Genomic DNA, 57,333 nt, shown 5'->3' on the forward strand with positions numbered 1-57,333 from the left:
GGATCCCAGCACCGCCACCATGGCGTGCTGGGCGGGAACGGTGATCTGTGCTCTCGCCTTGCCCTGCGCGGGCGTGTGAGCTGTGGGTGTCTGAGTCATGGGCCGGCCCGAAGGCCTCTACGTCCTCCCGGATGCGTCTCGCCTGCCACAGGGGCAGCCTGGCGATTCAAGGGTACGCCAGGGGACTGACAACGCCGTAGGGCTTTTCCGGGTCCGGCGACGGGTCCGGGGACCGCGTCCGGCGACTATGCCGAGCGGCCGAAACCGATCGTCGGCACCGCTCTGCGCAGCGGCCACGGGGTGGCCTCCTCCGCCGCCGTGAGCAGTGCCGGGAGCAGGGTGTCCAGGAACGCGTAACGCCGCAGCGCCTCGGGGTCCTGGCTCTCGACCGACTGGACCCTGCGCCACCAGGCCGCGATCTCGGACCAGCCGGGGGCGGAGAGCGAGCCGCCGAACTCCTGCACGGAGAGGGCCGCCGTGAGGCCGGCGAAGGCGAGCCGGTCGGCGAGCGGCCAGCCGGCCAGCGTGCCCGTGACGAATCCGGCCACGAAGACGTCCCCCGCGCCGGTCGGATCGAGGGCCTCGACGGCGATGGCCGGGACCTCCGCTGACTCGCCGGTGCGCCGGTCCACCGCGTAGGCGCCCTCCGCACCGAGCGTCACGACCGCGAGCGGTACGTGCTCGGTGAGGGCGTGGGCGGCGGCCCGGGGACAGGTGGCGCCGGTGTAGCGCATGGCCTCCTCCGCGTTCGGCAGGAAGGCCTCGCAGTGCGCCAGGTCGGTGAGGCCGGCCAGGTCCCAGGCACCGGTGTCGTCCCAGCCGACGTCGGCGAAGACGCGGGTGCCGCGCCCGGCGGCCCGCTCGATCCAGGGGTCGCGTCTGCCCGGGGTGAGGGAGGCGACGGCGGCACGGGCGTGCGGCGGGTGCTCCGGGGCGCCCTCCTCGACCGCCATGGCTTCCAGCGGCGGTTCGTGTCCGTGGGAGACCATGGTCCGCTCGCCCTCGTAGGCCATGGAGACGGTGACCGGCGAGTGCCAGCCGGGGACGGAGCGCGAGGTGCTGAGGTCGATGCCCTCGCCCTGTTCGAGGGCGTCCCAGCAGTACTCGCCGTAGTGGTCGTCCCCGAAGGCCGCCGCGAGGGAGGTGCGCAGGCCGAGCCGGGCGAGGGCGGTGGCCATGTTGGCGACGCCGCCCGGGCTCGAGCCCATTCCGCGCGCCCAGGACTCGGTGCCGCGCACCGGGGCGGAGTCGAGTCCGGTGAAGATGATGTCGAGGAAGACGGTGCCGGTGAGGTAGACGTCCCACGGTGGATCGCCGGGGGCGCGCCGGGCGGCCAGGGGGTCGACCCGGGCAGCGGGGCAGATCTGGCCGGCCTTGCCGGTCTGGCGGTGGCGTCCCTCTCCGGTGGACGCGTTGGACGCGGTCACGGTGCGCTCCCTGACGTGGTGCCGATCTGGCCAGTGTGCACCACGCCACCGACAACACCCCGTCTGTCACACGCGACGCGGGAGACCTACCCCTCAGTACCTGCGAGCGGCGCCCTCGAACCACGCCACGTCCACCGGCAGGCCCGCCGCCCGCGCGTCGAGGACGGTGTCGGCGGTGCCGCCGCCCCTGCCGGCGGGCGGTCGGCCGTTCCGCACGGCGACGAGCCGGTCGGCACGTTCGATCAGTACGGCGTCGGCGGCCTCGTACGCCTGCCGGCCGGCCTTCTCCCGGGGGAGGAGGACCTCCCCGGTGGCTTCGACGAGGCGGCCGCGGCAGGGCGCGCCGGCGGGCTCGACCTGGCTCAGCCGATCGACGACGGCCACCGGCACGGAAGTCACCAGCGGGGGACGGCCGGGGTGACCCAGTCGGGGTCGGCCAGCCGCATGGCCGCCGCGTCGTCGCGCTCGCGCAGGGCGCCGTCGTCGTCGAGCCAGCGCCGGTGCAGGAACCGGAGCTTGTCCCGGTCGAGTTCGACGCCCAGGCCGGGCGCGTCCGACACGGTGACCTTGCCGTCGTCGAAGGTGAGGCGTTCGGTGAGGACGTCCTCCGACTGCCAGGGGTAGTGGGAGTCGCAGGCGTGGTGGAGGTTCGGGACGGTGGACGCCACATGGGTCATCGCGGCCAGCGAGATACCCAGGTGGGTGTTGGAGTGCATGGAGATCCCGACGCCGAACGTCCGGCAGATCTCGGCGAGTTGCCGGGTGTTGCGCAGTCCGCCCCAGTAGTGGTGGTCGGAGAGGACGACCTGGACGGCCCCGCGGGTGAACGCCTCCCTGATCTCGGCGAACGTCGTCACGCACATGTTGGTGGCGAGCGGCACGTCGGTCCTCGCGGCCACCTCGGCCATGGCCGGGGTGCCGAGGGCCGGGTCCTCCAGGTATTCGAGGATGCCGCCGATCTCGTCGGCCACCTTCAGCGAAGTCGCCACGGACCAGGCGCCGTTGGGGTCGAGCCGCAGCGGGTGGCCGGGGAACGCCTCGGCCAGCGCCCGTACGGCGGCGATCTCCTCGTCCGGCGGGAAGACACCGCCCTTGAGCTTGAAGGAGGTGAAGCCGTAGCGCTCCTTGAAGCGCCGGGCCTGCTCGACGACCCCGGCCGGGTCGACGGCGGCGCCCCAGTCGTCCTTCTCCGCGGGGACGCCCTCCGGGTGGTCGGCCCACTTGTAGAAGAGGTAGGCGCTGTATTCGACCGCGTCGCGCACCTTGCCGCCGAGCAGCGTGTGCACGGGCAGGCCGAGCGTCTTGCCGAGGGCGTCGAGGCAGGCGACCTCGAAGGCGGAGACGACGGAAAGCCGCAGCTTGTCGGCGGTCTGGACGCCGCGCAGCCCGCCGACGTCCACCTGCCCGGAAACCCGGGAGCTGTCGACGGCCACCTCGTCGGCGACGGTGAACAGGCCGTTCAGGTCGCTCACCGGGCGGCCGTGGAGCTTCTCGGCGAACGGGCGGGCCAGTTCCAGGTACTTGGTGTCGCCGTACGTCTCGCCGACGCCCGTGACCCCGTCCGCCGTCTCGACCTCGACGATCAGCCGGGGCGTGTACGGCTGGTGCACGCCCTGCGTGTTGAGCAGGGGCGGGTCGGCGACCAGGATCGGGGTCAGGCGGACGTCGGTGATCGTGAGGTTCACAGCGCGGCTCCTACGAGGTCGAGGCCGGTGCTCGGCAGGGTCCTGAGGTCGGCGGGCGAGGGGTCGGTGAGCTGGGCGCGGACCGGTCCGACGGGGCGGCTGCCGCGCAGCCGGGCCGCCGCCTTGTCGTCGCCGTCGCGCAGCGCGCCGAAGACAGCACCCCCCGCGTCCTGCCGCCCCGCGGGCGTCGGACCGTTTCCCTGTCGAGGCTCACCCTCGGCATCTCCCCATGTAGACATCATCCATGTATGCAGATGGAGATTAGATACGCGAACACCGTCCGTCAATGGGCGTGCGCCGCGGTGCACCGGCCGGGCGCGTGGCCCTCCACCCGCACACCCTTACGATCGGCACATGTCGGAGACAGGCGGCGTCCGCGAGGTGAAGTCCGCGGCGCGCACCGTCGAGCTGCTGGAACTGCTCGCGGCGCGCGGCGACCGGCCGGCGCGGCTCCAGGAGCTGGCGGACGAACTCGGCGTGCCGCGCAGCTCGATGTACGCGCTGCTCCAGACCCTGATCAGCCGGGGCTGGGTGCGCACCGACGTGACCGGCTCCCTGTACGGCATCGGCATCCACGCCCTGCTGACCGGCACGAGCTATCTCGACTCCGACCCGCGCGTGCGGCTGGTGCGGCCCTACCTCGACGAGGCGTCCGAGGCGCTGGGCGAGACGATCCACCTGGGCCGGCTGGACGGCCGCGGCGTGGCGTATCTGGCGACGCGCGAGTCGCACGAGTACCTGCGCACGATCAGCCGGGTCGGGCGGCGGCTCCCGGCGCACGTCGGCGCGCTGGGCAAGGCGCTCCTGGCGCAAAGGCCGGACGGCGAGCTGCCCGAGGGGCCGTACGAGGCGTTCACCCCGCACTCCCGCACGAGCCGTCAGGCGCTGCTCGCCGACCTCGCCGGGGTGCGGGCGCGCGGGTACTCCGTGGACCGCGAGGAGGGTGTCCTCGGCCTCGCCGGTTTCGGGTTCGCGCTGCGCTACGACACCCCCGCGCAGGACGCGGTCAGCTGCTCGGTGCCGGTGGCCCGGCTGACGCCGGAGCACGAGGAGCGGATCGTCGCGGTGATGCGGGAGATCAGGGCGAAGATCGAGGCGACGGCGCCGGGTTCGAGCGGCACGGCCGACTGGCGTTAGCGCCTGCCATTACCCGGTCTCCCCTGCCACAAACACAAGGTGATCCACATCACCCGCCCCACCCTTCATCTCGCACCGCGTGCTTGATACAAATTGCCCGCGCGTTCCTGTCCGTCGACGGTCGGCGCCCCACCCCTCTTTGTGAGCCGTCCCTTTCGCATGCCCTGGAACGCCCGTGTTCGCCCCTCGCACCACCCTGCCCTGGCCCGTCGTCGCCCTCTTCACTGCCGGGTACCTCGCCCCCTATCTGCTGCCGACCGTGGTCGGCCGGCTGGACGCCGGGCTGCCGCTGTCCGCCACCGAGGCCGGAGCCGTCGGCAGTGCGCTGCTGCTCGGTTCGGCCGCCGCCGGGTTCCTGCTCGCCTCCCGCGTGGAGCGGATCGGGGCGCGGACCCTCGCCCGGATCGGACTGGCCCTCGCCGTGCTCGGCTACGGCGGTGCCGCCCTCGCCGGTGAGGTGAGCGCCGTCATCGCGGGCGCGGTGCTCGGCGGTTTCGGCTCCGGCACGGTCACGACGGTCGCCGCCACCCGGATCGCCGCCCATCCCGACCCGCACCGCGTCTCCACGGCGGGCCTGCTCGGAGTCTCCGCGCTCGCGGCTGCCGTCTATCTGACGGTGCCGCACCTGGGCGCGGGGCACGGACAGCCGCTGGCCGCGATCGCCCTCACCGCGCTCGCGGTATGGCCGCTGACGGGGCGTCTGCCCGGCCGGACGGCACCTGCCCGCACCCGCCCCGAGGACCGCCCGCGGCTGCCCCGGGTGCGTGCCGGCCTCGTCCTGGCCGCCGCCATGCCCTGCTGGTCGCTGGTCCAGAACTCGCTCTGGGGCGTCAGCGGGCGCATCGGCCTGACCCAGGCGCACCTCACCGAGGCCGGCGTCGGCATCGTCTTCGCGGTGGCGCTGGGGGCCGGGCTCACCGGAGTGCTGGGCGCGGGGGCGCTCGGGGCGCGGCTCGGACGGGCGGTGCCCATCGGCGCCGGGACCGTCCTGATCGCCGGCTGTGTCGTCGCCAGCGCCCGCGCGACCGGGCCGGTGAGTTTCGCGGCCGGCGAGATCGCCTGGAACACGCTCTACCCGATCGTGCTGTCGTACCTGATCGGACTGGCCGCCTCGCTCGACCCGCGCGGCCGCTGGGCGGTGCTCGTCGGGTCCGCGGGCTCGCTGGGGACGGCGGCGGGGCCGCTGACCGGGAGCGTGCTGTCGGCGTGGGCCGGGTTCCCGGTGATGGGTCTGGTGCTGGGGGCCGGGCTGCTCGTCGTCGCGGTGCCGATGACCGCCGTCGCCCTGCGCACGGGCGGCGGCCCGCGGTTCGCGGGCGCGGTCCGACGGCGGGGCGGCGCCCTGGAACCGCGGGTGGTGGTGGAGATCCCGGTGGAGGGCTCGGCGGTACCCCTCCGGGAGGCGTACGGCACGGCCGGACCACGGCGGGCGGGCGCCGCGCCGGGGTCCGGTGACTGAGGCCGCCCGACCGGCCCGTCGCCGCCCGCTGCCCGGCTCGCGCCGCCCCTGCCCGCCGGCGGAAGTACCAGCCGGCCGCGGTGAGCAGCAGCGCCAGACCGGCCGCCGTGCCGACGGTGGCGCCGGTGGCGCCGGTGGCGCCGGTGGAGACGGTGGCGCCGGTGGAGACGGTGGCGCCGGTGGAGACGGTGGAGACGGTGGAGGCGGTGGAGACGGTGGAGGCGGTGGAGACGGTGGAGGCGAGGCTGCCGCCGGAGGCCGAGCCGCTCGCCGACGTGCCCGTGCCGCTCGGGCTGGGCGACCGGGTCGTCGACATGGAGGACGGCGTGCTGCTGAGCTTCGGCCCCCGCACACCTCTCGTCAGCGGCATCCTGGTCGACCGCATCCACCGGGTCTGACCAGGACAGCTCCTAGAACGTGTAGGCGTCGACCTCCGCGAGGCACCGCGCCCGCCGCTCCTCGTCGTCCTCCAGGAAGGAGGCGACGAAGGAGTTGCGGGCCAGCTCGCGCAGCCGCTCCTCGCCCAGGCCCAGGGCGGCGCCCACGGCGTCGAAGTTGTCGCCGGCGTACCCGCCGAAGTAGGCGGGGTCGTCCGAGTTGACCGTGCACAGCAGCCCGGCGTCGAGCATGGCGGGCAGCGGGTGGTCGGCGAGGACGTCGACGGTCCGCAGCCGCACGTTGGACAGCGGGCACAGTGTCAGCGGGATCCGCTCCCGCACCAGCCGCTCCACGAGCGCCGGGTCCTCCATGCACCGGAGCCCGTGGTCGACGCGCTCCACGCCGAGCACGTCCAGGGCCTCGGTGATGTACTCCGGCGGCCCCTCCTCACCGGCGTGCGCGACGCGCCGCAGCCCGAGAGCGGCCGCCGCCTCGTACACCTCGCGGAACTTCACCGGCGGATGCCCGACCTCGGCGGAGTCCAGGCCGACACCGATGATCCGGTCGAGGTGGGGCCGCGCCGCCTCCAGGGTCTCCAGCGCCGACTCGGCGGACTCGTCGCGCAGGAAGCACAGGATCAGCCGGGTCGAGATGCCGTGCTCGGCCTCACTGCTGCCCAGCGCGCGCCACAGTCCGTCCACGACCGTGCCCATGCCGACCCCGCGGGCGAGGTGGGCCTGCGGGTCGAAGAAGATCTCCGCGTGCCGCACGCCCTGCGCGGCGGCCCGCGCGAGATAGGCGTTCGCGAGGTCCTCGAAGTCGCGCTCGGTGCGCAGGACCGTCATGAGCTCGTAGTACAGGTTCAGGAACGACTGGAGGTCCTCGAACTGATACGCCTCGCGGAGCTCGTCCGTGTCGGCGTACGGCAGTGCGACCCCGTTGCGGGCGGCCAGCTCGAAAGCCAGCTCGGGCTCCAGGGTTCCTTCGATGTGCAGGTGCAGTTCAGCTTTGGGGAGTGGCATCAAAGCATCGTACGGCTGCTCCCGCCCGGATTCCGCTTTGCGATGTCTGCGCCGATCACCCCTGCTGACCTGCTTCTCTGCTGGGGGTCCGGGGGTCGTCCCCCGGAATGGCGCAGTACCGCCGTTTCGGAACCGGCACTCGCAGCAGGTCGTGCGCCACGGTCAGCTCGCCCTCGAACCCGGCCGCCCGCGCCTGCCGCTCGAATTCCTCCGGCTCGGAGTAGCGCTGGCTGAAGTGGGTCAGGACCAGATGCCGCACCCCGGCGTCACGGGCCACCCGCGCGGCCTGACCGGCGGTCAGATGACCGTGATCGATGGCGAGTTGCTCGTCCTCGTCGAGGAAGGTCGACTCGATGACGAGCAGATCGGCGCCGTCGGCGAGGGTGTGCACCCCCTCGCACAGCCGGGTGTCCATCACGAACGCGAACCGCTGCCCGCTCCGCACCTCGCTCACGTCGTCCAGCGACACCCCGCCGATCGAGCCCTCCCGCTGGATCCGGCCGACGTCCGGCCCCTTGACGCCGTGCGCGGCGAGCCTCTCGGGCAGCATGCGGCGGCCGTCGGGCTCGACGATCCGGTAGCCGTAGGACTCGACGGGGTGCGAGAGCCTGGCGGCTTCGAGTCGGTAGGACGCGGTGGTGGCGAGGACCCCGTCCGCGTCGACCGGGGCCTCCGTGATGCCGACGGTCTCGCGATAGGCGGTGGAGTAACGCAGCCGGTCGAAGAAGCGCTGCCCGGAGCGCGGGTAGTGCGCGGTGACCGGGTGCGGGACCTTGTCCAGGTTGATGCGCTGGATGACACCGGCGAGGCCGAGGGAGTGGTCGCCGTGGAAGTGCGTGACGCAGATCCGGTTGAGGTCGTGCGCCGCGACCCCGGCGCGCAGCATCTGCCGCTGGGTGCCCTCGCCCGGGTCGAAGAGGACGCCCTCGCCGTCCCAGCGCAGCAGGTAGCCGTTGTGGTTGCGATGCCGGGTCGGGACCTGGCTGGCGGTGCCGAGGACCACCAGTTCACGTACGGACACGGCGGCCTATCCGGGGGGCCAGTGCAGGCCGCGGCCGCCGACGACGTGCGCGTGGGCGTGCCAGACGGTCTGGCCGGCGCCGGCGCCGGTGTTGAAGACGACGCGGTAGCTCTCCAGCTTGTCCTCGTCCGCGACCGCCTGCGTCTCGCGCAGCACGTCGGCGGCGAGCTCCGGCGCGCCGGCGGCCAGGGCGGCGGCGTCCCGGTAGTGCGCCTTCGGGATCACCAGGACGTGGGTGGGCGCCTGCGGGTTGATGTCCCGGAAGGCGATGGTCGTCTCGGTCTCCCGCACGATCGTCGCCGGGATGTTCCCTGCGACGATCTTGCAGAACAGACAGTCGTCCTGCGGTTCCCCTGCCATGCGGGTTCCTCCTCAGACGGTCGATCAGTACGGGGGCATGGTAGCGGGGGGTGCGTTGTTCCAGCCTGTCCGGCGTTCGAGGACGAGACCGTTCAGGCCGAAGCGGGGGTCTGGGGGCGGCAGCCCCGGAGACGGTCGCACCGACGCCGGGTGGGCTATGACCCCGGTAGCGGCGGAGGCGTCTTCGCCGGGGTCTCCTGGAGAGCAGCCAGCGCGAGCGAGACCGCCTCGTCCAGCTGGACATCCCTCCCCGCGGCGTGATCCTGCGGAGCACAGATCACCTCGACGTCGGGATCGACACCGTGGTTCTCCACGCCCCACTCGTACCCCTCCAGCCAGAACGCGTACTTGGGCTGCGTGACGAGCGTCCCGTCCACCAACCGGTACCGGCTGTCGATCCCGATCGTCCCGCCCCACGTACGCGTGCCCACCACCGGCCCGATCCCGAGCGCCTTGATCGCCGCGTTGACGATGTCCCCGTCGGACCCGGAGAACTCGTTGGCGACGGCGACGACGGGCCCCCTGGGCGCGTCCTCCGGGTAGCTGGACGCCCGCATCCCGCGCGGCAGGTCCCAGCCGACGATGCGCCGGGCGAGCTTCTCGACGACCAGCTGCGAGGTGTGCCCGCCCCGGTTCTCCCGGACGTCCACGATCAGCCCCTCCCTCGCGACCTCCACCCGCAGGTCACGGTGGATCTGGGCCCACCCGGGCGCCTGCATGTCGGGCACGTGCAGATACCCCAGCCGCCCGCCGGACGCCTCGTGCACGTACGCCCGCCGGTCCGTGACCCACGCGTGGTAGCGCAGCGCCTCCTCGTCCGCGACGGGGACGACGACGGCATGCCTCGGCTCGCCCCCGCCGGACGGCGAGATCGTCAGCTCGACGACCTTGCCCGCGGTGCCGACGAGCAGCGGTCCGGGCCCGGTGACCGGGTCCACCGGCTGCCCGCCGACGGCGACGATCGCGTCGCCGGCCCGCACCGCGACGCCGGGAGCGGCGAGCGGGGAGCGCGCGTCGGGGTCGGAGGTCTCCGAGGGCAGCACCCGGTCGATGCGCCAACTGCCGTCCGGGTGAAGGGAGATGTCGGCGCCCAGCAGACCCTGCCGGACGCCGCCGCCATGGCCGCCACGCGGCACGACGTAGGCGTGCGAGGTGCCGAGTTCGCCGTGCACCTCCCACAGCAGGTCGACGAGGTCGTCGTGGGTGGCGACCCGTTCCAGCACGGGCCGGTAGCGGTCGAGGACGCCGTCCCAGTCGACGCCGCCCAGGTCGGGCCGCCAGAAGTTGTCCCGCATGATCCGGCCGGTCTCGTCGTACATCTGCCGCCACTCGGCGGCCGGGTCGACGCTGCGGCGGACCCGGCCGAGGTCGACGGTGATGTTGCTGTCGCTGTCCTCGTCGCCGGAGGCGCGCCGGTCGCTGGGCACGACCTTGAGCTTGCCGTCCGTCCACAGCAGCAGCCGCTTGCCGTCGCCGCTGACCTCGAAGCCGTCGGCGTCGGCGGCGAGGTGCTCGATGCGCTGCTGGGCGAGGTCGTAGCGCTCCAGTTCGGTGTGCGGGTCGGGGTCGTCCGGGGTGGCGCGGGAGGCGCCGAGGACTCCGCGCACGGGGTGGCGCAGCCACAGCACGCCGTCCTTCGCCGCGGCCAGCCCGGAGTACCGGCCGGCCTCCACGGGGAAGGGGACTATCCGGTCGGCGAGGCCTTCGAGGTCGATACGGGTGGTCGGGGTGCCCTCGCTGTCGGGGGTCTCGTCCTTGTCGGGGGTCTCGAAGGGCCTGCCGTGCCGCTGCGGGCCGAACGGGGACGGGGTGGTCGCCGCGAGGGTGATGAGGTGCGGGCGGGCCCCGGCCACGAAGGACAGGTCGAAGACGTGCTGGTCGTACACCGGGTCGAAGGCGCGCGTGGAGAGGAACGCGAGGTGCTTGCCGTCGAGGGTGAAGGCGGGCGCGTAGTCCCGGAAGCGCAGCGGGGTCGCCTCGGTGACCGACAGGTCGGTGACGTTGGCGAGCTTGAGCTGGCTGAGCGGGCGCGGCCCGGGGTGCGACCAGGCCAGCCAGGCCGAGTCGGGCGAGAAGACCAGGTCGGACACCTCGCCGTCGGGGCTGCTGTCGACCTCGCGGACCTCACCGGTCTCCCGCTCGACGAGCAGCAGCCGTCCGTCGTGCGCGGCGACGGCGGCCCGGCTGCCGTCGGGCGCCATGGCGAGCTCCAGGACCCGCCCGAGCCGTCCGGCGGCGAGCCGGCGCGGCGTGGCGCCGGGGGCCGCCCCGGTGGCCGGGGCGAACTCCAGCGCGTCCTCGCCCTCGGCGTCGGTCACCCACACGACCCACTCCTCGCCCTCCGTGCGGAAGGTGCGCGGCAGCCGGGCCCGGACGCCGGGTTCGGCGGCGAGCGCGCGGGCGGGTCCGGAACGGTGGGTCACCCAGTGGACGGCGCCGCGCACCTCCACGGCGCTGCCCCGCGCGGTGTGGTCGGGCGCGGCCTCGCCCAGCCACCGGGAGGCGGCCACGGGGTACGGCCGGCGGTCGGTGCGCTGCCCGCCGAGGCGGATGTCGAGCCGGCGCGGTTCCGCGCCGTCCAGGTCGTCGAGGAGCCACAGCTCACCCGCGGCCATGTACACGACCCGAGTACCGTCACCGGCGGCGTGCCGGGCGTAGAAACCTTCGAGAGGCGTGTGTCGCCGCAGGTCGGCCCCGTCGGCGAGGGACGAGTACAGCGCCCCGGTGCCCTCGTGGTCCGACAGGAACGCGATCCTCTCCCCCGCCCACACGGGGTACTCGATGTTCCCGTCGAGCTCCTCGTGCAGCCGGACGAACTCCCCGTCGCCCTCCCGGTCGATCCACAACTTGCCCGCCGTACCGCCCCGGTAGCGCTTCCAGTGGGCGGCCTCGCGCCCCATCGGCGCGGACAGCACCACGGTGTGCGGGCCGTGCGCGACCGTGCCGACCGGCCCGTACGGCAGGGTCGTCGCCGGTCCGCCGTCGACGGGGACGGCGCGGGCCCAACTGCGGCGCAGGGTCGCCTGGTCGTAGGTGCTGACGGCGAGGACCCGGCCGTCCGGGGTCCAGCCCCGCACCCGGGTCTGCCAGCTCCCCCAGTACGTCAGCCGGGTCGACGGGCCGCCGTCGACGGGGGCGATGTGCACCTCGGGGGCGCCGTCGCGGGTGGAGGTCCAGGCCACGGTGGTGCCGTCGGGCGAGATGCGCGGCAGGGTGACCGGCACGTTGTCGGCGCTGACCCGCCAGGCGCGGCCGCCGTCGAGGGGGGCCAGCCACACGTCGTCCTCGGCGGCGAAGGCCACCGACTCGCCGTGCAGGTGGGGGTATCGGAGGTATGCGGCAGGCGTCGCGGACTGTGTCACCGAATCACTGTATGCAACGGCGGGACCGCAGGTCAGGGGTTTCGATCACTTCTTTCCACCGCCATCGCCCCCGCCCCCGTCGCCGCCCACGGTCTCGGTGACGGTGACGGTCACGGTGACCGTCGGCCGGCCGCCGGGCCGGTCGGAACCGGACGGCGCGACCGGCGACGGCGTCGCGGACTTGCAGTCACCGAGCCCGCTCACCCGGAACAACTGCTTCTTGCCGACGACGGCGGTGAGATCCCCCCGCACACAGGCCCCGTCGACCGCCCGCGCGACCTGCCCCTCGACCGTGATGTCCCGCCCGTCGGTGGTCTTCCCCTGGCAGTCCACGGAGGCGACGGTCCCCGCCTTCTCCTGGTCCTCGTACTGAGCCGTGCAGGTCAGCCAGCGCACGTCCACGTCCCGCCGCTGGATCTCGGCCGTCGCGGCCTCGTCGGTGGTGTACGCCACGGACATGCTGCTCAGCCCGCCCGGCTCGCACGCCACCACGCCGACCGCCGCCACGGCCACCAACGGGAGAAGCCGAATCCGCCTCGATGCCCCCATGGACGGCAGCGTGCCACTCGGGCGGGCGGTGCGGTAGCCCGTATGCGGTCACGTTGCGCGCGGGTCCCGCCGTGGCCGCGTGAACGCCGTTCACCGCCGTGGCACTCAGCCGCGCAGCAGCAGCCACTCCTGAAGTTCCACCAGATTGCCCTCCGGGTCCTTCAGATGGGCCACCCGCATCCGGTCCGCCATCGGGGCGGGGCCGTGGATCAGGGTGGCGCCGCGGGCGGTGATCCGCGCGCACATGGCGTCCAGGTCGTCGACGCGCAGGGCCACCAGAGAGCGGTGCCCGTTCGCCGTGCCGCTCAGTTCGCCGAGCACCTGCGCCATCATCGCGCGGTCCTGGATGGCTATCCCCGCCGAACCGGTGGCGGGAGAGAACTTCTCGTACGGTCCCCGCTCCGCCCCCGACTGCGGCTTGAGGCCGAGGACCTCGGCGTAGAAGCGGTAGCAGGCGGCGAAGTCGGTGACCAGCAGCCTTACCTGGACGAATTCCACGATGTCCTCCCGGAGAGCGGGCGGGTCAGGACCAGCGGCCGGTCCTGCCCAGGATGAGGGACGCGGCCGCCGTGCCGGCGGTCGAGGTGCGCAGGACGCTCCGCCCGAGCCGGTACGCCTTCGCGCCCGCCTCCGCGAAGAGCGCCAACTCGTCCGGGGAGACGCCCCCTTCGGGTCCCACGACGAGCACGATCTCGCCCGTGGCGGGCAGCGCGGCGGTGGCCAGGGGCTCACTGCCGTAGTCACGGTCCTCGTGCAGGACGGCGGCGAAGTCGGCGCGGGCGAGGACCTCCGCCACCTGCCGGGACGTCGACGCCTCGGCGACCTCGGGGAAACGGACCCGACGGGACTGCTTGCCGGCCTCGCGGGCGGTGGCCCGCCACTTGGCGAGCGCCTTCGCGCCGCGCTCGCCCTTCCACTGGGTGATGCAGCGCGCGGCGGCCCACGGCACGATCGCGTCGACGCCGGTCTCGGTCATCGTCTCGACGGCCAGCTCGCCCCGGTCGCCCTTCGGCAGCGCCTGGACGACGGTGATCCGGGGCGCCTCGGCGGGCTCCTCGATCACCTCTCCCAGGCCCACCACCAGCCGGTCCTTGCCCTCGGCGGCGACGACCTCGCCGCGCGCCCAGCGTCCGGCGCCGTCGGTGAGGACGACCTCCTCGCCGGTCCGCAGCCGCTTCACGGAGACGGCGTGCCGGCCCTCAGGACCGTCCAGCACGAACTCGGAGCGGGAGGACGGGAGTTCGTCGACGACGAAGACGGGCGCCGTCATCCGGCACCGCCCTCACCGGCCGGGAACTCCGACAACGCTGTCCGCGCGTCGGCGAGTTCGGAGACCAGAACCTCCACCAGCTGCCCGGCGGGCAGCTCGCGGGCCAGCCGGTGGCCCTGTCCCGCCCACAGCGCCATGCCCTGCGCGTCGCCCGCCTTGGCGGCCGCCTTGCGCAGCGGCGAGGTGAGGTGGTGGACCTCCGGGTAGGCGGCCGGCGCGTACGGGCCGTGCTCGCGCAGGAAACGGTTGACCAGACCGCGGGCCGGGCGGCCGGAGAAGGCACGGGTCAGCTCGGTCCGCACGAAGAGGGGGTTGGTCAGCGCCTGCTTGTGCACGGCGTGCGCGCCGGACTCGGGCGTGACGAGGAACGCGGTCCCCAGCTGGGCCGCGTCCGCGCCGGCCGCGAGGGCCGCGGCGATCTGGCTCCCGCGCATGAGCCCGCCCGCGGCAACGATCGGCAGGTTCACGGACTCGCGGACCTGGGCGATCAGCGCGAGCAGCCCGATGCCGGAGCGGTCGTTCTCCGGGTTGTCCCGGTGGGTGCCCTGGTGGCCGCCGGCCTCCACACCCTGAACGATCACCGCGTCCGCGCCGGCCCGCTCCACCGCGCGGGCCTCCTCGGCGGTGGTCACCGTGACCAGGGTGACCGTTCCCGCGCGCCGCAGGGAGTCCAGCGCCTCGCCGCCCGGGATGCCGAAGTGGAACGACACCACCGGCACCGGGTTGTCCAGCAGCACCGCGAGCTTGGCGTCATAGCCGTCGTCCCGGCCGCTGTCCGGATCGCCCAGCTCGGTCTCGTACCAGGCGGCCTCACCGGCCAGCTGGTGGGCGTAGACCTCGATGGCGCCCGTCTCCGCATGGTCCGGCTGCGGCATGAACAGGTTCACGCCGAAGGGACGGGCGGTGAGGCTCCGCAGCTGCTTGATCTCCTGGTACATGCCGTCGGCCGTTTTGTACCCGGCGGCGAGGAACCCGAGCCCACCGGCCTCGCACACGGCGGCCGCGAGACGCGGGAGAGAGACACCGCCCGCCATGGGGGCCTGCACGATCGGATACGGGAAGAGATCGGTCAGTGCGGAGGACATGACGGCATGTTGTCACGTCCTCCGAACAAGTCCGAATCGACCCTTCCCATGGGCGCCGACTGTCACGTGCCGGCAGATCCAGCCCGTCCGGCGATCGAGGACGAGGCCCGTTCAGGGCCGGTACGGGGGTCTGAGGCGCAGCCCCCAGGGACGGGAAAGGGCAGGGGCGGCGGGGGCGAAACCGCCCCCGCACACCCACCGTCACCGCCCGTTGAACGCGTCCTTCAGCCGGGAGAACAACCCCTGCTGCCCGGGCTGGAACTGCCCGATGGGCCGCTCCTCGCCCCGCAACTTGGCCAGCTCCCGCAGCACCCGCTCCTGCTCGGGATCGAGCTTGCTCGGCGTCTGGACCTCGACATGCACGATGAGGTCACCACGCCCCCCGCCCCGCAGATGCGTGATGCCCCGGCCGTGCAACGGAATCGACTGGCCGGACTGGGTGCCGGGCCGGATGTCGACCTCCTCCAGCCCGTCCAGCGTCTCCAGCGGCACCTTGGTGCCGAGCGCCGCCGCCGTCATCGGCAGCGTCACCGTGCAGTGCAGGTCGTCACCGCGCCGCTGGAACATCGCGTGCGGCAGCTCGTGGATCTCGACGTACAGGTCACCGGCGGGGCCGCCGCCGGGGCCGACCTCGCCCTCGCCCGCGAGCTGGATCCGGGTGCCGTTGTCGACACCGGCCGGGATCTTCACGGTCAGCGTGCGGCGCGAGCGCACCCGCCCGTCGCCCGCGCACTCCGGGCACGGGGTCGGCACGACGGTGCCGAAGCCCTGGCACTGCGGGCACGGCCGCGAGGTCATGACCTGTCCGAGGAAGGACCGCGTCACCTGCGACACCTCGCCGCGGCCGCGGCACATGTCACACGTCTGCGCCGTGGTGCCGGGGGCCGCGCCCTCGCCACTGCACGTCGAGCAGACGATCGCCGTGTCGACCTGGAGGTCCTTGGTCGTGCCGAAGGCCGCCTCCTCGAGGTCGATCTCCAGCCGGATCATCGCGTCCTGGCCGCGCCGGGTGCGCGAGCGCGGACCGCGCTGCGACGCCGTACCGAAGAACGCGTCCATGATGTCCGAGAAGTTCCCGAAGCCACCGGCTCCGAAGCCGCCCGCGCCACCGCCTCCGGACTGCGACAGGGGGTCGCCGCCGAGGTCGTAGACCTGCTTCTTCTGCGGGTCCGACAACACCTCGTAGGCGGCGTTGATCTCCTTGAACCGCTCCTGGGTCTTCGGGTCCGGATTGACGTCCGGGTGCAGCTCGCGCGCGAGCCGCCGGAAGGCCTTCTTGATCTCTTCCTGCGACGCATCGCGGCGCACGCCGAGAACGGCGTAGTAGTCCGTGGCCACCTACGACTCCGCCAGGATCTGTCCGACGTACCGTGCCACCGCTCGTACCGCTCCCATCGTTCCCGGGTAATCCATGCGGGTCGGTCCGACCACGCCCAGCTTGGCGACTGCTTCGCCGCCCGAACCGTAGCCGACCGACACCACCGAAGTGGAGTTGAGTCCCTCATAGGCGTTCTCGTGACCGATGCGTACGGTCATGCCCGAATCGCCTGCCTCGCCAAGGAGCTTGAGGAGCACGACCTGCTCCTCCAGTGCCTCCAGGACGGGCCGGATAGTGAGGGGAAAGTCATGTCCGAAGCGGGTGAGATTGGCGGTACCGCCGATCATCAGCCGCTCCTCGTTCTCCTCGACGAGTGTCTCCAGCAGGGTGGAGAGCACCGTCGTGACCGTGCCGCGGTCCTCGCCCTCGAAGGCTTCCGGCAGATCCTCCACCAGCTGCGGCACGTCCGCGAAGCGGCGCCCCGCGACCCGGCTGTTGAGCCGCGCGCGCAGATCCGCCAGCGAGGCCTCCCCGAAGGGCGCCGCGCAGTCCACCATCCGCTGCTCGACCCGCCCGGTGTCCGTGATCAGCACGAGCATCAGGCGTGCGGGCGCGAGCGAGAGAAGCTCCACGTGCCGCACGGTCGAGCGGGTCAGTGACGGGTACTGCACGACGGCGACCTGCCGGGTGAGCTGCGCGAGCAGCCGTACCGTCCGGGCCACGACGTCGTCGAGGTCGACGGCGCCGTCGAGGAAGTTCTGGATGGCCCGCCGCTCCGGACCGGTCATCGGCTTGACGCCGGCCAGCTTGTCGACGAACAGCCGGTAGCCCTTGTCCGTGGGGATCCGCCCGGCACTGGTGTGCGGCTGGGCGATGTACCCCTCGTCCTCCAGGGCGGCCATGTCGTTGCGGACCGTCGCCGGGGACACGCCGAGGCTGTGCCGCTCGGTGAGCGCCTTCGACCCCACGGGTTCCTCGGTGCCGACGTAGTCCTGGACGATGGCACGCAGCACCCGGAGCCTGCGTTCACTCAGCATCGCGCGCACACCTCCAGCAGTCGTCCCCAGTCCCCTGGGTGTCTCGTTCTGGCACTCTTCACATCCGAGTGCCAGCGTTCCCCGGCCCAGTGTACGGCTGTGGGGTACACCCGGGGCAAGGTCGGCCCATGGTGCAGCGTCGTAGGGCTAGCGTCGCGGCATGACGGTGACTTGGGAAGAGCTCGGGTGGGAGCGGGTCGCGGCCGGGGTGGGCCGGGTGCGGCTGCCGGGCTGGGACTGCACGGCGGGGCTGGTCGTCGGGGCGGGCGCGGTGCTGATGATCGACGCGGGGTCGAGCCTGGCCGAGGGGGTGCGGCTGCGGGCCTGGGCCGAGGAACTCAGCGGCTCCCGTGTGACCCATCTCGCGCTCACCCACCCGCACTTCGATCATGTGTTCGGGGCGGCGGCGTTCTCGGGCGCGGAGGTCTTCGGGGCGGTCGGGGCGGACACCGTGCCGGCCGAGGAGCTGCGGGCGGACGCGGTGCGCAACGGTCTCGACGAGGCGGCGGCGACGGAGGCCGCCGACACGCTCGTCCGGCCCCGGCACCTCGTCTGCGGCGAACGGACCCTCGACCTGGGCGGCGGCCGGCAGGTCCTGCTGGCGAACGTCGGACCCGGTCACACCGCCCATGACCTGGCGGTCCTGGTTCCCGGCAGCCCCGAGACGGTGTTCTGCGGCGACCTCGTCGAGGAGTCCGGCGAGCCCCAGGCCGGACCCGACTCCGTACCGTCCCAGTGGGCCGCCGCGCTCGACCGCCTCCTCGAACTCGGCGGCGAGAACGCGCTGTACGTGCCCGGTCACGGGGCGGTGGTGGACGCGGCGTTCGTGCGGGCGCAGCGGGACGCCCTGAGCACCCGTTTCGGCGTGTCGCCCTGATCGGCCCCGAGCTTCTCCTATCGTCATCCGAATGCGCCAGTACTCCGCCGACCTCACCCCACCCTGGAAGGGACCGAAGCCGGTCCCCGAGGTCCCGGCGGAGCCCGGGCTGGTGGTGGAGGAGCCCGGCACCGGGTTCTGCGGGGCGGTGATCCGCTGCGAGGCGGGCACGGTGACCCTGGAGGACCGCTTCGGCAAGCACCGGGTGTTCCCGCTGGAGCCGCGCGGCTTCCTGCTGGAGGGCAGGGTCGTGACCCTCGTGAGACCCGCGTCGTCCTCGCCCGTACGTCCCACCCGTACCGCCTCCGGTTCGGTCGCCGTCCCCGGCGCACGCGCGCGGGTCGCCCGCGCCGGCCGTATCTACGTCGAGGGCCGGCACGACGCCGAGCTGGTCGAGAAGGTGTGGGGCGACGACCTGCGCGTCGAGGGCGTGGTCGTGGAGTACCTGGAGGGCGTGGACGACCTGCCGTCGATCGTCGCCGAGTTCGCGCCGGGCCCCGACGCGAAACTGGGCGTCCTGGTGGACCACCTCGTCCCCGGCACGAAGGAGTGGCGCATCGCCCGGTCGGTCACGAGCGAGCACGCCCTGGTCGTCGGCCACCCGTACATCGACATCTGGGAGGCCGTGAAACCGTCGTCCGTCGGGATCGAGGCCTGGCCCCGGGTACCGCACGGCCAGGACTGGAAGACGGGCGTGTGCCGGGCCCTCGGCTGGCCGGAGAACACCGGGGCGGTCTGGCAGGCGATCCTGAAGCGGGTGGGGTCCTACAAGGACCTCGAGCCGGAGCTGCTGGGGCGCGTCGAGGAACTGATCGACTTCGTGACCGTGTCCTGAGCCCCCGGCCCGGATCCCTGAGTCTTCGGCCCTGAGCCCTCACTCCTCAGCCCTGATCCCTCGACCCTGACGGCTGCGGCCTGCGGTCCGCGGTCCACGTTCCGCGGTCACGGTCCACGGTCCACGGTCCACGGGCAGACGCTCAGTCGACCAGGTCCCGCACCACCGCGTCCGCCAGCAGCCGCCCGCGCAGGGTGAGCACGGCACGCCCCTCGTCGTAGGGGCCGCTGTCGAGCAGCCCGTCCGCCAGGGCCCGCCGCGACGCCGCGAGTCCGTCCGGCCGCAGCAGGTCCAGCGGTACGCCCTCCCGCAGCCGCAGCTCCAGCAGGATCCGCTCCACCCGGCGGTCCTCGGCCGGCAGCAGCTCCCGTCCGGCCCCCGGCGACCGTCCGGCCGCGAGCGCCGCCGCGTACGCCCCGGGGTGCTTCACGTTCCACCAGCGGACGCCGCCCACGTGCGAGTGCGCTCCCGGGCCCGCGCCCCACCAGTCGGCGCCGCGCCAGTACAGCTCGTTGTGCAGGCAGCGGGCCGCCTCGGAGGTGGCCCAGTTGGACACCTCATACCACTCGTAGCCCGCCGCGGCGAAGGTCTCCTCGGCGATCAGGTAGCGGTCGGCGTGGACGTCGTCGTCCGTCATCGGGACCTCGCCCCGGCGGATCCGGCGGGCGAGCTGGGTGCCCTCCTCGACGATCAGGGCGTACGCGGAGACGTGGTCGGGGCCCGCGCCCAGGGCGGCGTCCAGCGAGGCCCGCCAGTCGTCGTCCGACTCGCCCGGGGTGCCATAGATCAGGTCCAGGTTGACGTGGTCGAAGCCGGCCGCCCGGGCCTCCGCCACGCAACGCTCGGGCCGGCCGGGGGTGTGCGTGCGGTCGAGCACCTTCAGCACGTGCTGCCTGGCGCTCTGCATGCCGAAGGAGATCCGGTTGAAGCCGCCCTGGCGGAGGGTGGCCAGGTAGGCGGGGTCGACGGATTCCGGGTTCGCCTCGGTCGTCACCTCCGCGTCCGCCGCCAGCCCGAACTCGTCGCGGATCGCGCCGAGCATCCGTACCAGGTCGGAGGCGGGCAGCAGGGTCGGCGTACCGCCGCCGACGAAGACCGTGCGGGCCTCGCGCGGGTCGTCGCCGAGGACCGTGCGGGCCAGGCGGATCTCGTCGATCAGGGTGTCGGCGTAGTTCTCGCGGGAGGCGAGGACACCGCCGGTGCCGCGCAGCTCGGTGGCGGTGTAGGTGTTGAAGTCGCAGTAGCCGCAGCGGGTCGCGCAGTACGGGACGTGCAGATAGAACCCGAGGGGGCGGTCGGCGGCGCCGGCGAGCGCGTGCGCGGGGAGCGCGCCGTCGTCGGGGACCGGCTCACCGTCGGGAAGTGCGGAAGGCATGTCGTCCATTGTCCCGTACGCCCGCCCCACCCCGGATGCCCCGGCACCACGGGGCCCATGGCCACACCCACCGACCCGTGGTACGCCCGCCCGACTCCGGATGCCCCGGCACCACGGGGCCCATGGCCACACCCACCGGCCCGTGGCCCGGACGCCAGGCGGGCCGTCAGTCCAGCAGTTCGGCGCCCAGCGGCCGTCCCGCACGTGCGCCCGGCAGGATGTACGCCACCGCCGAGCCCCGCGCCTCGATGAAACCGCTCAGGTCGTCCTGAGCCGCCATCCGGCGCTGCACCCGCGCGAAGAGCGCGGGGTCCCGCATGAACGCGAGGAACAGCAGGCCCTGCTCGGTGGGGCCGTCGGCGTAGGAGTAGCCGCGGCGCAGCATCCGGGCGCCCGCGTCGAGGCGGGGACTGACGGCCCGGACGTGGGAGCGCGGCGGGGCGGCGTCCTCGGGGCCCCCGGCCGACGGCCCGCTGTCCAGCGGGCCACCGGTCGGGCGGTCACGGCCGATGATCTCCTCCTGACGGCGCACGGCCAGCCGCGCGAAGTCCTCGAGGCGCAGCTGGACCCGCCGTACGACGAGGTAGGTGGCGTTGCCCGACCACACCCAGCGCTCGCACTCCTCGGGGGTGGGATTGGCGGGCCCGTCCTTGAAGCCGAGCAGGCTGCGCGGGGTGGTGCCGCCGTCGGGGGACGGGGGCAGGAAACCGTCCTGCCGCCAGCGCGGGTACAGGGTCTCCCCGGCCAGCCGGGTCAGGGTCGCGGCGATCGCCTCGGTGGCGTCCGCGGTGTCGGCGCAGAGCTGCACCAGCAGGTCGCCGCCGCAGCGGTCGGGCTCGAGACGGTCGCCGGTGAAGGCGGGCAGGTCACGCAGGGCGGCCGGGCCCCGCAGGCCGAGGCGCGCGGGGAGGGCGGGGCCGATGCCGAGGGTGGCGGTGAGGCGGGCGGCGCGCGAGCTGTCCGCCTCCAGCGTCTCGGCGAGGGCGTGCGTCCACGTACCGAGCACCGCCTTCAGCGCTCGCGCGCCCGCCGCGCCGCGCAGGGCGGGGTCGAGGTCGTACGCCAGGAGCAGCGTGGTGGCCTGCCGCGGGGTCGTCACCCCGGCCTGGCGCAGGCCGTGGAAGCCGGGCCCGCGGGCGTCCTCGGGCGGATCGGCGTCGCGGGTACAGGCGGTCACGGTCAGCCCGAGCCCCGCGCCGGCGATCAGGACGCGTCGGCGGGTGGGGGTGTCACTTGCGGCATTCGTCGCCTTCGGCACGAACCGGACGATACATGTGCAGACCCGACCGCCCGGTTTCCCCCGCCTCACCCGGCACCCCCGGCCCCCTCCCGGCCGCCGCCCCACCCGTGTTCGACGGGCTCCCCGCCACCCTCGCCACCGCAACCCTCGCCACCGCGCCGTCCCCGGCGGACGGGCCCGAGCTGCGGCTACTCCGCCTGAAGTACCAGCAGCGCCAGGTCGTCCTCCGGCGGCTGCTCACCGAACTCGTGCACCAGCCGCCGGATCCGCTCCGCGATCAGCTCCGCGTCGAGTCCCGCGCAGCCCGCCAGCGCCGCGGCGAGACCGTCCTCGTCGTCGAACTGCCTCAGGCCCGACCGCCGTTCCGTGACGCCGTCGGTGACGCACAGCAGGCTGTCGCCGGGCCGCAGCTCCAGACTGTCGCTGGTGTACGTGACGTCCTCGAAGACCCCGAGCAGGGTCTGCGGGCGCCCGCCCGTGGCGACCGAGCCGTCCGGCCCGAGCAGCAGCGGCAGCGGGTGCCCGGCGGAGGCGAGGGTGCAGCGCACCCCTCCCTCGAAGGGGGCCAGCTCGCCGTAGAGGAGCGACAGGAAGCGGGTCTGCGGCCCGTCGCCCGGCCCGGCGGGGCCGACGAAGGCGCGGGCGGCTGCGTCGGCGGCCTCGGTCGCGTCGTCGAGGAGGAGCTGGTTGAGCCGGTCCAGGACGTCGGCCACGCCATAGCCCTCGCGGGCCAGCAGCCGCAGCCAGGGCCGGGCGAGGCCGATGACGACGGCCGCCTCCGGACCCTTGCCCTGCACATCGCCCACCGCGAAGCACCAGCGGCCGTCGCCGGCCGGGAACAGGTCGTAGAAGTCGCCGCTCGGGCCGCCCTGCTCGCGCGGCTCGTAGACGAGGGCACTGCGCACCCCGGGGATCTCGGCGACCGCGCCGGGCAGCAGCCCGCGTTGCAGAACGGCGCTGATGGTGGCCTGGCGGGCGTACTGACGGGCCGCTCCGATGGCGAGCGCCACCCGGCGGCCCAGATCCTCGACCAGCCCGGTGACCTCGTCGGCGAAGGCCGGCAGCCCGGCCTGCCCGATGACCAGGGTGCCGAGCGGTCGGCCGCCGGCGATCAGCCGGTAGGCGAGGGCCGTGCCCTGCGGGCCGAGCACCTCGCCGGGCCAGGGGAAGGGCTCGGGCCCGGAGCGGGGACCGCCGTCGGGCGGACAGGGCGGATCCTTCTCCAGCGCCCGGCGCAGCTCCTCGACGCGGTTCTCGCAGCCGTGCCAGACCCGGGCGAGCCGGGGCCCGGGCCCGCCCGCCCACTCACCGCGTCCGCTCACCTCGTCCTCGAGCCACACCGCGCACCAGTCGGCGAGCCGGGGCACGAGCAACTGGCCGGTCAGCACGGCCACCAGATCCTCGTCGAGCTGCCCGGCGAGCAGATCGGACGCCTCGGCGAGAAAGGAGAGGGCGCCGCGGTTGAGCCAGTCCCGGTCACGCGACCCGACCGGCTGCGGGACCGGGGCCAGGGCCTCCAGGAGACCCGGGGTGGTGTCGTCGAGCGGGCGGTCGGGGTGGGCGGTGAGGCCGGCGTGACTGAAGCAGCCGAGGTGTCCCGCGCGGCCGGGGACGTCGTGCTCATGGCCGGGATGCGGCCGGTCACCGCGGTCGGGGAGGTCGGCGTCGTGGGACTCGGCGGCCGTCGGCAGCAGCCGGGCCCAGACCGTCTTCGTCCCCCTGCGGTACGTCACCCCCCAGGCGTCGGCGAGCGAGGCGACCAGGCGCAGGCCGCGACCGTACTCCGGTGTCCCGTACGACGGTTCGGCGGTGCCGTCGCGCGGGGCGCGGGAGGGGTGGTGGTCGGAGACCTCGACGACGACCGCGCGGCACCCACCGGGATGCCCGGGGTGTTCGGGATCCTCCTCCAGCCGGCACGCCAGCTCGACGTCGGTGCCGGCGTGCACGACGGCGTTCGTGACGAGCTCGCTGACGACGAGGGTGGTGTCCTCCGCGAGGCGCTCGCCCAGTTCCCCGGCCTCCTCGGCGCCGAGCAGGCCGAGACCGGCCCACTCCGTCAGCGCGGCGCGCACCAGCTCGCGGGCGGCGCCGGGCGCGAGGGGGCTGCCGTTCAGGGTCGCGCGGACGTGCGGGAGCGCGACCGAGTGCGTACTCGGGTGCGCGGGCGCGCCCTGGGCACGGGACACCGTGTCCCGTTGCGTCGGAATGGCCCCCATGCGCAGCTCCCCGGGCGGTTCGGATCCCCACAGGGTGACAGACCGATCCCGGCCATGAGCGCTGGGTTACCGAAGTGGGCCGTCCTGAGCAAGAACCGTGCCACGCATCTGTCCGCGCGTGCTCGATGACGCACGCTTGAGGGGCGGAATCCGAGCATTCGGACTCCGCCCCGGTCGCGCGCCGACGCGCTGTTCCTCGCGCCGTCGCGCGCCGCGTCACGCCTCGCGCGATCCGGCGTACATCTCGTCGATGAGGTGCTTGTACTCCCGCTCCACGACGGGCCGCTTCAGCTTCAGGCTGGGCGTGATCTCGCCGTGCTCGACGTCCAGGTCCCGGGGCAGCAGCCGGAACTTCTTGATGGTCTGCCAGCGCTGGAGACCCTCGTTGAGCTGCTTGACGTAGCCCTCGATGAGCTGCACGGTGACGGGCGCGGCGACGACGTCCGCGTACGACTTTCCGGCCAGCCCGTTGTCCTTCGCCCAGTCGAGGAGCGAGACCTCGTCCAGGGCGATGAGCGCCGTGCAGAAGTTCCGGTCGGCGCCGTGCACGAGGATGTTGGAGACGTACGGGCACACCGCCTTGAACTGTCCCTCGACCTCGGCGGGCGCGATGTACTTGCCGCCGGACGTCTTGATGAGGTCCTTCTTGCGGTCGGTGATGCGCAGGTACCCGTCGGGCGACAGCTCGCCGATGTCGCCGGTGTGGAACCAGCCGTCCGCCTCCAGGACCTCGGCGGTCTTCTCGGGGAGCCCGTGGTAGCCCTCCATGATGCCGGGACCGCGCAGCAGGATCTCGCCGTCGTCGGCGATCCGCACCTCCGTGCCGGGCAGCGGCTTGCCGACCGTGCCGGTGCGGTAGGCCTCACCGGGGTTGACGAAGGAGGCCGCGGAGGACTCCGTCAGGCCGTAGCCCTCGAGGATGTGGATGCCGGCGCCTGCGAAGAAGTAGCCGATCTCCGGTGCGAGCGCCGCCGACCCGGAGACACACGCGCGCAGGTTGCCGCCGAAGGCCTCGCGGATCTTGGCGTAGACGAGCGCGTCGGCGACCTTGTGCTTGGCGCCGAGCCCGAAGGGGACGGCGGCGGTGCCGGTGCGCCGGAAGTTGTCCTGGGCGGCCTTGGCGTACTCGCGGGAGACCCCGGCGGCCCACTGGAAGATCCTGAGCTTGGCCCCGCCGCCCGCGCGGGCCTTGGCGGCGACCCCGTTGTAGACCTTCTCGAAGATGCGCGGCACGGCGGCCATGTACGTCGGCCGGACGACCGGCAGGTTCTCGATGATCTTGTCGACGCGGCCGTCGACGGCGGTGACGTGCCCGACCTCGATCTGGCCGGAGGTGAGGACCTTGCCGAAGACGTGCGCGAGCGGCAGCCACAGGTACTGCACGTCGTCGGGGCCGACCAGGCCGGTCGCGGCGATCGCCTTCGCCATGTACGACCAGTTGTCGTGCGGCAGTCGGACGCCCTTGGGCCGGCCGGTGGTGCCGGAGGTGTAGATGAGGGTGGCGAGCTGGTCCTTGGTGATCGCGCCGACCCGCTCCTTGATCAGCTCGGCTTCCTTCTCCAGCCGGGCGGCGCCGCGCTTCTCCAGCTCGTCGAGGGTGAGGATCCAGTCGGCGGTCTCCACACCGGCCGGGTCGATCACGACCACATGGGTGAGGGCGGGCAGCTCGGCCCGCTTCTCGACGGCCTTGGCGAGCTGGGCCGCGTCCTCGGCGATGAGCACCTTGGACTCGGAGTCCGCGAGGATGAACGCGGACTCCTCGGCGTTGGTCTGCGGATAGACGGTGGTAGTGGCGGCCCCGGCGCACATGATGCCGAGGTCGGCGAGGATCCACTCGAGCCGGGTCGAGGCGGCGAGCGCGACGCGCTGCTCGGCCTGCACGCCCAACTCGATGAGGCCGGCCGCGATCGCGTAGACCCGTTCGGCGGCCTGCGCCCAGCTCACCGACTTCCAGTCGTCGGGGCCCTCGCCGGCCGCGGCCGGTACCGGGTACCGGTATGCCTCGGCGTCGGGCGTGGCCGCCACGCGCTCCAGGAAGAGGCCCGCGACGGACGGCGGACGGTTCTCGATCAGTGTCTGTGTGTCGCTCACGACATCCTCCGGGCCCGCGACGATGCGGCTGGCTCATTGCGGCGTCGTTCGACGCGGCGGTTGCTGACAGCGGCGTGGTTGACGGCGGCTGTTGTTTAACTCACGAGTAACTACCGAGCAGGGATCAGAGTAGAGGGCGACTGGCCAGCACGTAAGGGGCTCCGGGCAGTCACTTTCTCCTGAATACAGCCACAGGGCCCGCCGCGCTGTCGCGCGACGGGCCCTGAAAACCGGTGCAGATCGTGGCTATTTCTTGCCCTTGCCCGATCCCGCGTTGTCGTCACTGCTGAGGACGGCGATGAAGGCCTCCTGCGGAACCTCCACGGAACCCACCATCTTCATCCGCTTCTTGCCTTCCTTCTGCTTCTCCAGCAGCTTCCGCTTCCGGGAGATGTCACCGCCGTAGCACTTGGCGAGGACGTCCTTGCGGATGGCGCGGATGGTCTCGCGGGCGATGACCCGGGAGCCGATGGCCGCCTGGATGGGCACCTCGAAGGCCTGCCGCGGGATGAGCTCGCGCAGCTTGGCGACGAGCCGCACGCCGTACGCGTACGCCGCGTCCTTGTGCGTGACCGCCGAGAAGGCGTCCACCTTGTCGCCGTGCAGCAGGATGTCGACCTTGACCAGGCTGGAGGCCTGCTCGCCGGTGGGCTCGTAGTCCAGGGAGGCGTAGCCGCGCGTCTTGGACTTCAGCTGGTCGAAGAAGTCGAAGACGATCTCCGCGAGCGGGAGCGTGTAGCGGATCTCGACCCGGTCCTCCGAGAGGTAGTCCATGCCGAGCAGGGTGCCGCGCCGGGTCTGGCACAGCTCCATGATCGACCCGATGAACTCGGAGGGGGCGAGGATCGTGGCGCGTACGACGGGCTCGTACACGTCGTCGATCTTCCCCTCGGGGAACTCGCTCGGGTTGGTGACCGTGTGCTCGGAGCCGTCCTCCATGACCACGCGGTAGACCACGTTGGGCGCGGTGGCGATCAGGTCGAGCCCGAACTCGCGCTCCAGCCGCTCGCGGATCACGTCGAGGTGCAGCAGCCCCAGGAAGCCGACGCGGAAGCCGAAGCCGAGGGCGGCGGAGGTCTCCGGCTCGTACACCAGCGCGGCATCGTTGAGCTGGAGCTTGTCGAGGGCGTCGCGCAGCTCGGGATAGTCGGATCCGTCCAGCGGATACAGGCCCGAGAAGACCATCGGCTTCGGGTCCTTGTAACCGCCGAGCGCCTCGGTGGCCCCCTTGTGCAGGGTGGTGATCGTGTCACCGACCTTGGACTGGCGGACGTCCTTCACACCGGTGATCAGATAGCCGACCTCGCCGACGCCGAGGCCGTCGGCCGCCTTCATCTCGGGAGCCGAGACGCCGATCTCCAGCAGCTCGTGCGTCGCGCCGGTGGACATCATGCGAATCCGCTCACGCTTGTTGAGCTGACCGTCGATGACACGCACGTACGTCACGACACCGCGGTAGGAGTCGTACACCGAGTCGAAGATCATCGCGCGCGCGGGGGCGTCCTGGACGCCGACCGGGGCGGGGACCTCGGCCACGACCCGGTCCAGCAGCGCCTCGACGCCCAGACCGGTCTTGGCGGAGACCCGGAGCACGTCCGCGGGATCGCAGCCGATGAGGTTGGCGAGCTCCTCGGAGAACTTCTCGGGCTGGGCGGCCGGAAGGTCGATCTTGTTCAGTACGGGGATGATCTTGAGGTCGTTCTCCATCGCCAGGTAGAGGTTGGCGAGAGTCTGGGCCTCGATGCCCTGGGCGGCGTCGACCAGGAGGACGGTCCCCTCACAGGCGGCCAGCGACCGGGACACCTCGTACGTGAAGTCCACGTGCCCGGGGGTGTCGATCATGTTGAGGATGTGGGTCCTGCCCGGGTCCCCGGTCGGGGCCCAGGGCAGCCGGACCGCCTGGGACTTGATCGTGATGCCGCGCTCGCGCTCGATGTCCATGCGGTCGAGGTACTGAGCACGCATCTGCCGCTGATCGACCACTCCGGTCAGCTGGAGCATGCGGTCGGCGAGCGTGGACTTGCCGTGGTCGATGTGCGCGATGATGCAGAAATTGCGGATCAGAGCCGGGGCGGTACGGCTCGGCTCGGGCACATTGTTAGGGGTCGCGGGCACGCAGGGTCCTGTCTCTTGAGGCGCCTTGTGCCTCGGGTCGGATCGATACGTAGGCTCCATGGTCCCACGGGTGGCGACCAGGGACCGGTTTGGGCCACTCGGGGAGCCACTGGTAGTCTGGGCAGCTGTGTCTCTTGCCCTCGTAGCACGAGGCACGTCTCCTCGGAGAACTTCTCGGACAACACTCTCGGGGAGCTTCGGGGTATCTCGGAAAATCATCGGTACGGGACCTTTGCGGGCCCGTGCCTGAACCTGAAAAGGCTCATTCGTGGCGAACATCAAGTCCCAGATCAAGCGGATCAAGACCAACGAGAAGGCTCGGCTGCGCAACAAGGCCGTCAAGTCCTCCCTGAAGACCGCGATCCGCAAGGCCCGCGAGGCTACTGCCGCGGGTGACGTCGAGAAGGCCACCGAGTACCAGCGCGCTGCGGCGCGTCAGCTCGACAAGGCCGTCTCGAAGGGCGTCATCCACAAGAACCAGGCCGCCAACAAGAAGTCGGCGCTTGCTTCCAAGGTCGAGACCCTCAAGGGCTGATCCCCTCAGATCTGATCGCCGGAAGGACCAGGGCGGGCCCTCTCTCATCCGCCCCCGACCGGCACCCACGGATCGCGCACGGCCTGCGTTCGCCACGCGGGCGCGATCCAGCATCGTGAAGCTTTGAACCGAAGGCCCCCGCGCCTCGCCCTTCCCCAGGGCGGGTACGGGGGCCTTCGGTCTGCCCGGGCCGTCTGTCTGTCAGGGGCATCCGCCTGTCGGGCACCCTGGGTCACGGCCGTCGAGGCCGCATGGCCACCGAGGCCGCATCGCCGCCGGAGCCGCATGGCCGCCGGAGCCGTCAGGACCAGAAGTCGTTGCTCGTGTCGATGTCCTCGACGCACTCGTCGAGATCGCTGATCTTGTCACCGACGATCCGGAAGACGATGCCCCCGTTGTCGTCGATGTGCTTGCCGTTGCGGTCGGCGGTGATCCGGTGCAGGGAGACGGCGTGCCCACGGCCGTCGACGAGTACGGTGCGCAGGTCGACGCGCAACGAACCGCCCGTCTCCGAGAACAGCCTGCCGTACATCTCCATGACCGCGTCGAGGCCCTTGAAGTCCCCGGAGAGCATGTGGGAACCGGGCACGTGGTGCGTACAGTCCCCCGTCATCATCCCGCGCAGGGTGTCCATGTCTCCGCGGGTGAAGGCCTCGTATCCCTTGCGGACGAGTACCGCGTGCGGGTGTTCAGCCATGTCGATCGCCACCTTTCGCATGCGCCGGCGATGTGCGTGCGGCTGGTACCCCCGATTCTCCTCCCCGGCGGGGGAACGGCTACTGGATCACCCCGGTGACACCTGGGACGTACGGCTACCCGCGTCCCCCGGACCGCGCCGCCCGCGCGATCGCCACGACGGCCTTCTCGAGGGCGTACTCGGGGTCGTCACCGCCACCCTTCACTCCCGCGTCCGCCTCGGCGACGGCCCGCAGCGCGACGGCCACTCCGTCCGGCGTCCAGCCACGCATCTGCTGGCGCACCCGGTCGATCTTCCAGGGCGGCATGCCCAGCTCCCGCGCGAGATCGGCCGGCCGGCCGCCGCGCGCCGAGGACAGCTTGCCGATGGCCCGCACTCCCTGGGCCAGCGCACTGGTGATCAGCACCGGCGCGACCCCGGTCGCCAGCGACCAGCGCAGCGCCTCCAGCGCCTCGGCGGCTCGCCCCTCCACCGCCCGGTCGGCGACGGTGAAGCTCGAGGCCTCGGCCCGCCCGGTGTAGTACCGCCCGACGACGGCCTCGTCGATGGTCCCCTCGACATCGGCGACCAGCTGGGACACTGCCGAAGCCAGCTCCCGCAGATCGCTGCCGATGGCGTCGACGAGGGTCTGGCACGCCTCGGGCGTGGCCGACCGCCCGGTCGCCCGGAACTCCTGTCGCACGAAGGCCAGCCGGTCCGCCGGCTTGGTCATCTTCGGACAGGCCACCTCCCGCGCCCCCGCCTTGCGCGCCGCGTCCAGCAGCCCCTTGCCCTTGACTCCGCCGGCGTGCAGCAGCACCAGCGTGATCTCCTCGGCGGGCGCCCCCAGATACGCCTTGACGTCCTTGACCGTGTCGGCGGACAGATCATGCGCGTTGCGTACGACCACGACCTTGCGCTCCGCGAAGAGCGACGGGCTGGTCAGTTCGGCGAGCGTGCCGGGTTGCACCTGCTCCGGGGTCAGGTCGCGCACGTCCGTGTCGGCGTCGGCGGCCCTTGCGGCGGCCACCACCTCCTGCACGGCACGGTCGAGCAGGAGGTCCTCCTGGCCCACGGCAAGCGTCAGCGGGGCGAGAGGGTCGTCATTCGCAGTCTTCCTGGCCATCACGGAAAGCATCCCACGAGCCACTGACAACCCGACCCCCACCGACGGGCAACCGCCTGGCCGCCGCCGAGCCGCCGAGCCGCCGAGCCGCCGAGCCGCCGAGCCGCCGAGCTGCCGAGCTGCCGACGGGGCACGCTCACGGCTCCTCCCGCCACCCCTCCCACTCCCCCGCGAACTCGTCCAGCGCCGCCGCGTCGAGCCGTTCCTCCTCGTCTCCCAGCAGGACGAGCCACTGCGCGTCCTCCGCGTCGTCCTCGCCCGCCAACGCGTCCCGGACGACCCTCGGCTCCTCGCGCACCCCGAACCGCTCCCCGAGCGCCTGGGCCACCTCCTCCGCGGCATCGCGATCGGGCAGCACCAGCACATGTCTCACATCACTCACCGCACCATTTTCCGACACGCTCAGGAGCCGGCGCCCCAGCCGGTCCCCCCGACCGGTCGCCCCAACCGGTCATCCAGTCGGCCACCCCCGCTGATCACCCCCGCCGGTCACCCCCGCCGGTCATGCCGGTCACGCCGGTCACCCCCCGCTGATCACCCCAATCAGTCACCCCCGCTAGTCACCTCAGCCGGTCGCCCCAGTCGGTCGCCCCAGTCGGTCACCCCGCCGTCAGCCGAGAGGCTCTCCGCCCTCACCCTCAGTCCCGCGCCACCCGCAGCTCCCCGCCTGTCCCGGCGGCCACCGCCAGCGCCCCGTCCCGGTCCGTCCGCAGCACCGTCGCCCCGCCCGCGCGCAGCGCCGCGACCGTGCTGGGCGCGGGATGCCCGTACGGGTTGTCCGCGCCGCACGAGATCAGCGCCAGCCGTGGCGCCACGGCGCGTATCAGGTCAGGATCCTGGTAGGCCGAGCCGTGATGGGCCACCTTGAGCACGTCCACCCCACGCACCAGCGGTGCCGCCGCCGACCGCAACAGCGCCTGCTGGGCCGGGGGTTCGAGGTCGCCGAGCAGCAGCATCCGCAGCCCGGCCACCCGCACGAGCAGCGTCACGCTCGCGTCGTTCGGCCCGTCCGGTCGCGGCGCCGGGCTCGGTGGCGGCCACAGCACCTCCCAGTCGAGAGCACCGAGCCGCCGTCGCTCCCCGGCCGCGGCCCGCACCACCGGCACGTGCCTGGCCTCCGCCTCCTTCCGTACGAACTCCACCTGGTCCGCGGGCTCCTCGAACCCCGTCGTCTCGATCGCCCCCACCGCCCGGCCCCGCAGCACCCCCGGCAGCCCGGCCACGTGATCGGCGTGGAAGTGGGTCAGCACGACGAGCGGCACCCGGGTGATCCCGAGCTGGCGCAGACACCGGTCGACCAGTACCGGATCCGGTCCGGCATCCACCACCACGCCGGCGCCCCCGCCCGCCGCCAGGACGGTCGCGTCACCCTGCCCCACGTCGCACATCGCAAGCCGCCAGCCCGGTGGCGGCCAGCCCGTGAGCACCCGGGTCAACGGCGGCGGTTGCACCACCGCCAGCAGAAGCAGCACCCCGCAGACCGCGCACAGCCACGGGTGTCGCGACAGCCGCCGCCCGAGCAGCAGCACCCCACTCGTGACCAGGGCGAGCAGCAACGCCCCACCCCAGCTCCCCGGCCAGTCCACTCCCCCGCCGGGCAGCGCCGCCCCGGTCCGCGCCACACCCGCGATCCACCTGGCCGGCCAACTCGCGCACCAGGCCAGCGCCTCGGCCACCGGCATCGCCACGGGAGCGGTCGCCAGCACCGCGAAGCCCAGTACCGTCGCCGGCGCGACCGCGAACTCCACCAGGAGATTGCAGGGCACCGCCACCAGACTCACCCGCGCCGACAGCACAGCCACGACCGGCGCGCACAACGCCTGCGCGGCTCCCGCGGCCGCCAACGCCTCCGCGAGCCGCGGGGGCACCCGGCGCCGTCGCAGCGCGGCACTCCAGCGCGGCGCCAGCGTCAACAGGGCCCCGGTGGCCAGGACGGACAGCAGGAACCCGTAACTCCGGGCCAGCCATGGGTCGTACAGCACCAACAGCAGCACCGCTGTCGCCAGCGCCGGGATCAGGGACCGACGGCGGCCGGTCGCCAGGGCGAGCAGCACGATCGCTCCGCAGGCCGCGGCGCGCAGCACACTCGGGTCGGGCCGGCACACCACCACGAAGCCGAGCGTGAGCGCTCCGCCGAGCAGCGCGGTCGCCCGGAGCGGGACGCCGAGGCGAGGTGCCAGACCGCGGCGCTCGACGTGCTGGGCCAGCCCGGGCGGGCCGAGGAACAGGATGAGGATGATCGTGAGATTGCTCCCCGAAACGGCGAGGGTGTGAGCCAGATCCGTCTCTTTGAACGCCTCGTCCAGTTCGGGTGTGATCCGCGAGGTGTCCCCGACGACCAGCCCCGGCAGCAGTGCTCGTGCGTCCGCCGGAAGTCCGTCGGTGGCCTGCCTGAGCCCCGCCCGCAGCCGCCCCGCCCACCGCTGCGCGCCCGATGGTTCCCGCACGACCGACGGCACCGCTCGGCCCCGCACCCGCAGCACGGCCGCGAATCGGTCCCCGCCGGCCAGCGCGGGCACCAGCCGCCCGGTCACCCGCACCCGTGTGGACGGCAACAGCTCCAGCCACGAAGCCCCGGACCGCGCCCCGGAGCCTTGCGCACCACCGGACACGGGCCGGCCGGCAGCCTCCTCGGGAGCACCGCCGAAATCCTGAGGCCCCGATACCCCACGGCCGGGAATCTCGCGATCCGGCACCTGGCGATCCGGCACCTGTCGATCGGGCGCCTGGCGATCCGGCACCTGTCGATCGGGCGCCTTACGGCCCTCGGGATTCGCCCGTGCTCCACCCGCGCCCCGACGCGAACCTACGTCCACCAGCAGCAGCACCGGGGCCCGCGTCGCCACGGACGTCCGGTCCGCCCCCTCGACGCTGCGCACCTCGGCGTTGATCAGGACGGAGTCCGGGGTCACATGGTCCCCTCTGACCCGGGGCCGGGTGAGTCGTGGGTCGGAGGTGATCTCGACCTCGGCGGTGACGGTCGCGTACTCCCGCGCCAACTCCGGCACCGGCCCCCGGCGCAGATCGGCCCCGTGCAGCCCGGCCGACGCGGCAGCCGCGCCCACGCAGAGCAACGAGGCGGCGACGGTGACCCGGGGCCACATACGCCGGCCGGCAACGGCCCCCGCTCCGCGTCCCGCCGCGCGCCGCCTCACGATCAGAAGGGCACCGGCGGCCAGCAGGCAGACGGCCACGATGCCGGCCACCCACCCCGCAGACGCGTCCAACGTCAGCGCCGCCGTCGCCCAGGCCGCGAGTGCGGGTGGCACGAGCCGTAGATCCACCGGCCCTTCCTGACGCGGATGGGCGTCGCCCAGCCGCTTCCCGGAGGCCGCGTGCACGGCCTGGCGGGCAGGGGAGCCTGGCCCGGCCCGAACACCGACGGCCTGGGTGTCTTCGCGCCTCATGGCCGCACCAGGTTCCGCAGGTCGGCGAAGCGTCGCTCGCCGATGCCGTTGACCTCGCGCAGTTCGTCCACCGACCGGAAACCGCCGTGCTGCGCCCGGTAGTCGATGATGTGCTGCGCCAGTACGGGTCCCACGCCGGGCAGCGTGTCGAACTGGTCCACGGTGCCCGTGTTGAGGGAGACGGGGGCCGGGGGCCCGGCTCCCATGCCCGCACCGGTGGAACCCGCCGCCGAACCCTCTCCCGTCCCGGCGGCCCCGGGCTGCGGGACGGGGCCGCCGACGACGACCTGCTCCCCGTCCACGAGGAAACGCGCGCGGTTGAGACCGTCGGTGTCGGTGCCCGGTCGCACACCACCGGCCGCGCCCAGTGCGTCGACCACCCGTGAACCGGCCGGGAGGCGGTGGATGCCGGGTTTCCTCACCTTGCCGCTGACGTCCACCACGATCTCGGCCCCGGCCGTGTTCCCAGCGCCCGGCAGGCCTGCGGAAGGGGCGGGCCCGGCGGCCGGGTTCGGCTCCCCCGCCTCGTAGGGGGCGGCGGCTCGCACCACCTCCGGCGCCCGCACCGGCTGGGCCCGGCCGACACAGAAGTGCTGCACGGCGAAGGCAGCGGCGAGGACGAGCAGCACCGAGAGCGCGAGCACGCTCCTGCGTTCCAGTCCGCAGCGCGCCAGCAGCCACACCGGCATCCGCTCCCGCAGTGCAAGCCCCACCCGCTCCTGCCAGGGCCCGGCGACACGAGGACTACTCCCCTTACGAACCCCGTCGCCGTCGATGTCGCCATCGGCATCGGTATTGGTACTGGCATCGACATGGACACCGGCACCAGCACCGGCACCGGCACCGGCACCGGCACCGGCACCAGCACTCTGCCCACCCCCGCCGTCGGGCACATCCACTTGCGGCGCACCCGGCCTGTTCTGAGCACCCGGCGGCCCCATCCCCATCTCCCCTTGTTCCCGGGGCCGTTCGACGAACAACGCCTTCGCCCGACGCCGGTTCTCCTCCGCCGAGGCATGCCGGTGTCCGGTCCGTGCGCCGCCTGGCGGACGGAGACGGTGGGTACGGCCGTCGGAGCCGGGGCCCCGGCCGGGGCCGCTGGTCGCGTTCGGGATGCGTGGACGTGATCGAAGTGCCATGCGACGAGGATCGGACACTTCGCCACATCGCGATGATCTTGCTCAATTTCCGGGGACCACCGCCCAGTTGTGGATAACTCCACCACTCACACGAGTGAGCCGGGCTCTCAGCGCGGCGAGACCACGACCCCCAGCAGCCCTGGCCCGGTATGCGCCCCGATCACCGCGCCGACCTCGCTCACATGCAGGTCGGCGAGTCCGGGCACGCGGGACCGCAGACGGTCGGCGAGAGCGGACGCCCGCTCGGGAGCGGCGAGATGGTGGACGGCGATGTCGACGGGCGCGCTGCCCGCCCGGTCGGCCCCGAGTTCCTCCAGGCGCGCGATCGCCTTCGACGCCGTCCGTACCTTCTCCAGGAGGTCGATGCGCCCCCCGTTCAGCTGGAGCAGCGGCTTCACCGCGAGCGCGGAGCCCAACAGGGCCTGGGCGGCGCCGATCCGGCCGCCGCGGCGCAGGTAGTCCAGGGTGTCGACGTAGAAATAGGCGGCGGTGCCGGCGGCCCGCTTCTCCGCCGCGGTGACCGCCTCGTCGACCGTGCCGCCCGCCTCGGCGACCTCGGCCGCCGCGAGCGCGCAGAAGCCGAGTGCCATCGCGACCATGCCGGTGTCCACCACCCGTACCGGCACCGGCGCCTCACGCGCCGCGACGACCGCGGCGTCGTAGGTGCCGGACAGCTCGGCGGAGAGGTGGAGCGAGACGATGCCGGTGGCGCCGGACTCGGCGATCCTGCGATACGTCTCGGCGAAGAGCCGGGGGCTGGGACGCGAGGTGGTGACGGAACGTCGCTTCTGCAAGGCCTGGGCGAGGGAACGGGTCGAGATCTCGGTGCCCTCTTCGAGAGCCTGGTCGCCGAGGACGACGGTCAGGGGCACCGTGGTGATGCCGTGACGCTCCATCGTCCCCTGCGGCAAGTAGGCCGTTGAATCCGTGACGATCGCGACATGGCGGGACATGACCTGGAGGTTACCTGGCGTAGCCCCCGTGCGGCAGCCCGGCCCCTCGCAGCTGGACCACCCTTGACCGAATCAAGTACCACGCCCAACGGCACCTGATCCAGGACCTCGTCACATGACGAACCGGGGTCCCGGAGGGCAGGAATCCGGCACCGGACTCACGTGGTGCTCTCGGGGCGCGGCTTCTTCTGCCAGGGGTAGGCGGGGCGCGGTCCCGGTGGGGTGATGGCGGGCCGGGTCGGTTCCTGCGCGGTGCGCGCACCGGGTGTCTCCGGCCAGGTCTGTCCCGCCGCCGCGCTGTCGGCGGCCGGCGCCTCGGGCCAGGGCGGCGGCGGCTGTGTGGAGGAGTCCGACGTGGTCCAGTGCCGCAGGGCACCGGCCTCGACGTCGATCTGGGTGCTGAGGGAGTCGAGGTCGTCGTCCGCGAAGCGGTGGGCCCGGTCCCGGGCCGCCCAGCGCAGCGAGTCCGCCGATCCCACGATGCGCTCGGTACGCTCCCGCAGCGAAGGCAGCCGCGCGGCGAGCGTCGCCCGGTCCGGTTCGGATTCCAGGCGTTTGAGCTCGCTGTCCAGTTCGTGGCCGTGCGCGCTGAGCCTCCGGAACAGGGCGAGGGACTCCTTGAGGGACTCGTCCTCGGTGACGCCCGCGTACAGCGCGTCCTGGGTGGCCCGCATCGATGTGCGCAGCTTGAGCCTCAACTGGGCGATCTCACCGGCCGGTCCGAACTGGGCGAAGGACTTGGCCCGCAGAGTGTGGTCCTCGACCGTGCGGCGGGCCTGGTCGATGGTGCGGTCGACGCCCCGCTTGGCGGCGCCGATCACCTTCACCGTGGCGTAGGCGCCGAGCACCAGGAAAAGCACGAAGAGCAGGGCGACGACTGCGATCACTGCTTCCACGAGCTCCTCCTTCGGCCTGCACGACACATCCGGCGCCGCACAGGGCACGCCGTACTTCAAACGGTAAACGAGAAGGGCAGGCTCGGAGTTCCAGAAGAACCCCGAACCTGCCCGTAGGGGACTACCCGGAGCCGCACCCGCCGGCCCGCGACACCCGGCCCCGCCGTGTGTACCGCCTGGTCATGCGCACCATCCGGTCATGATCGTCGGCAGGACACGCTCATGCGTACCACCCCGTCATGTTCACGCTCACGCTCACGCCGGAACGATGTTCACCAGCTTCGGCGCCCGCACGATGACCTTGCGGATACCGGCCCCGCCCAGCGCCTTCACGACACCCTCGTCGGCCAGCGCCACCTTCTCCAGCTCCTCGTCGGAGATCGCCGGGGACACCTCCAGGCGCGCCTTGACCTTGCCCTTGATCTGCACGACGCAGGTCACGCTCTCGTCCACGACGTAGGCCGGGTCGGCGACCGGCAGGTCCTGGTGGACGACCGAGTCGGTGTGGCCCAGCCGGCGCCACAGCTCCTCGGCGACGTGCGGGGCCAGCGGGGCGACCAGCAGCACCAGGGGCTCGGCGACGGAACGCGACACCGCGCCGCCCGCCTTGGTCAGGTGGTTGTTCAGCTCGGTGATCTTGGCGATGGCGGTGTTGAAGCGCAGGCCCTCCAGGTCCTGGCGCACCCCGTCGATCGCCTTGTGCAGGGCCCGCAGGGTGTCCTCGTCGGGCTCGGCGTCGACGACGCTCAGCTCGCCGGTGGTCTCGTCGACGACGTTGCGCCACAGCCGCTGCAGCAGGCGGTACTGGCCCACCACCGCGCGCGTGTCCCACGGGCGCGACACGTCCAGCGGGCCCATCGCCATCTCGTACAGGCGCAGGGTGTCGGCGCCGTACTCGACGCAGATCTCGTCCGGAGTGACCGCGTTCTTCAGGGACTTGCCCATCTTGCCCAGCAGGCGGCTGACCTTCTCGCCCTGGTGGAAGTACGCGCCGTCGCGCTCCTCCACCTCGGCGGCGGGCACCGGGAAGCCGCGGCTGTCGCGGTAGACGTAGGCCTGGATCATGCCCTGGTTGAACAGCTTGTGGAACGGCTCCGCGGAGGAGACGTGCCCCAGGTCGAACAGGACCTTGGACCAGAAGCGGGCGTACAGCAGGTGCAGTACGGCGTGCTCGGCGCCGCCGACGTACAGGTCGACACCGCCGTGCGGCTGGCCCTCGCGCGGGCCCATCCAGTACTGCTCGATCTCCGGGTCGACCAGCTTCTCGCTGTTGTGCGGGTCCAGATAGCGCAGCTCGTACCAGCAGGAACCGGCCCAGTTGGGCATGGTGTTGGTTTCGCGGCGGTACCTGCGCGGACCGTTGCCGTCGCCCAGGTCCAGGGTGACGTTCACCCAGTCCTCGTTGCGCGACAGCGGCGTCTCCGGGGAGGTGTCCGCGTCGTCCGGGTCGAAGGTGCGCGGCGAGTAGTCCTCGACCTCCGGCAGCTCCAGCGGCAGCATCGACTCGGGCAGCGAGTGGGCGACGCCGTCCTCGTCGTAGACGATCGGGAAGGGCTCGCCCCAGTAGCGCTGCCGGCTGAACAGCCAGTCACGCAGGCGGAAGTTGACGGTGCCCTTGCCGATGCTCTTGCGCGCCAGCCACTCGGTGATGCGCGCCTTGGCCTCGACGACGCCCAGGCCGTCCAGCGAGATGTCGTCGTTGGAGGAGTCGATGATCTTCGCGTCGTACGACCCGAAGGCGTTCTCCCACGTCGACGTGTCGGTGCCGCGGCCGTCGGTCGGCTCGACGATGCAGCGGATCGGCAGCTCGAAGGCGCGCGCGAACTCGAAGTCGCGCTGGTCGCCCGCCGGGACGGCCATGATCGCGCCGGTGCCGTAGCCCATCAGCACGTAGTCGGCGATGAAGACGGGGACCTGCTCGCCGTTGGCCGGGTTGGTCGCGTACACGCCGGTGAAGACGCCGGTCTTGTCCTTGGCCTCGGCCTGGCGCTCGACGTCGGACTTCGACGCGGCCTGTGCCCGGTACGCGGCGACGGCCTCGGCGGGGCTCGCGTGGCCGCCGGTCCAGACGTCGTGCGTGCCTTCGGGCCAGGTGTCCGGGGTGAACTTGTCGACCAGCGGGTGCTCGGGCGCCAGGACCATGTAGGTCGCCCCGAACAGGGTGTCCGGGCGCGTGGTGAAGACCGTGATGCGCTCGCCGTCCACGGGGAAGTCGACGCGCGCGCCCTCGGAGCGGCCGATCCAGTTGCGCTGCTGGAGCTTGATCGCCTCGGGCCAGTCCAGCGCGTCCAGGTCGTCCAGCAGCCGGTCCGCGTAGGCGGTGATGCGCATGTTCCACTGGCGCAGCTTGGCCTTGAAGACGGGGAAGTTGCCGCGCTCGGAACGGCCGTCGGCGGTGACCTCCTCGTTGGCCAGCACGGTGCCCAGACCTGGGCACCAGTTGACCGGGGCCTCGGAGGCGTAGGCCAGGCGGTACTCGCTCAGGACGTCGGCGCGCTCGGTGGCGGTCAGCTCGTTCCACGCGCGCGTGGAGCCCGGTACGCCGCGCTCACCGGACTCGAACTGGGCGACCAGTTCGGCGATCGGACGGGCCTTGTCCGCCTCGTCGTCGTACCAGGAGTTGAAGATCTGCAGGAAGATCCACTGGGTCCACTTGTAGTAGTCCGGGTCGATCGTGGCGAACGACCGGCGCTTGTCGTGGCCCAGGCCCAGCCGGCGCAGCTGGGACTTCATGTTGTTGATGGCCGCTTCGGTGGTGATCCGAGGGTGTTCGCCCGTCTGCACGGCGTGCTGCTCGGCGGGCAGGCCGAAGGCGTCGAAGCCCAGGGTGTGCAGGACGTTGTGGCCGGTCATGCGCTGGAAGCGCGCGAAGACGTCGGTCGCGATGTAGCCCAGGGGGTGGCCGACGTGCAGGCCAGCACCGGAGGGGTACGGGAACATGTCCATGATGAACTTCTTGGGCCGGGCCACCAGCTCGGGGTCACCGGCCAGGTCGCCCTTCGGGTTCGGTGCGGCGTACGTACCCTCGGCGTCCCAGAAGTCCTGCCAGCGTGCCTCGATCTCGGCGGCCATGGCAGCCGTGTAGCGGTGCGGCGCTGCCTCCGCCGGTGCGGCGGCGGCAGCGGGGTTCGTCTCGCTCATGGTCCTCAAAGCTCCATCGATCGTCTCTGCCAGCGGGTTGTCGTCCAGGAAACGAAAAATCCCCTCGCACAGGAGGGGACGCCGCGCCGATTCCGAACCGTCCGATCACCGGCGGTCGGGACTGATCAGCGCGGCTCGCTAAGCAGAAGGCGTACAGCACGCATGGCGTTAGGGTACCGCAGGCCTTGAGCAAGCCGCGACGCTCGTACGTATGCATGGTCGCGACAACGTTGCTGCGACCACAATGGCGAGGCCGGAACTGAACCAAGATCAAGGGTTACTTCGCGTAACAGTAGCTAAGGGACATCACAACAGCCACATTGTCGTTTGATAACAGCGCAATAACTCAAACCTCGTACCCATTGGTATGGAGCCACTTAGAGTTCGGCAGCGGGACCGCTTTCCCGAAACTGCTCGGAGTTGCCCCCATGAACCCTCGTCCTAGTAACAGCTCGCTTCCCAAGCCCGGCCGGTCGGCCTATGGGGTGGCGACGGCTGTCGTCCTGGTCCTCATACCCGTGGTCGTCCTGGTCGGCGGCGACCAGTTCCAGGCGTTCCTCAACTTCGGTGCGGGCGTGCTGTCACTGGTATGCCTCACCTGCTCGGTCATCTGGGGTCTCGTCGCCCAGGACCGGCTCATCCTCAACACGCGCCAGCGGATCATCGCGCAGGGCATCCACCGGGTGACCGCGGTGGGCTCCATCGCGTTCCTCGTCGTGCACATCGCCGTCAAGCTGGTGCTGCAACACACCGTCCTGATCGCCGCGCTGATCCCGTTCAGCCTGGGCGTCAAGGGCAGCGCCGGACTCATCGGCCTCGGCTCCCTGGCCGCCCTGCTCATGATCTTCGTCGGCATCACCGGCGCGCTGCGCAACCGGTTCGCCGCACCCGCCGAGGTAGCCGCCCGCTGGCGCGCGATGCACATGCTGGCCTACCCGGCGCTGTGCGCGGCCCTGATCCACGGCCTGTTCGCGGGGCGCGCCGCCAAGCCGTTCTTCATGGTCTCGTACGAGCTGTGCCTGGCCGGGGTCATGGCCGCCCTCGCGCTGCGCGCCGCCCCGCGCCCGTTCAAGCGCAAGGTCGCCGACCGGATCGCCACGATCCTGGGCACGCAGGACCGCTCCGCGATGGACGGCCTGGACGCGTCACGCGCGCGCGTGGGAGAGACCGGATCGTCCGCGCTGCCCGGCTACGAGGGCCGCTCGGGCCGCTCGCCGCTGACCGACACGATGAGCTCCACCCGGATGTCCCCGCCGTCGTCACCGCTGTACGACACGCCCGCGCCCGCCGCCCAGGAGCCCGCGAACGGCTTCGCGGCCGCCTATCGCGCCGTCAACACACCGCAGCGAGGCCAGCAGCAGCCCTACGCCGCCGACCAGACGGCGCGGATGAACCTGCCCTTCGACATCCAGGCCACCGAGGCGATCCCCCGGGTCGACAACGGAGGCAGCACCTCGGGCAGCTGGCCGGTCCCGTCCCCGCCGCCGGTCGGCGAGGCACCCCCGTCGGCCTACGACCCGCTCCAGGACACGGGATTCAGCATCCCGGTCTACAACAATTCGGGCACCGCCGGGTACGGCGGACGTGACGTGTACGACACCGGTGAGACGAACCCCCCTTACGGGACGTACAACCAGAACGACACGTACAACAGCGGTCCCGCCAATGAACCATCACCTGGCTCGTCGTTCGACGCACCGGGTTCGGGCGAACCTTGGAACACGCCTTCCGGAGGCTATAGGTGAACGAGGCCCTGCCCGACGTCCCAGAAGTCCGCGTGGTCGGGCTTCCACAGCTCACGTCGGGCTTCGACCTTGTCGAGAGACTCGACCTGCCCATGCACCTGAAGGTGCACGGGCCGCTCGAACCCCTGGGCGGAGAGGCACTCGCGAAGCTCTCCGAGAACATCAACCTGAAGGGGCGCGGCGGCGCGGGCTTCCCCTTCCACAAGAAGCTGCGCTCGGTCGCCGAGGCGGCGATCAAGCGCGGCGTACGGCCGGTCGTCGTCGTCAACGGCAGCGAGGACGAACCGGCCTGCCGCAAGGACACGGTGCTCATCAACCGTGCCCCGCACCTCATCCTGGACGGCGCGCTGCTGGTCGCGGAGGCGCTGGGTGCCCGCACGCTCGTGGTGGGGGTCACCCGCGAATCCACCCAGCGCTCCATGGAGGCCGCGCTCGCCGAGCGCGGCCTCAGCAACGGCCGTAGATCGGCGCTGAAGGCGTTCGTCCAACGCAACCCGATCCGCATGGTCACCGGCGCCGCCGCGTCACTGGTCCGCTCGATCGACGGCGGCCCGCCGATCCCGCCCGGCCGCAAGGTCAGCGCCTCGCAGAACGGCGTCGGCGGCGCGCCCACCCTGCTCTCCAACGCCGAGACGTTCGCCCAGCTGGCCATCGCCGCCCGCATCGGCCCGGAGCGCTACGGCAACACCGGCCTGTACGACGAGCCGGGCACCGTCATGCTGACGGTCTCCGGCGCGGTCGCCCGCCCGATGGTGATCGAGGTTCCCACGGGCGTGCCGCTGCGCTACGTCCTTCAGCTCGCCGGCGCCCCGCCGGTGCCCCAGGGCGTGCTGACCGGCGGCTACCACGGCAAGTGGATCGACGCGGCGACCGTCAACGAGGCGATCGTCTCCCGCAACTCCCTCGACGCGGTGGGCGGGGCGCTCGGCGCCGGCGCGATCCTGCCGATCAGCCAGGAGACCTGCCCGCTGGGCGAGTCGCTGCGCGTGGCCCAGTGGCTGGCCGACGAGAGCGCGGGACAGTGCGGTCCCTGCTACCTCGGCCTGCCTGCCGCCGCACGCGGCATGGAGGACATCATCAACGGCGGCGGCCCGGCCGCCCTGGAAGCGCTCAAGCAGGTCGCCAAGAACGTCAAGCGGCGCGGTGCGTGCTCGCACCCGGACGGCTCCGCGATGTTCCTCGAGTCGACCATCAAGGCGTTCACCGACGACCTGGCCGCCCATGTCCTCGGCAACGGCTGCGGACGCCCCGTGGAGGGCGTTCTGCCGCTCTTCGAGGCCGGCATGGCCCCGGCGGCCATCACGAGCGGCATCGCGCCGGAGGAGAGCGGCTCGAGCCGCCAGAAGATCTTCGTCGACTGGACGCTGTGCCGCGGCCACGGCCTGTGCGCCGACATCCTCCCGGAGGTCTTCCAACTGGGCGCCGACGGCTTCCCGACGGTGGCACAGGCGAAGGTGCCGCAGAACGCGGAGGCGAAGGCGCTGCGCGCGGTACGCCGCTGCCCGGCCCTCGCCCTGCGCGTCGAGGAGGACACGCGCCCGCAGGCGCCCGCCCGCAATCTCCCGGTCCTCTCCCAGGGCCGCGGCCGCCGCGCCCTCGGCCGCTAGAGCGCTACGCCGACGACAGACCGGCAGACGACAAGGGGCCGCCTGAGAACAGGCGGCCCCGAACCGTCGGTCCTGACGGAATGTCCGAAGAGGGAATGCCGGAACGCGATCCGAACGCAAAAAGATCTCACCGGATCGAATCCGATCCGGCGAGATCTGCTGTGGAGCTAAGGAGAATTGAACTCCTGACCTCCTGCATGCCATGCAGGCGCTCTACCAACTGAGCTATAGCCCCTCGCGGCCGAGCGGCGAAGCCGCGTGCTGACCGTGCCGCCCGGTTTCCCCGGCGGCGACGCCAACATTACCGGCCCGGGGCGTGGACCACCAAATCGTTTCGACCCTGTCCGGTTTCAACCGGTATGCGGGTCAAGCGGTGACGAACGAGTAGAACCGCTTGAGCGTGCAGTGCTCCTCGAGGAGCCGCCCGTAGATCGGCTCGCCCTCCAGCTCCCGGTACGTCTCGATCGGGTCGCCTTTTATGATCAGCGCCCGCGCGCATTCCTCGCACCAGTACTGGTAGTCGGGGTTGACCGGCTCCATGTCGCGGACGATCGGGGTGCCGCTGCCGCACCAGTCGCACTTTCGCCTGTGTGCACCCATCGATCAGCTCCAGCTGTGGCCGCAGGCCGTGCACACGTAGGAAATCCCGCCGTTGTCACCGAGAACCTGGGCCACATGACCGGAACCACAGGAGGGGCAGCTGAGCCGGGTGGCCTTGTCCGGCGTCACCGCCGCTTCGGAGAGGTCACCGACCTCTCCGAAGATGCTCGCAGGCATCGCTACTCCCTCCCGTCGGGCCGCGCTCCCTTCCGGCCGTTTGATTCTGCCACGGCCGGGCCAATACGGTCAGCGACGCCTCAGTACCAGTCCGGACACGGCACCCAGGACAGCTGTCGTAGCGAGCGCGAACATGCATGTGAGAAGCGCTTCCGAAGAGGTATACGCCGCCGGGCCCCCAAGTGACTCAAGCCGGTGGAAGAACAGTGTGCCGAAGGCCGCGACGCCGATCAGCTGCCCGAGCTGGGTCACCGTGGCGAGCAGTCCGCTGGCGTCCGCCGCGTCCTCGGGCCGCACCGCCGCCAGCGCCCCGGTGAGTGTCGGGCTGAAGGCGAGGGCGAGCCCGACGCCCACGCCGGCGTACGCCGCGTACAGCCAGGCACCACCGTGGTCGCCGCCCCGGAAGGCAAGGCCCACTCCCAGCACGGACAGCGCGGTGAGCGTGAACCCCGCCGGGGCCAGGGACCGTTGCCAGGATGCGGGCCACCTGCGCCAGGTCAGTCCGACCACCCCGAAGACCACCGCGGTCGGCGCGAAGGTGAGGCCGGCGCGCAGCGCGCTGTAGCCGAGGCCACCCTGGACGTGCAGGGTCAGCACGAACAGGAAGCCCCCGTTGACCGCCATGACGGCCAGGACGCGCAGGACGGCGAGACCCATCCCGGGGTGACGCAGAACACGGGGCGCGATCAGTGGGGCGCCGCCCAGCCGGGCGAGCCGGGCCTCGTAGCCGCGGAACAGCACCAGCACGAACGCGCCGACGGCCAGCGACACCCAGGACCACACCGGCCAGTCCTTCTCCTGTCCGAGCACGAGCGGCACCGTGATCAGCGAGACGGCGGCGCCCAGGAGCACGAGACCGGGCCAGTCCATCCCGCGCGCCCCTTCACGCGCCCCCGCGCCCGCCGCTGCCCGTCCCACTCCCCCGCCACGGGGCAGGACCCGCCTGCCGACGACCAGCAGGACCAGGCCCACCGGCACGTTCACGAGGAACACCGGACGCCAGCCGGTGCCCAGCAGGTCGGCGGCGACCAGGACGCCGCCCACCACCTGCCCGGCGGCCGCACCGACGGCGAGGACCGCCGAGTAGGCGCCCAGCGCCCGCACCCGGGCCTCGCCGGTGAACGTGCGCTGGATCAGGCTGAGCACCTGCGGGATCATCACCGCCGACCCGGCGCCCTGCACCAGTCGGAACACGATCAGTTCGGTACCGCCCTGAGCCAGCCCGCAGGCCAGCGAGGCGGTCGTGAACAGAGCGAGTCCGACGAGGTGGACGCGGCCGTGCCCGAACCGGTCGCCGAGGCGCGCGCCGGTGATCAGCAGCACCGAGTACGTGATGGCGTATCCGGCGACGACCAGTTGGAGGTCCGCGCCGGACGCGTTCAGGTCGGAACCGATCGTGGGGGCCGCGACGTTCACGATGAAGACGTCGAGCAGTGCCATGAACTGGGCTGCGAGCACGACCGCCAGCAGCCGCCGGGGCCGATTGTCAGTGCCAGGGTCTTTACTGGCAGCAGGACTTGAAGCGGGTGGAACGGGCGCGGGGACCGGGCTCGTCCGGGGTGTCGTCGTCATGCGTCGAGCGTGACGAGGATCCGGTACGGGTGCCGAGAGCCCGCCGATGCTGGTACTGACGGCACCTGGCAGGGGACGGGCGGGGGATCGACCATGGGGGACGTGACGATGGTGACGCGAACAGGCACGGAGACGAGGCCGGAGACAAGGCTTGATACAAGGCCGGAGCCGCGACCGGTGCCGCGGCCCGCGCCTGGGTCGCCGCATCGGCGCCGCCCCGAGCTGGCCTCGTTCCTGCGCAGCAGGCGGGCCCGGGTGACACCGGGTGACGTCGGGATGCCACCCGGGCTGCGGCGCCGCACACCGGGACTGCGGCGCGAGGAGGTCGCGCAGCTCTCGGGCGTGGGCGTGACCTGGTACACCTGGCTGGAGCAGGGCCGGCCGATCAACGCCTCCGCCCAGGTCCTGGACGCCGTGGCGCGCACACTGCGGCTCGATCCGCCGGAGCGGGAGCATCTGTACCACCTGGCGGAGGTGCCCTACGCGCCCGTGCCGGAAGCCCTGGTGCAGAGTGTGGGTCCGGAGATCCAGGGCATCATCGACGCCCTGGCGCCCCGGCCGGCGGTGGTCTACAACTCCCGCTACGACATCCTGGCCGCCAACCCCGTCTACCACGACCTGTTCATCACGCCGGTGGACGCCTGCGGGCCGGGGCCGAACAACGCGCTGTGGCGGCTGTTCACGGTCCGGGAGCAGGACTGCCCGCTGCTGTTCCGGGACAAGGAGCTGCCGGTGATGGTGGCGACCCTGCGGGCGTCGTACGGGCTGCATGCCGGTGAGCCCGGGTGGGAGGACTTCATACGCCGGCTGTCGCAGGCGAGCCCGCTGTTCACGCGGCTGTGGGAGTCCGGTGACGTGGCGGAGCCCGGCCGCCGGGTGAAGGTCTTCCGGCACGAGGCGGTGGGCGAGCTGCGGATGACGTCGATGTCACTGTCGATCAACGGGATGCCCGAGTGCCGGATCGTCGTCTACACGCCGGACGACGAGGAGACCGAGCGCCGCACGGCCGTACTGCGGAACGGAGCGACAAAAAACCCCGCCCCCTGACGGGGGGCGGGGGGCGGGGTCTTCGTGAACAGATCTCGACCGATCGCTACCGATCTTTGACAACTCAACAGAGTGTCGACCGACAGACCAGGTGATCCGTGGAGCTAAGGAGAATTGAACTCCTGACCTCCTGCATGCCATGCAGGCGCTCTACCAACTGAGCTATAGCCCCTTGCGTTCTTCCCGCTCGGCGGGCGAACAAGAAGAACTTTAGCCTGCGACCTGCCGGAAAGTGAAATCCGGGTCCCGGCGGCCGCACGGCCCTCAGTCGTCGTCGCCGAGCACCGGTTCGGGCAGGGTGCCGGCGTTGTGCTCGAGCAGGCGCCAGCCCCGAGCGCCCTCGCCGAGGACGGACCAGCAGCAGTTGGAGAGACCGCCGAGGGCCTCCCAGTGATGGGCGTCCAGGCCGAGGAGACGGCCGATGGTGGTGCGGATGGTGCCGCCGTGACTGACGACGACGAGCGTGCCGTCCTCGGGCAGCTTCTCGGCGTGCCGCAGCACCACGGGAGCGGCGCGGTCGGCGACCTCGGACTCCAGTTCGCCGCCCCCGCGGCGGACCGGCTCACCGCGCTTCCACGCCGTGTACTCAGCACCGTGGGCGGCGATGATCTCGTCGTGCGTCAGCCCCTGCCAGAGGCCCGCGTACGTCTCGCGCAGGGCCTCGTCGTGGGTCGCCTCGAGGCCGGTGAGGGCAACGAGCTCGGCGGCCGTGTTCGCGGCCCGCGACAGATCCGAGGAGACGATCGCGTCGGGCTGGAGCGAGGCGAGCAGCCGGGCGGCACGGCGGGCCTGGGCCACGCCGGTCTCGGTCAGCTCCACGTCCGTCGTGCCCTGGAAGCGGCGCTCCACGTTCCAGGCGGTCTGGCCGTGCCGCCACAGGATGACGCGGCGGCCACGGCCCGGCCGGCCGTCGGCGGCCGGGCCCGCGGCGGCGCTCACCGCAGGTCCCCGAAACCGGCGGTGTCGTCCTCCTCGGCCTCGGCCTGCAGCTTGGCGTGCTCCTGGGCCTTGCCGCGGGTCGCCTTGGCGTCGGCGGGCAGCTCCAGCTCTGGGCAGTCCTTCCACAGCCGCTCCAGAGCGTAGAAGACGCGCTCCTCGCTGTGCTGGACGTGGACGACGATGTCGACGTAGTCGAGCAGGATCCAGCGGGCGTCGCGGTCGCCCTCCCGGCGTACGGGCTTGACGCCGAGCTCCTTCTGGAGGCGCTCCTCGATCTCGTCGACGATCGACTTGACCTGGCGGTCGTTGGGCGCGGAGGCCAGCAGGAAGGCGTCCGTGATCGACAGCACGTCGCTGACGTCGTACGCGATGATGTCGTGCGCGAGCTTGTCGGCAGCCGCCTGGGCGGCGGACTGGATGAGCTCGATGGAGCGGTCGGTGGCGGTCACTACGTGGCTTTCCGTCGGCGGACACTTGTCCCCAAGGGTCTCACGGTCCGCCGACGGCACCCCACCTGATGAGGGGATCACCCGCGCGGGGGCCGCATCCGTCCGGCCCCCGCGAGTGATCTCAGCCGGCCGACCCGGCCGAGGAGGGCTCGTAGTCCTCGCCCAGGACGACCGCGACGTCCGCGTTCGCGGAGACCGTGCCCTTCTTCACCGCGTCGGCGTCCAGCCCCAGGGTCTTGGCGACCTCGGTGGCGTTCTCCTTGCCGGCGGGGTCCGCGTAGAGCACCCGGGAGGCGGCCTTCGTGCCCGACGGGGTAGCGGCCTCAAGGAAGGTGAAGCCGCCGTTGAGAAGCACCACGCGCGCGTCCTCGGTGTTGGCCTTGGTGCCGCTCGCGTTCTGGACGGAGACGCTGACGGCCGCGTCCTTGTCGGGGCTCTTCGCGGCGCCGCCGAGGACGTCCTTGACGACGCTCGCGCTGGCCTCCGCGTTGAGGGTGCCGTCGGTCTGCACGGGCAGCAGCGCGGTCTTGTAGTCGCCGCCCTTGGCGAGATCCGCGAGCTTGGCCAGGAAGGCGCCGAGGTCCTTGTCGGTCAGCGAGGGGTCGAGGATCTGCGCCAGGGTCTGGACGGTGACGGTGGCGCCCTGCGCGTCGGAGGACACCTTGCGCAGCACTCCTTGCATGACCTGGCCGAACCGCTGCAGTTGGGCGTTCTGGGCCTCGCCCGTGGCGCGGTAGGTGGCGTACGCGACGGCCATCTTGCCGCTGAGGGTCTGGCCCTCGCCCTTGCTGACGAGCGGCGCCGTGCCCTTCTTGGCGGCCGGGTCGGGCACCGCGGAGTCGGTGTCGACATCGATGTTGCCGACGAGGTCGACGAGGTTCTGGAGGTAGGGCGTGTCGAGCCGCCAGGTGCCTTCGATGTCGGTGCCGAGGACGGTGTCCAGCGCGTCGCGCGTACCCGCGGAGCCGTCGTCGTCGACGGACTTGGCGAGGGTCGTCGTGGTGCCGTCCTCGTCGGTGACGACGAGCGAGTTGGGCAGCAGGACCGTGGCGGCCTGCTTGGTGGTCGTGTTGTCGACGAGCAGCACCGTGGAGGTGCCGCCGCCGGAGGTGTTGTGCAGGTGGACGACGACCACGTCGCGCTTCTGCGCGGCGGTGGCGGTCGTGGTGCCGGTGCCGGAGTCCGGGGACGACGACAGGCCGGGCAGCTTCCCCGCGTACCAGAGACAGCCCACTCCGCCGACCGCGACCAGGGCCAGGACCACGGCGAGGGCGACGAGGCGGCCGCGCGCGCGGCGCTTGGCCTCCTCACGGCGCTCGGTGCGGTTCTCGGTGAAGTTCAGCCAGTCGATGACGTCCTCGGAGTCGCCGTCGGGCTCCTCCACGAACGCGAACTGCTCGGTCTCGTAGTCCTGTCGGGGCTGCCCGGGCGCTCCGGACGCACCGCGCCCGGCCGGCGCCGCACCGGGCCGCCCGTCGACGTCGATGCCGGTATCGGCCGTCGCCTCCGCGCCGGTCTCGACCGGACCGCCCTGCTGCGGGATGTAGGCGGTCTGCTCGGCGACGCGGGGCTGTTCGGCCCGGGGCTGCTGTCCGCCGGCGGAGGTCTGCCCGTAGGGGTCGTACGGGGCCTGGGTCGCGGTGCCGTAGGGGTCGTAGCCGACGGGAGCCTGGCGGCCGGTGTCGTACGGGTCGTAGGCGGGCGTGGGCGGCTGCTGACCGGTGTCGTACGGGTCGTAGGCAGGCGTCTGCTGCTGCCCGCCCGTGGCGTAGGAGTCGTAGCCGTACCCCTGCTGCCCCTGGGGCTGGTGCGTCTGCTGCCCCTGCTGCCCGTACGGGTCGTAGGGCTGCTGCGGCACCTGCTGCGACGGGACCTGTCGGTAGACGGGCTGCCCGAACTCGTCGTAGCCGACGAGCTCGTACTGGTCGCCCCCGTACCCCGCGTCGTATCGGTCGTTCACCGGTACCCCTCTCGGCTCACTGGCCGCGGTACAGCTCGCGCTTGGTGATGTAGCGCACGACTCCGTCAGGCACCAGATACCAGACGGGGTCACCCTTGGCGACTCTCGCACGGCAGTCTGTGGAGGAGATGGCGAGCGCGGGAACCTCGACGAGCGAGACCCCGCCTTCGGGCAGACCGGGGTCCGTGAGGTTGTGTCCCGGCCGGGTGACGCCGATGAAGTGCGCGAGGGAGAACAGCTCCTCGCTGTCCCGCCAGGTCAGGATCTGGCCCAGGGCGTCCGCGCCGGTGATGAAGAAGAGGTCGGTCTCGAGGTTGAGCGCCCGGAGATCGCGCAGCGTGTCCACGGTGTACGTGGGGCCACCGCGGTCGATGTCGATACGGCTCACCGAGAACTGCGGGTTCTCGGCGGTCGCGATGACCGTCATCAGGTAGCGGTCCTCGGCCGGGGAGACACTGCGGTCGGTCTTCTGCCACGGCTGGCCGGTCGGGACGAACACGACCTCGTCCAGGTGGAACTGCGCGGCGACCTCACTGGCCGCCACGAGGTGTCCGTGGTGGATCGGATCGAACGTCCCGCCCATGACGCCGAGGCGGCGCTTGCCCGGGTTCGACGGGCCGGTAGGCATGTCCTGCTCTCCCATGCGTGCAGACCCTACCGGCCCGGTTCCGGGGCCCCGGCCGGCGGATGCCCGGAGCGCCCCGCTATGCCGGACTGCCCGTCGGTGAACACGTCGTGTCTCAGCGGTCGCGGTTGAAGCGGGTGGTGATCCACAGCAGGAGCAGCAGGATGAGGAAGGCACTGCCGCCGGTGACCAGCGGGCTGAGGCTCTCGTGGTTGCCACCGTGTTCCTCACCCTCGGCGGCGAGGGTGACCAGCTGGGCAGCGGTGCTGTGAAGGCTCATCTTCGGCAGGACCTATCCGATGGTGGTCCCCCCGCTCGAGAGAGTCGAGAGTGGGGGAGGGCGGGATGGAGATGTCGGCCCATCGTAAGCGGGCGGCCCGGCGGCGATCACGCCGACTCCGCCATTGGGAACCTTCCCGACGGCTCAGTCGTCCTTCCGCTTGTAGCCCCGCAGCAGGAACCACGCGGTGAGCACACAGCCCAGGATCATCACGACCAGTACGACGCGGAGCAGATTCCCCGCCCCCTGCTGCTGGGCGGCGCCGGCGGCTTCGGTGAGCCAGGCGGCTGCGGGGTGGTGCTCCATGGGGCGGGACTCCTTCGGTGTAGTGCCCGTCCACGGTAACTCCGCCTAGGCTGAGCTCGGCTTCGGGGGTGCAAAGGGCCGCACAAGGGTCCGTAAAGGGTCAGGCAGAGGGCCACACAGCAGGTAGCGGCCACACAGACGCACATGGGGGAAGACATGTCCGACGACGGCCACGAGCAGAACGGCACCGGCCACGAGCACGTGCCGAGCAGGCAGCGCAGGCGCTTCCCGGGAATCTCCTCCCGCGCGTACGAGCACCCCGCCGACCGCTCCGCCCTGGTGGCGCTGCGCAAGCTGAGCGGCTTCGACACCGTGTTCAAGGCGCTCAGCGGGCTGTTGCCCGAGCGGAGCCTGCGGCTGCTGTTCCTGTCCGACTCGGTGCGGGTCTCCGACCAGCAGTTCGCGCACCTCAACGACATGCTGCGGGACGCCTGTTACATCCTGGACCTGGAGAAGGTCCCGCCGATGTACGTCAACCAGGACCCGCAGCCCAACGCGATGTGCATCGGTCTGGACGAGCCGATCATCGTGGTCACCACCGGGCTCGTCGAGCTGCTCGACGAGGAGGAGATGCGCGCGGTCGTCGGCCACGAGGTGGGTCACGCCCTGTCCGGGCACGCCGTGTACCGCACGATCCTGCTGTTCCTGACGAACCTGGCGATCCGGGTCGCCTGGATCCCGCTGGGCAACCTCGCGATCATGGCGATCGTCACGGCGCTGCGCGAGTGGTTCCGCAAGTCGGAGCTGTCCGCCGACCGGGCGGGTCTCCTCGTCGGCCAGGACCTGAAGGCCTCGATGCGGGGCCTGATGAAGATCGCCGGCGGCAACCACCTGCACGAGATGAACGTAGACGCCTTCCTGAAGCAGGCCGAGGAGTACGAGGCCGGCGGCGACCTGCGCGACTCCGTGCTGAAGATCCTCAACGTGCTGCCCCGCACCCACCCCTTCACCACCGTGCGCGCGGCCGAGCTGAAGAAGTGGGCCGAGTCCCGCGACCACCAGCGGATCATGGACGGCCACTACCCGCGGCGCACCGAGGACAAGGACACCTCGGTGACGGACTCCTTCCGTGAGTCCGCGAGCCACTACGCGACGAGCGTCAAGAGCTCCAAGGACCCGCTGATGAAGCTGGTCAGCGACATCGCGGGCGGGGCCGGCGACCTGGGCGGCCGGGTGCGGCGCGGCTTCGGCGGGTTCGCGGGCTCGGCTCCGGCGGAGGACCAGCCGCCGAGGAACGGGGCGGACGGCTCGCACGGCGGCTCGGACGGCGGCCCGGACGGCGGCGCGGACGGGCGTACGGACACGCCTCCGCGCGCCGACGACTGATCCGAATCCGAGCGGAAGCGCGGCCCTGAGCGGCTCTGAGCGGGTTCACACCTTCGGCTGGGCGCTCGTCGCGAGCGATCCGCACAGGGCCGTCGCGCCGCCCGTCGCGTAGGGGTCCGTGCCGGCCGGGCCGCCCGTCTTCGCGGTCTGGCCGGCCAGCAGGGGACGCAGATGGTTCGTGGAGTCCTCGGCGCAGGACAGCGGGCCGGCCTGGACGTAGGACACGATCAGCTGGACCTGGTGGGTGCGCAGGTCGTTGCGGTCGAAGCGGAAGTGCAGCTCGCGGCGGACGGTGAAGAGGGAGGCCGAGGTGTCGGCGCCCGCGCCGGTCGGCCGCAGCGCGTACACGAAGGTGTGGTCCGCGGTGACCTCGAGGGTCGCGGAGTCGGTCTCGGCGGCCTGGAGCGTGCCCTGGACGCGGATCTTGCTGTCGGCCAGCTGGGCCTGGGCGGGGTCGAAGCGGACCAGCCAGCCGGTCGGCGCGTGGCTGCCGTCGGCGGCCGGGTGGCTGAAGCTCTCGTCGAACTGGTCGAGCTGCTCGGCGGCGACCAGGGCCCGCACGGGCCGCACCTGCTGCCGGGTGAGCACCTCCGGGTAGAGGGAGGAGTGCACGATGTACTCCTTGGCCGCGGTCAGGGCGGTGACGACCTGGCTGTCGGAGAAGTGCGCGGTGCGCCGGGAGGCGGGCAGCGGGATGCCCTCGGCGCCGATGCGGAACTGCGCGGCGGGACTGTTCGTGAACAGCGACTCGGGATCGGCCGCCCCGGGTACGACGCCCTGCGGGGAGAGCGGGATGACGGTCATCCGCAGGGGCTCGACGGACCGACGCGCCACGGGGCTCTGGTAGGGGTTGCGTACGCCCATGTAGACGGCGGTGCCGAAGGCGACGGCGATCAGCATGACCAGGATCAGTGCCTGCCGCGACAGGCCCCGGCGCCGGGGCGGTCGGCGGCGGACGGCGGGCGCGTGGTCGGCCATGCGCTCCTGCGCGGAGTACTCCTGGATGCAGGCAGCACGGACGAACGATTCGTCGAAGACGACGGATCGGTACTCGTCCTCTCCACCTCCGGGAGTGCCCTCGGGTGTCCCCTCCGGTGGGTCTCCAGGCCCGGCCATACTTTCAGAGTAGGTCGCGCGGACCCCGGGTAAACGCCCTGCCGTACGACAACTTCTGACAGACGTTCAGGGCGTTCGCGGAACCGCCGAGACGGGTGGCTGGGAGTAGTCGGCGGACGCCGAGGGAGGCGGCACGCTCCCCTGTTCGAGACCGGTCGTGGCGGGCGAGGGCAGCTGGTCCCGGCTGCTCGACGAGGCGCCCCGGTAGACCGCGGCGAAGGCCAGCGCGACCATGCCGACGCCCATGACCAGGGCGAGCATCCAGGCGACGGGGCGATGCCAGCGGACCTGCCTGCCGTACGCCCCGGGGACGCCGTAGCGGCGTTCCCAGGCCTCGGGGAGGTCGGCGTCGTCCAGATCGTCGGGATCGGGATCATGGCCGAAATCGCCGGGTCCGTCGGAACCGTAGGCGTCGTCGTAGCGGTCGCCTCTGGCGCGGGTCCTGCGGGCCTCGGCCTCGGAGGCCTCGGCTCTCGCCTCCGCGGCGGCCAGGAGGCGCTCGACGGCGGTCGGCTCGTGGACCACGGCCGCCTTGATGAAGGCCTCGTCGAAGACCACGGAGGCGAACTCTTCGTCCGGCACCCCGCGGTCGTGGTCGTCGTCGGGCTCCCAGCCGTCAGGAAACGGCCTGCCCCCCACGTCCTCCGGCACGAATCCAGAGTAGACCTGGGGGGTCAATTTGGGCAGTCGGTAGGGAAATTCATCCGCCGGATGAGACACCCCTCACGACGCCCCCGAAGGAGGTTTCAGCGCCGTACGTGCCCGTCGCCCGTGACGATGTACTTGGTGCTGGTCAGCTCCGGGAGACCCATCGGGCCGCGGGCGTGCAGCTTCTGGGTGGAGATGCCGATCTCCGCGCCGAAGCCGAACTCGCCGCCGTCGGTGAAGCGGGTGGAGGCGTTCACGGCCACCGTGGTGGAGTCGACCAACTGGGTGAAACGGCGGGCGGCCTGCTGCGAGGTGGTGACGATGGCCTCGGTGTGCCCCGAGGTCCACAGCCGGATGTGCTCCACGGCCCGGTCCAGCGAGTCGACGACGGCGGCGGCGATGTCGTAGGAGAGGTACTCCGTCTCCCAGTCCTCGGGCGTGGCCTCGACCACGGTCGCCTTGGAGTCCTTGGCATAGGCCAGCACGCGCTCGTCGGCGTGCACGGTGACGCCCGCCTCCGCGAGGGCGTCGAGGGCGCGCGGCAGGAACCGGGGGGCGATGTCCTGGTGGACCAGGAGGGTCTCGGCGGCGTTGCAGACGCTGACCCGGTGCGCCTTGGAGTTGATCAGGATGTCGATCGCCATGTCGAGGTCGGCGTGGGCGTCGACGTAGACATGGCAGTTGCCGGTGCCGGTCTCGATGACCGGGACGGTGGACTCCGTGACCACGGTCCGGATGAGCGAGGCCCCGCCGCGCGGGATCAGGACGTCGACCAGGCCGCGGGCCCGCATCAGCTCGCGCACGCTGTCGCGGCCCTCGCCGGGCACCAGCTGCACGGCGTCGGCGGGCAGCCCGGCCCCGCCGACGGCGTCGCGGATCACCCGGACGAGAGCGGTGTTCGACTCGTAGGCGGAGGACGAGCCGCGCAGCAGGACCGCGTTGCCGGACTTCAGGCAGAGGGCGGCGGCGTCCACGGTGACGTTCGGGCGGGCCTCGTAGATGATGCCGACGACGCCGAGCGGGACACGGACCTGGCGCAGGTCGATGCCGTTGGGGAGGGTGGAACCGCGGACGACCTCGCCGACCGGGTCGGGCAGCGCGACGACGTCCCGGACGTCCGAGGCGATGGCCCGCACCCGCTCCGGGGTGAGGGTCAGCCGGTCCACGATCGCCTCGCTGGTGCCCGCCTCACGGGCCTTGGCGATGTCCTTCGCGTTGGCCTCGACGATTTCGCTCGTACGGACCTCCAGCGCGTCCGCGATGGCGAGCAGCGCGTCGTCCTTGGCGGCCCGGGGCAGCGGCGCGAGGTCGGCGGCGGCCGCCTTGGCGCGGTAGGCGGCACGGGTGACCGGGGACATGGAGTCGTACGGCGAGAGCGTGGTCATAGGGGAAGCGTAGTGCGCCGCGCGGGCCGGTCCACCGTTCGTTCCACACCCCGAGATGCGCCACGAGACGTGCCGCGGGATGCGCCGCTCGAACCTCCCGAGGCCCGCCGACGACGGCGTCAGTACGGGTGGACGCCGACCGGGGTCGCGGGGGCCGGTCCATAGCCCTCGGCGATGCGCTGGTGGTAGGTCTGGCGGTCGATGACCTCCAGGCCGACGATCTCCCAGGGCGGCAGCCCGGCGGTCTGGCGGTGCTCCCCCCACAGCCGCAGGGCGACGGCGGCCGCGTCATGCAGGTCGCGGGCCTCCTCCCAGTACCGGATCTCGGCGTGGTCGCCCGCGTATCTGCTGGTCAGGAGGAAAGGGTGGTCGTGGGCAAGCTGCTCGATGGCCCGCCGGACCTCCTTCAGCGGGGCCTCCTCACCGGAGACGCTGAGGGTGACATGCCACAGCCGGGGGACGTCCACGGGCTGCCCGCCCTGGGACTCGGCGCCCTCCTGGGCCAGGTACCGGTCGCCCGCCGCCACGCTGGTCAGGGCGCGCTCCTCGCCCGGCGCGCGCGTGGGCGCACCCGCGGCACGTGACGAAGCCGGACCGGCCGTACGCGGCGCCGCCGAACCGGTTTCGCCGGTACTCCCACGGGTCGCTGCCGCCCCAGGGCGCACTCGTCTCACGACGGCCTCCTTTACGCAGCGCTCGTGCGGAATCTGTCCCTGGGACAAAGTTGAGCAGGCCGCACGGCTCCGCGGGGCGGTTTCACGGAACGTCCCCCACCGGTACGGACCGTTCGAGCGGGTTTACGGGTGCAGGATCACCAGGTCGTCCCGGTGGACGACCTCGCGCTCGTACTCCGCGCCCAGCTCCCGCGCCAGTTCCCTGGTCGACCGCCCGAGCAGCTGGGGGATCTCCTTGGCGTCGAAGTTGACGAGGCCGCGGGCCACCGCGCGCCCTCGGGTGTCCCGCAGTTCGACGGGGTCGCCCGCGCTGAACTCGCCCTCGACGGCGGCGATCCCGGCCGGCAGCAGCGAGGTGCGCCGCTCGACCACCGCGCGCACCGCCCCGTCGTCCAGCGTCAGCGAGCCCTGCGGGGTGGAGGCGTGCTGGAGCCACAGCAGCCGGTCGGCGGAGCGCTTGCCGGTGGCGTGGAAGTAGGTGCCGGTGTCCCCGCCGGTGAAGGCGTCGGCCGCGTGGACGGCGCTGGTGAGGACCACGGGAATGCCGGCGGCCGCCGCGATCCGGGCGGCCTCGACCTTGGTGACCATGCCGCCGGTGCCGACGCCCGCCTTGCCGGTGCTGCCGATCTCGACGTGCGCCAGGTCCTCGGGGCGCCGCACCTCGGCGATCCGTGAGGTGCCCGGCTTGCTGGGGTCGCCGTCGTACACGCCGTCGACGTCGGACAGCAGGACCAGCAGGTCGGCGTGGACGAGGTGGGCGACGAGGGCGGCGAGCCGGTCGTTGTCGCCGAAGCGGATCTCGTCGGTGGCCACCGTGTCGTTCTCGTTGACGATCGGGAACGCGCCCATCGCGAGCAGCTCGTCGAGGGTGCGGGAGGCGTTGCGGTGGTGGGCCCGCCGGCTCATGTCGTCGCTGGTCAGCAGCACCTGGCCGACGCGGACGCCGTAGCGGGCGAAGGAGGCGGTGTAGCGGGCCACGAGCAGGCCCTGGCCGACGCTCGCGGCGGCCTGCTGGCGGGCGAGGTCCCGCGGGCGGCGGCGCAGGCCCAGCGGGGCGAGTCCTGCGGCGATGGCGCCCGAGGAGACGAGCACGATCTCCTTCTCGCCTCCGCTGCGGCTCTTGGCGAGGACGTCGACGAGCGCGT

At 72.2% G+C, this 57,333-nt stretch carries 49 protein-coding genes, 2 tRNA genes and 3 pseudogenes (2 of these 54 running past the window's edge); 10 read left to right on the forward strand and 44 right to left on the reverse strand.

The annotated features are described in order from the left end of the window. The 5 genes and pseudogenes from ACFWBD_RS03740 to ACFWBD_RS03760 all read right to left on the reverse strand — a co-directional run. Positions 1–99: the 5' portion of a PhoH family protein gene (locus tag ACFWBD_RS03740; RefSeq protein WP_385662119.1), read on the reverse strand. Its footprint begins 960 nt before the window's first position; the window shows 99 of its 1,059 coding nt (coding positions 1–99); it begins with the start codon at positions 97–99; its stop codon lies beyond the left edge, outside the window. A 146-nt stretch (positions 100–245) separates the two neighbouring features. After that, positions 246–1,427 (reverse strand): carbohydrate kinase family protein, encoded by a 1,182-nt coding sequence (locus ACFWBD_RS03745; RefSeq protein WP_385662122.1) that lies wholly within the window; start codon positions 1,425–1,427, stop codon positions 246–248. 93 nt (positions 1,428–1,520) lie between these two features. After that, a pseudogene (locus tag ACFWBD_RS03750) lies at positions 1,521–1,796 on the reverse strand (hypothetical protein); the annotation flags it as partial. Between the two features lie 26 nt (positions 1,797–1,822). Further along, on the reverse strand, positions 1,823–3,112 hold the full coding sequence (locus tag ACFWBD_RS03755; RefSeq protein ID WP_385662126.1) for a glucarate dehydratase family protein: 1,290 nt from the start codon (positions 3,110–3,112) through the stop codon (positions 1,823–1,825). Then, positions 3,109–3,237 (reverse strand): annotated as a pseudogene (locus ACFWBD_RS03760) (5-dehydro-4-deoxyglucarate dehydratase); the annotation flags it as partial. The gene ACFWBD_RS03755 and the pseudogene ACFWBD_RS03760, both read right to left, overlap by 4 nt. A gap of 229 nt (positions 3,238–3,466) precedes the next feature. Here ACFWBD_RS03760 and ACFWBD_RS03765 point away from each other — a divergent pair. The 3 genes from ACFWBD_RS03765 to ACFWBD_RS03775 all read left to right on the forward strand — a co-directional run bounded on the left by ACFWBD_RS03765 (position 3,467) and on the right by ACFWBD_RS03775 (position 6,106). After that, on the forward strand, positions 3,467–4,249 hold the full coding sequence (locus tag ACFWBD_RS03765; protein WP_385662129.1) for an IclR family transcriptional regulator: 783 nt from the start codon (positions 3,467–3,469) through the stop codon (positions 4,247–4,249). A 175-nt stretch (positions 4,250–4,424) separates the two neighbouring features. Further along, positions 4,425–5,708 (forward strand): MFS transporter, encoded by a 1,284-nt coding sequence (locus ACFWBD_RS03770; protein WP_385662132.1) that lies wholly within the window; start codon positions 4,425–4,427, stop codon positions 5,706–5,708. A gap of 80 nt (positions 5,709–5,788) precedes the next feature. After that, positions 5,789–6,106, forward strand: coding sequence for a hypothetical protein (locus ACFWBD_RS03775; protein WP_385662135.1), 318 nt, complete (start codon positions 5,789–5,791; stop codon positions 6,104–6,106). Positions 6,107–6,118: 12 nt separating this feature from the next. On the opposite strand, the gene ACFWBD_RS03780 is transcribed toward ACFWBD_RS03775, so the two are convergent. The 10 genes and pseudogenes from ACFWBD_RS03780 to hrcA form a co-directional block, all read right to left on the reverse strand. Beyond that, positions 6,119–7,108: an adenosine deaminase gene (locus ACFWBD_RS03780; protein ID WP_385662137.1), complete on the reverse strand. Its 990-nt coding sequence runs from the start codon at positions 7,106–7,108 to the stop codon at positions 6,119–6,121. A gap of 118 nt (positions 7,109–7,226) precedes the next feature. Then, positions 7,227–8,129, reverse strand: a pseudogene (locus ACFWBD_RS03785) (ribonuclease Z); the annotation flags it as partial. A 6-nt stretch (positions 8,130–8,135) separates the two neighbouring features. Continuing rightward, entirely contained in the window at positions 8,136–8,489 is a 354-nt protein-coding gene (locus ACFWBD_RS03790; RefSeq protein WP_054244874.1) for a histidine triad nucleotide-binding protein, read from the reverse strand. 155 nt (positions 8,490–8,644) lie between these two features. Continuing rightward, the gene (locus ACFWBD_RS03795; protein WP_385662140.1) at positions 8,645–11,851 is read right to left on the reverse strand and encodes a S41 family peptidase; all 3,207 of its coding nucleotides are present in this window, start codon (positions 11,849–11,851) and stop codon (positions 8,645–8,647) included. Between the two features lie 45 nt (positions 11,852–11,896). Then, a complete protein-coding gene (locus tag ACFWBD_RS03800; protein ID WP_385662143.1) occupies positions 11,897–12,400 on the reverse strand; it encodes a hypothetical protein in 504 nt (167 codons plus the stop codon). A 105-nt stretch (positions 12,401–12,505) separates the two neighbouring features. Then, complete coding sequence (locus ACFWBD_RS03805) at positions 12,506–12,898, reverse strand: VOC family protein (protein WP_385662144.1); 393 nt, start codon at positions 12,896–12,898, stop codon at positions 12,506–12,508. Positions 12,899–12,923: 25 nt separating this feature from the next. Then, positions 12,924–13,670: a 16S rRNA (uracil(1498)-N(3))-methyltransferase gene (locus ACFWBD_RS03810; RefSeq protein WP_385662147.1), complete on the reverse strand. Its 747-nt coding sequence runs from the start codon at positions 13,668–13,670 to the stop codon at positions 12,924–12,926. Then, positions 13,667–14,755: a nitronate monooxygenase gene (locus ACFWBD_RS03815; RefSeq protein ID WP_385662150.1), complete on the reverse strand. Its 1,089-nt coding sequence runs from the start codon at positions 14,753–14,755 to the stop codon at positions 13,667–13,669. Before ACFWBD_RS03815 ends, ACFWBD_RS03810 begins: the two co-directional genes overlap by 4 nt. 201 nt (positions 14,756–14,956) lie before the next feature. Further along, positions 14,957–16,093, reverse strand: a complete 1,137-nt coding sequence (gene dnaJ, locus ACFWBD_RS03820; protein ID WP_385662153.1) for a molecular chaperone DnaJ — start codon at positions 16,091–16,093, stop codon at positions 14,957–14,959. Beyond that, positions 16,094–17,110: a heat-inducible transcriptional repressor HrcA gene (gene hrcA, locus ACFWBD_RS03825; protein ID WP_385662156.1), complete on the reverse strand. Its 1,017-nt coding sequence runs from the start codon at positions 17,108–17,110 to the stop codon at positions 16,094–16,096. It abuts the gene before it with no gap. 160 nt (positions 17,111–17,270) lie between these two features. On the opposite strand from hrcA, the gene ACFWBD_RS03830 reads away from it, so the two are divergent. Beyond that, positions 17,271–17,987 carry an MBL fold metallo-hydrolase gene (locus ACFWBD_RS03830; protein WP_385662159.1) on the forward strand — a complete coding sequence of 239 codons (717 nt, stop codon included), beginning with the start codon at positions 17,271–17,273 and terminating at the stop codon, positions 17,985–17,987. Positions 17,988–18,018: 31 nt separating this feature from the next. Then, the gene (locus ACFWBD_RS03835; protein ID WP_385662161.1) at positions 18,019–18,822 is read left to right on the forward strand and encodes a DUF3097 domain-containing protein; all 804 of its coding nucleotides are present in this window, start codon (positions 18,019–18,021) and stop codon (positions 18,820–18,822) included. A 142-nt stretch (positions 18,823–18,964) separates the two neighbouring features. On the opposite strand, the gene hemW is transcribed toward ACFWBD_RS03835, so the two are convergent. From hemW to lepA, 5 genes are all read right to left on the reverse strand, one after another. Beyond that, positions 18,965–20,197 (reverse strand): radical SAM family heme chaperone HemW, encoded by a 1,233-nt coding sequence (gene hemW / locus ACFWBD_RS03840; RefSeq protein ID WP_385662164.1) that lies wholly within the window; start codon positions 20,195–20,197, stop codon positions 18,965–18,967. Between the two features lie 166 nt (positions 20,198–20,363). After that, positions 20,364–21,455 carry a Dyp-type peroxidase gene (locus ACFWBD_RS03845; protein ID WP_385662166.1) on the reverse strand — a complete coding sequence of 364 codons (1,092 nt, stop codon included), beginning with the start codon at positions 21,453–21,455 and terminating at the stop codon, positions 20,364–20,366. Positions 21,456–21,625: 170 nt separating this feature from the next. Beyond that, entirely contained in the window at positions 21,626–23,653 is a 2,028-nt protein-coding gene (locus ACFWBD_RS03850) for a SpoIIE family protein phosphatase (protein WP_385662169.1), read from the reverse strand. A gap of 216 nt (positions 23,654–23,869) precedes the next feature. Beyond that, positions 23,870–25,744 carry an AMP-dependent synthetase/ligase gene (locus tag ACFWBD_RS03855; RefSeq protein ID WP_385662172.1) on the reverse strand — a complete coding sequence of 625 codons (1,875 nt, stop codon included), beginning with the start codon at positions 25,742–25,744 and terminating at the stop codon, positions 23,870–23,872. Positions 25,745–25,990: 246 nt separating this feature from the next. Further along, complete coding sequence (gene lepA / locus ACFWBD_RS03860; protein WP_385662175.1) at positions 25,991–27,859, reverse strand: translation elongation factor 4; 1,869 nt, start codon at positions 27,857–27,859, stop codon at positions 25,991–25,993. Between the two features lie 268 nt (positions 27,860–28,127). On the opposite strand from lepA, the gene rpsT reads away from it, so the two are divergent. Then, entirely contained in the window at positions 28,128–28,394 is a 267-nt protein-coding gene (gene rpsT, locus ACFWBD_RS03865) for a 30S ribosomal protein S20 (protein WP_385662178.1), read from the forward strand. Between the two features lie 301 nt (positions 28,395–28,695). On the opposite strand, the gene ACFWBD_RS03870 is transcribed toward rpsT, so the two are convergent. From ACFWBD_RS03870 to leuS, 8 genes are all read right to left on the reverse strand, one after another. Next, positions 28,696–29,091, reverse strand: coding sequence for a nuclear transport factor 2 family protein (locus tag ACFWBD_RS03870; RefSeq protein WP_385662181.1), 396 nt, complete (start codon positions 29,089–29,091; stop codon positions 28,696–28,698). A 115-nt stretch (positions 29,092–29,206) separates the two neighbouring features. Further along, positions 29,207–30,196 (reverse strand): DNA polymerase III subunit delta, encoded by a 990-nt coding sequence (gene holA / locus ACFWBD_RS03875; protein ID WP_385662183.1) that lies wholly within the window; start codon positions 30,194–30,196, stop codon positions 29,207–29,209. A gap of 136 nt (positions 30,197–30,332) precedes the next feature. Next, on the reverse strand, positions 30,333–30,578 hold the full coding sequence (locus ACFWBD_RS03880) for a hypothetical protein (RefSeq protein WP_351753905.1): 246 nt from the start codon (positions 30,576–30,578) through the stop codon (positions 30,333–30,335). Between the two features lie 256 nt (positions 30,579–30,834). Beyond that, positions 30,835–33,603, reverse strand: coding sequence for a ComEC/Rec2 family competence protein (locus ACFWBD_RS03885; protein WP_385662186.1), 2,769 nt, complete (start codon positions 33,601–33,603; stop codon positions 30,835–30,837). Beyond that, positions 33,600–34,742, reverse strand: coding sequence for a helix-hairpin-helix domain-containing protein (locus ACFWBD_RS03890; protein ID WP_385662188.1), 1,143 nt, complete (start codon positions 34,740–34,742; stop codon positions 33,600–33,602). Before ACFWBD_RS03890 ends, ACFWBD_RS03885 begins: the two co-directional genes overlap by 4 nt. Before the next feature lie 107 nt (positions 34,743–34,849). Continuing rightward, positions 34,850–35,695: a DegV family protein gene (locus ACFWBD_RS03895; protein WP_385662191.1), complete on the reverse strand. Its 846-nt coding sequence runs from the start codon at positions 35,693–35,695 to the stop codon at positions 34,850–34,852. Positions 35,696–35,853: 158 nt separating this feature from the next. Then, positions 35,854–36,591, reverse strand: coding sequence for a hypothetical protein (locus ACFWBD_RS03900; RefSeq protein WP_385662194.1), 738 nt, complete (start codon positions 36,589–36,591; stop codon positions 35,854–35,856). Between the two features lie 255 nt (positions 36,592–36,846). After that, positions 36,847–39,732 carry a leucine--tRNA ligase gene (leuS, locus tag ACFWBD_RS03905; protein WP_385662197.1) on the reverse strand — a complete coding sequence of 962 codons (2,886 nt, stop codon included), beginning with the start codon at positions 39,730–39,732 and terminating at the stop codon, positions 36,847–36,849. Between the two features lie 428 nt (positions 39,733–40,160). On the opposite strand from leuS, the gene ACFWBD_RS03910 reads away from it, so the two are divergent. Together ACFWBD_RS03910 and ACFWBD_RS03915 are read left to right on the forward strand one after the other, a co-directional pair. Beyond that, the gene (locus ACFWBD_RS03910; protein WP_385662199.1) at positions 40,161–41,477 is read left to right on the forward strand and encodes a ferric reductase-like transmembrane domain-containing protein; all 1,317 of its coding nucleotides are present in this window, start codon (positions 40,161–40,163) and stop codon (positions 41,475–41,477) included. Then, positions 41,474–43,084 carry an NADH-ubiquinone oxidoreductase-F iron-sulfur binding region domain-containing protein gene (locus tag ACFWBD_RS03915; protein ID WP_385662202.1) on the forward strand — a complete coding sequence of 537 codons (1,611 nt, stop codon included), beginning with the start codon at positions 41,474–41,476 and terminating at the stop codon, positions 43,082–43,084. Before ACFWBD_RS03910 ends, ACFWBD_RS03915 begins: the two co-directional genes overlap by 4 nt. Positions 43,085–43,246: 162 nt before the next feature. On the opposite strand, the gene ACFWBD_RS03920 is transcribed toward ACFWBD_RS03915, so the two are convergent. The 4 genes from ACFWBD_RS03920 to ACFWBD_RS03935 form a co-directional block, all read right to left on the reverse strand. Then, positions 43,247–43,319, reverse strand: a tRNA-Ala gene (locus tag ACFWBD_RS03920). Positions 43,320–43,450: 131 nt separating this feature from the next. Continuing rightward, the gene (locus tag ACFWBD_RS03925) at positions 43,451–43,684 is read right to left on the reverse strand and encodes a hypothetical protein (RefSeq protein WP_003976229.1); all 234 of its coding nucleotides are present in this window, start codon (positions 43,682–43,684) and stop codon (positions 43,451–43,453) included. A 3-nt stretch (positions 43,685–43,687) separates the two neighbouring features. Then, entirely contained in the window at positions 43,688–43,861 is a 174-nt protein-coding gene (locus ACFWBD_RS03930; RefSeq protein ID WP_385662204.1) for a hypothetical protein, read from the reverse strand. A 69-nt stretch (positions 43,862–43,930) separates the two neighbouring features. Continuing rightward, entirely contained in the window at positions 43,931–45,319 is a 1,389-nt protein-coding gene (locus ACFWBD_RS03935; protein ID WP_385662207.1) for an MFS transporter, read from the reverse strand. A gap of 390 nt (positions 45,320–45,709) precedes the next feature. On the opposite strand from ACFWBD_RS03935, the gene ACFWBD_RS03940 reads away from it, so the two are divergent. Further along, positions 45,710–46,480 (forward strand): helix-turn-helix transcriptional regulator, encoded by a 771-nt coding sequence (locus ACFWBD_RS03940; RefSeq protein ID WP_385662210.1) that lies wholly within the window; start codon positions 45,710–45,712, stop codon positions 46,478–46,480. Positions 46,481–46,579: 99 nt separating this feature from the next. Here the strand turns inward: ACFWBD_RS03940 and ACFWBD_RS03945 are convergent. From ACFWBD_RS03945 to ACFWBD_RS03975, 7 genes are all read right to left on the reverse strand, one after another. Continuing rightward, positions 46,580–46,652 (reverse strand) — tRNA-Ala (locus ACFWBD_RS03945). Positions 46,653–46,744: 92 nt separating this feature from the next. Next, positions 46,745–47,419: a histidine phosphatase family protein gene (locus ACFWBD_RS03950; protein ID WP_385662212.1), complete on the reverse strand. Its 675-nt coding sequence runs from the start codon at positions 47,417–47,419 to the stop codon at positions 46,745–46,747. Further along, positions 47,416–47,868, reverse strand: coding sequence for a ribosome silencing factor (gene rsfS, locus ACFWBD_RS03955; protein WP_385662215.1), 453 nt, complete (start codon positions 47,866–47,868; stop codon positions 47,416–47,418). The genes ACFWBD_RS03950 and rsfS overlap by 4 nt, the downstream gene beginning before the upstream one ends. Positions 47,869–47,989: 121 nt before the next feature. After that, on the reverse strand, positions 47,990–49,828 hold the full coding sequence (locus ACFWBD_RS03960) for an LCP family protein (RefSeq protein WP_385662217.1): 1,839 nt from the start codon (positions 49,826–49,828) through the stop codon (positions 47,990–47,992). Between the two features lie 16 nt (positions 49,829–49,844). Next, complete coding sequence (gene nadD / locus ACFWBD_RS03965) at positions 49,845–50,471, reverse strand: nicotinate-nucleotide adenylyltransferase (protein ID WP_385662220.1); 627 nt, start codon at positions 50,469–50,471, stop codon at positions 49,845–49,847. Positions 50,472–50,568: 97 nt separating this feature from the next. Continuing rightward, entirely contained in the window at positions 50,569–50,733 is a 165-nt protein-coding gene (locus tag ACFWBD_RS03970) for a hypothetical protein (RefSeq protein WP_310430738.1), read from the reverse strand. A 144-nt stretch (positions 50,734–50,877) separates the two neighbouring features. Further along, positions 50,878–51,039: a hypothetical protein gene (locus tag ACFWBD_RS03975; RefSeq protein WP_020127786.1), complete on the reverse strand. Its 162-nt coding sequence runs from the start codon at positions 51,037–51,039 to the stop codon at positions 50,878–50,880. Positions 51,040–51,183: 144 nt separating this feature from the next. Here ACFWBD_RS03975 and ACFWBD_RS03980 point away from each other — a divergent pair, with 144 nt between their 5' ends. Continuing rightward, on the forward strand, positions 51,184–52,365 hold the full coding sequence (locus ACFWBD_RS03980; protein ID WP_385662223.1) for a M48 family metallopeptidase: 1,182 nt from the start codon (positions 51,184–51,186) through the stop codon (positions 52,363–52,365). A 45-nt stretch (positions 52,366–52,410) separates the two neighbouring features. Here ACFWBD_RS03980 and ACFWBD_RS03985 read toward each other — a convergent pair whose 3' ends face one another. The 5 genes from ACFWBD_RS03985 to proB form a co-directional block, all read right to left on the reverse strand. Then, positions 52,411–53,481, reverse strand: coding sequence for a hypothetical protein (locus ACFWBD_RS03985; protein ID WP_385662226.1), 1,071 nt, complete (start codon positions 53,479–53,481; stop codon positions 52,411–52,413). A gap of 66 nt (positions 53,482–53,547) precedes the next feature. Beyond that, positions 53,548–54,159, reverse strand: coding sequence for a hypothetical protein (locus ACFWBD_RS03990; RefSeq protein ID WP_385662228.1), 612 nt, complete (start codon positions 54,157–54,159; stop codon positions 53,548–53,550). A gap of 68 nt (positions 54,160–54,227) precedes the next feature. Beyond that, positions 54,228–55,514, reverse strand: coding sequence for a glutamate-5-semialdehyde dehydrogenase (locus tag ACFWBD_RS03995; protein WP_351753944.1), 1,287 nt, complete (start codon positions 55,512–55,514; stop codon positions 54,228–54,230). A gap of 119 nt (positions 55,515–55,633) precedes the next feature. Beyond that, positions 55,634–56,179, reverse strand: a complete 546-nt coding sequence (locus tag ACFWBD_RS04000) for a hypothetical protein (protein ID WP_385662271.1) — start codon at positions 56,177–56,179, stop codon at positions 55,634–55,636. A gap of 132 nt (positions 56,180–56,311) precedes the next feature. Next, on the reverse strand, positions 56,312–57,333 hold the 3' portion of the coding sequence (gene proB / locus ACFWBD_RS04005) for a glutamate 5-kinase (RefSeq protein ID WP_385662232.1). The gene runs 85 nt beyond the window's last position; only the last 1,022 of its 1,107 coding nucleotides appear in the window; its start codon lies off the right edge, out of view — the gene reads right to left on this strand; its stop codon occupies positions 56,312–56,314.

The sequence above is a fragment of the Streptomyces sp. NPDC060002 genome (assembly GCF_042737245.1).
Classification (GTDB): domain Bacteria; phylum Actinomycetota; class Actinomycetes; order Streptomycetales; family Streptomycetaceae; genus Streptomyces.

Coding starts and splice junctions, on each gene's coding strand:
- ACFWBD_RS03970 (WP_310430738.1), bottom strand. CDS start 50,733: ATGAGCCTTCACAGCACCGCTGCCCAGCTGGTCACCCTCGCCGCCGAG.
- ACFWBD_RS03835 (WP_385662161.1), top strand. CDS start 18,019: ATGCGCCAGTACTCCGCCGACCTCACCCCACCCTGGAAGGGACCGAAG.
- nadD (WP_385662220.1), bottom strand. CDS start 50,471: ATGGGAGAGCAGGACATGCCTACCGGCCCGTCGAACCCGGGCAAGCGC.
- ACFWBD_RS03870 (WP_385662181.1), bottom strand. CDS start 29,091: ATGGCTGAACACCCGCACGCGGTACTCGTCCGCAAGGGATACGAGGCC.
- ACFWBD_RS03975 (WP_020127786.1), bottom strand. CDS start 51,039: ATGGAGCACCACCCCGCAGCCGCCTGGCTCACCGAAGCCGCCGGCGCC.
- hemW (WP_385662164.1), bottom strand. CDS start 20,197: ATGCCTTCCGCACTTCCCGACGGTGAGCCGGTCCCCGACGACGGCGCG.
- leuS (WP_385662197.1), bottom strand. CDS start 39,732: ATGAGCGAGACGAACCCCGCTGCCGCCGCCGCACCGGCGGAGGCAGCG.
- ACFWBD_RS03895 (WP_385662191.1), bottom strand. CDS start 35,695: ATGTCCCGCCATGTCGCGATCGTCACGGATTCAACGGCCTACTTGCCG.
- ACFWBD_RS03995 (WP_351753944.1), bottom strand. CDS start 55,514: ATGACCACGCTCTCGCCGTACGACTCCATGTCCCCGGTCACCCGTGCC.
- ACFWBD_RS03885 (WP_385662186.1), bottom strand. CDS start 33,603: ATGAGGCGCGAAGACACCCAGGCCGTCGGTGTTCGGGCCGGGCCAGGC.
- ACFWBD_RS03930 (WP_385662204.1), bottom strand. CDS start 43,861: ATGCCTGCGAGCATCTTCGGAGAGGTCGGTGACCTCTCCGAAGCGGCG.
- ACFWBD_RS03790 (WP_054244874.1), bottom strand. CDS start 8,489: ATGGCAGGGGAACCGCAGGACGACTGTCTGTTCTGCAAGATCGTCGCA.
- holA (WP_385662183.1), bottom strand. CDS start 30,196: ATGGCCAGGAAGACTGCGAATGACGACCCTCTCGCCCCGCTGACGCTT.
- ACFWBD_RS03985 (WP_385662226.1), bottom strand. CDS start 53,481: ATGGCCGGGCCTGGAGACCCACCGGAGGGGACACCCGAGGGCACTCCC.
- ACFWBD_RS03890 (WP_385662188.1), bottom strand. CDS start 34,742: ATGGCACTTCGATCACGTCCACGCATCCCGAACGCGACCAGCGGCCCC.
- ACFWBD_RS03925 (WP_003976229.1), bottom strand. CDS start 43,684: ATGGGTGCACACAGGCGAAAGTGCGACTGGTGCGGCAGCGGCACCCCG.
- ACFWBD_RS03765 (WP_385662129.1), top strand. CDS start 3,467: ATGTCGGAGACAGGCGGCGTCCGCGAGGTGAAGTCCGCGGCGCGCACC.
- ACFWBD_RS03810 (WP_385662147.1), bottom strand. CDS start 13,670: ATGACGGCGCCCGTCTTCGTCGTCGACGAACTCCCGTCCTCCCGCTCC.
- ACFWBD_RS03800 (WP_385662143.1), bottom strand. CDS start 12,400: ATGGGGGCATCGAGGCGGATTCGGCTTCTCCCGTTGGTGGCCGTGGCG.
- ACFWBD_RS03830 (WP_385662159.1), top strand. CDS start 17,271: ATGACGGTGACTTGGGAAGAGCTCGGGTGGGAGCGGGTCGCGGCCGGG.
- ACFWBD_RS03980 (WP_385662223.1), top strand. CDS start 51,184: ATGGGGGAAGACATGTCCGACGACGGCCACGAGCAGAACGGCACCGGC.
- ACFWBD_RS03780 (WP_385662137.1), bottom strand. CDS start 7,108: ATGCCACTCCCCAAAGCTGAACTGCACCTGCACATCGAAGGAACCCTG.
- ACFWBD_RS03940 (WP_385662210.1), top strand. CDS start 45,710: ATGCCACCCGGGCTGCGGCGCCGCACACCGGGACTGCGGCGCGAGGAG.
- hrcA (WP_385662156.1), bottom strand. CDS start 17,110: ATGCTGAGTGAACGCAGGCTCCGGGTGCTGCGTGCCATCGTCCAGGAC.
- ACFWBD_RS03815 (WP_385662150.1), bottom strand. CDS start 14,755: ATGTCCTCCGCACTGACCGATCTCTTCCCGTATCCGATCGTGCAGGCC.
- ACFWBD_RS03850 (WP_385662169.1), bottom strand. CDS start 23,653: ATGGGGGCCATTCCGACGCAACGGGACACGGTGTCCCGTGCCCAGGGC.
- ACFWBD_RS03910 (WP_385662199.1), top strand. CDS start 40,161: ATGAACCCTCGTCCTAGTAACAGCTCGCTTCCCAAGCCCGGCCGGTCG.